Below are 56,772 nucleotides of genomic sequence, written 5' to 3'. Positions count from 1 at the left end.
CATCGGGGAAATCTGCGACCTCTACAATCCGACAGAATGCTGGAACTACTTCAAAGCCGCAGGATGCATCTCAAATTAATCTCGAAACGCTTTAGCTTTAAGTGAGTGTATGTGGATCTATATTCACAACTGTTTAGTGCAATTTGAAGAAAATTTTTTATTGTGTTCTCAATGTTTCAGTAACTAATTGGGCAGTCCTTTGATTTACCGTAGAAATCCCTGCAAACTGCCGCTTACGTTAGCTTTATTTTGTTGATGAAGGAAACTAAAGCGTCTGTGCACTGGCAGTGGACGACTGATGTATGCCGATAGGTAAATAGAACCACAAGTTTGATACTAGGCATTTAATGATAACTATTTGGCATTTCTTAACACTGTCTCCTTAAGCGAAGATAACCATGGGGTGAATTTGTTCAACTGCTGCGGGTGTTTGTTGCCTTCGGCAGTTAGGCTCGTGGTGGTAGCTGCATGACAACAATCGTTATTGTCGATGACAGGGCAATTAATAGAAGTATTTTTGAAAAGCTTGCTCTCGCTGTAGATGCATCTGTCAAAGTGCACTGTTTTGCTTCGCCGGTTGATGCTCTCGAATATATGGAGAGCAGCGTCCCCGACTTGATTATTACCGACTACAGCATGCCGGAAATGGATGGTGCTGATCTAACGCAAAAGGTGCGCGCGCTTGAGCATTGCAGCGATGTGCCGATTGTTGTCATCACCGTCTTTACGGATCGCTCGTTTAGAATTCGTGCGCTGGAGGCGGGCGCAACTGATTTCCTGCAAAGTCCGGTTGACCACAATGAGTTTGTCAGTCGGGCCAGAAACCTGCTTGCTCTGCGAGAAGAGCAAAATGCGGTCAAACGTCATGCTCGCTTTCTTGAACAGGAACTGGTCAACGTAGAGCAACAGAGCAAGGAAGCTCTCCGAGACTCCCGTGAGCAGTTGGCGCAGGTGATCGACAGTGTTCCGGCTATGATCACGACCAGTACACGAGATGGGCTATGCGCGTTCTCGAATGCGGCCTGGGCGCGCTTTCTGGATTCGACCACGGCAGATCTTGTTGGTGAAGATACTTACGGCAAGTTTGATAAGTTTACGCGTGAGAGAAATCGTCGTTTGGATCGCAAGGTTTTCATTACGGGCAGAGCCTTGCCGCCCTATGAAATTGAACAGCGAAACCATGCTGGTGATATCTTCCATTTTATCGTTACAAAAAGCCCTCTGCTGGACGTTGATGGGAACACAACACACGTTGTGACGACCGCGACCAATATCTCTGATCGCAAACGTGCAGAAGCGCATTTGCTTCATATTGCGCACCATGATGCGTTGACGGGTTTGCCAAACAGAACCATGCTTGGCGAACGCATTGATGAAGAGATTTTCCAGTGCCGAAACAGCGGTCGTAGCTTTGCGCTGCATTTTATCGACCTGGATCGCTTTAAATCTATCAATGATGCTTTGGGTCATCGTACTGGTGATCGCCTTCTGGAGGTGCTCGCAGAGCGTTTATTGCGCTGTGTAGATGGTTCGGACCTGGTTGCGCGATTGGGTGGTGATGAGTTTGCTATTCTCCAGACGGACTTGAAGAGTTCAGAAGAGGCTCTGCGCTTTGCTCAGCATTTGGTGAGTGTGGTTGAAGAACCGTTCCATATCAGTGGGCGGGAACTTCAGACGAGTGCCAGCGTTGGGATTACCAAATACCCGGAGGATGGCCTTAACAGCGAAGAGTTGCTGCGTTGCGCAGATATGGCCATGTACCAATCCAAGGCAGATGGTGGAAACACTTTCCATCTGTTTTCGACGAAGATGGATCACCACGTTAAAGAAACCGTCGCGTTGGAAGCTGAGCTGCGGAACGCGATTGAGCATGATCAGCTGGAACTGTTTTATCAGCCTCAGATTGATTTGCGGACTCAAGAGATTGTTGGTGCTGAAGCGCTGCTGAGATGGAACCGACCAGATTATGGTGTGGTTGCTCCCAACGTCTTTTTGGGAACTGCTGAAGAAGTCGGGCTTATTCTGCCAATCGGTGAGTGGGCGATTTTTGCGGCTTGTCAGCAGGCAAAGAAGTGGCTCGACTTAGGGGTGGCGACGCCTCGGATTGCGGTGAATATTTCGCCAACACAATTCCGTAAGCAGAACGTGCCACAGCTTTTGAAAGATGCTTTGGTTTCCTGCAGTTTGCCGCCTGATAAGCTTGAGATTGAGATTACAGAGAACATCGTTCTGCACGGCTCAGAAGCAACTGTCCGCGACTTGCGCGAGATCCGTGAGATGGGAATTGCGATTTCGATTGATGATTTTGGGACCGGGTATTCATCCCTCGCATATCTGAGCAGATACTCCGTTGATTGCCTGAAAATTGACCGGTGCTTTACGCGAGATATGATGACGGACCCGAACAACACGGTCATCATCAAGGCTATTGTTGGGTTGGGTAAGAGCCTTGATCTCTCCATCATTGCAGAAGGTGTCGAGACCTGGGAACAGGCTGAATATCTCACAGATGCCGGCTGTGAAATGGCGCAGGGTTACTTGTTTGGCAAGCCTGTACCTGCTGAGGACTTTTTACGTCTCCTTGAAGAGCAAGCGGCGAACTTGCAAGGGAACGGGCAGCAACGAGCGTTGGCTGGGGCGGAGTTTGAACTATGAACGACAACAGAAAAACGAAGCTGCAGTTGCTCCCGTTGAGCGGATTAAAGGATCTTTATAAGCGTATTATTCAGTTGGGCGGCGGTGAAGGCGAGATGTCTCTGAACCGTTTTATGTTTACCTTGCTGATCACGCCTTATCTTGCTTCGAACATCACTTTTGGATCTCATGAAAACTTCCAGACCAATGTCATCATGACCACGTTTGGTGTTGGGTCCCTGGCACTGCTTGCTCATCTGCTCTACTCGCAGAACATCAGTTCACTTCGGCGCGTTCTTGCGATTTTTCTCGATGTAGGGGCAGTCTCTGCCGGGCTGTATGTGGGAGGGGAATACCTTTCAATCCTGTTTCCGATCTATCTTTGGGTGATCTTCGGTAACGGTTTCCGGTTTGGGTTGGATTATCTGGCATTGGCGACAATTGCCTCTGTGAGTGGGTTTGCAGTGGTGCTGACGACCCCATACTGGCAAGGTGAGTTCATTCTTGGCCTAGGTTTGCTTGGGTGTCTTGTTGTTGTGCCTCTCTATGCAAGCAAGCTCATCAGATCGATGACCGCAGCACAGCATGCTGCTGAAACCGCTAATAGAGCGAAGACCCAGTTCCTTACCGCTGTCAGTCATGAGTTGCGGACACCGCTGAATGCGATCATTGGCATGGGTGATCTGATCCAGGATACGCAGTTGGACGCTGAGCAGCGGGATATGGCGAAGACCATCAAGTATTCCGGTAGCTCGCTCCTTTCCATGATCAACGGTATTCTTGACTTTAGCCGGATTGAAAGTGGTCGAATGATCGTCAGTCGAACGGTCTTTGACATGAACTCGATCTTGCGTGAGGTGACACAGATTGTGCAGGGCCAAGCGCGTGGTAAAGGGTTGATCATTTCGCGCTACGTGGACAGCAACTTACCTCCGCTCCTCGTGGGCGATGCGCGCCATATCCGCGAAGTTCTGCTGAATATTGCCGGGAATGCTGTCAAGTTTACTGAAGAAGGTTCTGTTTCTATTCGCGCAGTTTGCAAGGAAGCAGATGGTGGCGAAATTCGACTGCAGCTGGAAGTTAAAGATACCGGTATTGGCATTTCTGAAGATGCTCAATCGCGTATTTTTGACCGTTTTACGCAGGCTGATGACAGCATTGTGGATCGGTTTGGCGGGACAGGTCTTGGCCTTTCCATTGTGCGCGAAGTTGTCCGTGCGATGGGCGGTGAGGTTTTTGTCACCAGCCAGCCGGGGCAGGGCAGCACCTTTGTCATTGAGCTGAAAGTAGGCCGTGCCGTAAGTGACGAGACAATTCGGCTTGAAGTGGAAGATGGAGCTGTTGCTATTGTCTCCAAACGCAAGGATCTGCGGGATGTTTGCGCTGCTTCTTTGCAGGATTGTGGCATTGAGCATGAGTGTTTTGAGACAGTTGGCAGTGCCTTCAGTGCTTTGCGTCAACAAACGTCCAGTGATGGCGGCAAGATTGTTCTCTTCGTTGGGGAAGATGTTCTGGCAGCGACGTCGGATAGCCTGCACTATGCGCTGAAATCGACTGGTCACCATCACAACGTCAATCTGATCCCAGTTTACTCAGCTGCATCGGAAAAAGAGTGCGAAGACGTTTTCCAGCCAAGTATTGTTTCTTCGATCAAAGTTCCGGTTTCCACGCAAGCGGTTGCCTGGGCTCTAAGGGCCGCAGGTGCGGAAGATGCGAAATCTGGCATGGAGCTTAAGGAAGAGCTACAGGCTTACTTCAGTCGCTATATTGGGCTGAACATTCTTGTTGCTGAAGACAACAAGACCAACCAGCGTGTTATTGAGAAAATTCTGCAAAAGGGCGGCCATACCTGCAAACTCGTCAGCAACGGCGAACTGGCCTTGGATGAGTTGGAAGATAACTCTTACGATCTGGCGATCATGGATATCAATATGCCTGTGCTGAACGGTATTGAGACCATTAAGTTGCATCGTATTACGGAACTTGGACAGGATCGCCTTCCGATTATTGCGCTGACAGCAGATGCAAGTCGCGCGGCAGCACGAAATGCGCAGGAAGCTGGAGCGGATGCATGTGCCACCAAACCGATCGAGCCGCAAAAGCTTCTGACATTGGTTGATGATGTGATTGCAGAAAGTGGTGTTTACGAAAACATCACCCGCAAGAAGATTGCTAATAGTCAGGTAACGTCAATTTCCGAGCATCCTCGGTTTTCCTCTGAAGTTTCCTCCGGGATTGACTATGCAAGCCTGTCGCAACTGAGAACACTTGGTGGTCTGGATTTCGTTATTGCTGTGATTGAAGATTATCTGAAAGACACCACACAGCTACATCGCGATATTAAAGCTGCATTTGAAGCTCGGGATGCAGAGCTATTTCGGGCAAGTGCGCATGCGCTTCGTTCTGCTTCAGTCAACCTTGGGGCGACGGAAGTTGCGAAACTGAGTGATGATATGGAGAACTTGCCTGCACCTCAAATGCCGATCTTAGGTGAAGACATGCTGCGTAAGCTGTCAGGCAAGATAAAGCGTGATCATGAAAACCTGACCAGGTATCTACAGCAGCTCAAGCAGGAAGGAAGTAATCCTATCAACCGCTTGAGCACACTGGATTTTTCTTAGAGCCAGTACAACTCTAGAAAGCTTGTTTACGTACAGATGGAGCACCGAGACGATCCTGAGCTTTTGTCAGGCGTTCCATCTTTTTCAAGTCTTGGTCGGACAAAGACAAAGCGGCGTCGACCCAAATCTCGACGACGTCAATCAGTTCTTCATAAGCGACTGGCTGAACCGTGCGGCCTGCGCGATAAATGGCAGAGTGAGCGGTGTGCTTGCGTGCGTTCTTGGTGATGTACAGCTGAACCGCAAACGGTGCTTGACCTTCTTCTACAACCTCATGAACAATTCCCATTTCATGAAGCTCTTCAGCTGAGTAGAGACGCCCACTCATAAGCATTTTTTCTGCAACACGGCCATCGACCATGCGTGACAGGAAGCTGTAAGCACCCATGCCGGGGAACAGATTGAACAGAACCTCCGGCAGGCCGAATTTGGCTTGGCGTTCTGCGATGATCACATCGCAAGAGAGTGCAGTTTCGAATCCACCACCTAATGCATCACCCTGGATCATGCCGATCGTGACGATTGGCAGGTTTGAAGAGATTGCGTTGCGGTAAACAACGTCAATGCAATCAACGGCATACTTGTGAAGCTTCTCACGGTCTTTTTCGCGGATAAGCTGGATGAACAGGTTAAGATCACCGCCGAGATTGTAAACGCCCGGAATACGAGAGGCGACGACCTTGAAGTTGATCGGGCACGGATCTGCTGGCTGATAAGTCTCAAAAAGACGCTTCATCACGGCCTGTGACTGTGCGAGTTCGCTCAGCAACTCAGGTGTAAAGCAAGGACGTCCTTCGCTTTTCATATAAAGCCAGAGAGCTTTTGTTGTTTCGTCGAATTCCAGATCAACCCAATTCAACTGAACAGACGCAAATTGCTGTGCAATTGAAACAGCGGCAACATCCACAACTGGATGTGTGCCAGACTTTAAGGATGGCTTTGTTGTTCCAATTAAGGAAGGAAAGTTGGATCTATGCCCCGTTAGATCAGACATCTCAGCCCCTACAAAATTTGCCTATGCGTTACAGTGGTTTTGGCACACCCCAGATCAGTCTATTTTTTGCTTTCGACTGTATTATGTGCAATCAAACATGGTAAATAATATATTAATACCAATATGTATGTCGAGCAAAAAAGTTATTGCACTGCATGAGTGAAGTAGTTACCCAGCGTCATTGTGACTAAAATTTTAGCTTTATTGTTAACCATGAATATTAACTGTTGGACTCTCAAAGCTAATAGATATGATTACTTAAGAGTTGGAGTAGGGGTTCCCAATAGGTAATATGAAACTAAGCTGAGGCTTGTAGTAAACAATTCAGTTATAAGTGGAAATGGATCACGCCTATACAAGCAAAAATAATCATCAGTTTTAGATCTCTCAAATTGTTACTTAAATCAAAGTATAATATTTAAAATATTAGTAATTCATACATTGCGAAAACTAACCAAAATTCGTTTGTTGCTTGATTAGCGAGTTAGTCAGGTAATTTCATCTGATTGAGAGAGCGTATTTTATCACGTAACCTTAACCTATAAGATCGCTATTTGGACTTTACGAGAAACTCTAGGATCATATAAAAATCAATAAATACAACGATTTATGAGTTATTTTTGGGCAACCTTCAGGAATGCTCTCGTTGAGTATTGCTATCGCGCTTTGCAGTTGCAATTTTCAGGTTTAACTCGTCTTCCTAAGGTGTTCTGCCTAAAAAAACGGCACTTATACGCTTGATAAACTTTTACCATCATAAGCGTCGATTTTTTTGTACAAAACGTGGAAAACTGCCGAATTGCGCTGATTTTGAGGTGTTAGACAGCAAATCACTCGTCTGGATTCAAGTAAAAAATGGTCGTTTTGAGAGCAACAAAGAGCGAACTTGAGCGTCATTGCTGTGATGGTTTGAGCTTCTCCTCCCAACTTTGCGATGTCGATGAGATATGTGTTTGAGACCGTTTGCGTTCATCGGTCAGAAGCGGTGAGCGCTTTTGTAAAAGCTGCGTTGAAATGTGAAAAACACGCTCTCTTTCATCCACTCGCGCGTCTTACTGTCTAGTCACATTGAGCGACGCATTTGCTGCAGTATGGACATGGTCGAGCTATGGCACCAATGCTTCGTGCTGAGTGGTATGAGTGATCTTATCATGAATGCTTGACTGAGCTTGTGAGAGGAGACGAGGGGGCTGGCTGAGCTCCTCATGGATTTTGATGTAGGATAGTGAAGTAGCAAGAGCCTTGCTGGTTGCGCTAATCTCCTGAGCGTGCCGGTACTTGGGGAAAGCAGTATGTATACAATGATAGCACCAAATGCCAGTAACAGCCGTCCCGTGATTCTATTGCTGCGATCGAGTCACCCGCCGACCTATCTCAGCTTCTGACAATCTGGTGAGGGGATAGTGGGGTAACTTTGTAGAGTGTCGTAATACAATATGTCTCAGGTAAGAAGATCAGATTCTGAGAGTTCAAAAATGAAGTGCTGACCTGAGAAATTTTCATAAGAAAGAATAGGCATAGCGTTGTGTTTTGTCTGGGCATATGGTGTGGGGCCTGTTGCATGGAGCGCCGATGTTTTACCTCAGGTTTGTCCTCGCTGTTGCTGCTTTTTCTCCTGCTTTGTTTCTTTTGAGTTGCTCCAGTGACAAGGTGGAAGAGATGCAAGCGCCGTTGAATGATGTGTCGCGGTGGGGCGTTCAGCTGCAGAATATCGAGATCAAGAAAATCCATAGGTCAGATCTCGATCTTGTGGTGATTGATTACTCCAAAGACGGCACTGCGCGGGGTCGGTTTTCCAGTTACGAAATTGCCAAGGCTAAGGAAAAACCAGATGGTTCCAGACGTCGTGTGCTTGCTTATCTCAGCATAGGTGAAGCAGAGGATTATCGGGATTACTGGAAAGATACCTGGCAGGAGACCCCTCCTAAATGGCTGGGTGATGAAAATCCCAATTGGCCCGGTAATTACACCGTCAAATTCTGGCAACCAGAATGGCAAGGCCTCATTATGGCCTATCTCAAGCACATCATTTCTGCTGGTTATGATGGTGTGTATCTGGATGGTGTTGATGTTTTCCAGCGGTATGATGAGGGTGATCAAGCGCAGGCCAGAATGGTGAAGTTTGTCGGGAAAATTTCCAGACTGGCGAAAGCGCAGGAGCCCGGCTTCATTATCGTTGCCCAGAACGGGGAAGAGCTGCTTCGGTTTCCCGAATACCGCGATGAGATTGACGGGATCAGCAAGGAAGATTTGCTTTTTGGCGCCTATCAAGATGGAGCCCGTAACAGCCCGCAACTGATTGACTGGAGTTGGGGCTTTCTGGCTGAAGCGCAAAGGGATGGTCTGTCAGTCTTCGTAATCGAGTACCTGGAGGATGGAGACAAGCGTAGGCGCGCGCGCAAGGAACTGGATGAGTTGGACGTGATTTCTCTCTTTACCCGCAGGCCGTTGGATACGTTGGTCGCCTTCTAACGAAGAGCCTCATACCAGGTGTTGGGCCTCAGGGAGAGACGCGCCTGAAAGAAGATGTGCTGGTCCAGCTTTCTGAAGGCATTTTGCAGTGTTGCCACCGCGAGGAAACTTGCTGTCAGGCAGGCGACGAAGTAGCCGAAGCCAAGATATTCCCGAGGAAGATACAAGGTTGCGTAGGTACAACTGGCGTTGAGCAATAAAAACGCAAGCTGCAACAGCATGTTTTCCATGTTTTTATTGATGAAAATGAGTGTTGTAGAGGCTGCGAAAAACAAGAATTGAAAGAGCACACTAATTGCTGCAATTCGGATTATCGCAGCTTGTCGGTATTCAAAATTCAAAGATTCGACCACCATTGGAGAAAACAGGACAAGCAGTGCGCAGAGCGCTAGCTGGATCAGAGTGATGCGCCCTAATGTATAGATCGCTTCTGTCTTCAGGTTTTCTGATTTCTCGCGGATCTCAACGAGGGTGCCATGTCCTGTGATCGTTTGGATGTAGGATCTGAAGTTTCGAAAGAAGTTGGTTTCGGCCTCAATCAAAAACAGCGCCAAAGGTGGGATAAGCAGTAATTGGGCTATGAATATTGAGCTGTCATAAGCGGGGGCATGCCGCAGGCCGCTGGGCAGAAGTTGGCCCTCTGCACTTTGCCAGATGATGACTTTGTCGACCCATAGTGCGCTGATGTTGAATATTGCGGCCAATGCGAGGGGCCAATAGCGCTTCATGGCGCCTGCAACATATGTCAGCGTTGTTGTGAAAGAGTAGTGCGATGCGGGAAATGTGAAGAGGACTTCTGTTGAAAGCCAAATAAAGCACAACAGGAATCCCAGGCTGAAGGCGCCAAGCAAATGAAACTCGCTGGGACTATGCGCTGTGCTGTAGATGATGAGTGCAACTGTGAGAAGTAAGCCTGTTGCAAAGGATAGGCTGACGCTTCTGTAATTTTGCAGGCTTGAGCTGAAGCCGAGGGCAATCCAGAGCAGGCTGGCGATCACGCAGGAAACAATGATGCTTATCACGTCATGAAGGGGGACATTCAGGAGCATTATCAGGATTGGTGCACTGACAATTGCAGTCACCAATGCGCAGACATAGAGCGCGCCTAAATAGATTTGTGGGATGAGATGGAATTTTCTGAAATAAATAGCGTCTGATGCCATCCTTATGGCGATGATCAAGACGGGAGCGCTTGTGAGAAGCGAAAGGCCGAGGATGTAAATCAGTTTTGTTCTGAAGCCGGTGAGTAGTGGTAAACCCAGTTTCTGTTCTGTGAGAAGTGAGATGAACAGGACACACAGAATGAACATGAGCCAAGGGCCTGCGATGACCATGCTTGCATGGAAGACAGCCCGTATATGAGACGACAGATCGCCTTTGTGAGTTAGACGTTGCAGCTCAAAGCCAATGCCTGCCATTCAAAGTCTCCGATACCATGATGTTATCTTTGGTTTTATGCAAAGTGGTGTTTTGCTTTTGGGCGCTGTCTCTCGAAGTTTCGCTCATACAAATCCTTGTAGGATTTGAGTGCTTGCTGCTCGTTGTAGTCACGTTCTATGCGTTGTCGCAGCTGCGCTCCGTATTGCTGGCGAAGCTCATCGTTCCTAAGCAGTCTGGCCATGGCTTGTGCTGTTGCGGATGGGGACACAAGCTCTGTGATGATGCCGCCAGACCCGAGTGGATGGGGATCATCTGCGCGTCCTTCCAAAACCTCTCTGCATGAGCCAACATCAGTTGCGACACAGGGAATTCCGGCGGCTCCAGCTTCGAGAAGAACGAGGGGTTGGGCTTCGCTCAAACTGGTGAGTGCGACGAGATCAATGGAGGGCAGGTATTCAGCGATGTTGACCGGACCTGTGAATGTGATTGTCTCTTCCAGACCCAGCTGCACTGTGAGCTTATGACATTCCTCGAAGTAGGTGGGTTCTTCGTCTGTTGGCCCCAGGATGAGTGCATTCACATCAGGGAGCTCATTTTTCAGCAAAGCAACGGCATGGATGAAGCTTTTGACGTCCTTGATTGCGACCACGCGCCCAATGAGCGCCACTGTTGGCTTGTGGTTGTCGTGCTGGGCTTGTGCAGACTTGAATTTGTCGAGGTTGATGCCGTTGGGAATGACTTGCATTTTGCTTTGGCACGCTCCCTGAGACAGCTGCATCAACTGGTTGTCTTTGTAAAGCGTGGTGATATCCGAACAACTGTTGTAGCAGCATCTGGCAAATGCTTCGAAGGCCGAGATCCAGAGATCGCGCAGGTCAAGGCGAGGATCATCCAGGGAGAAACCTTTATTGATGCTGTCTTCGATCCAGTCTGCGAGCAGGATCTCTATGCGGCGTTCGTTGGTGTAGATACCGTGCTCGGTGATGATTGCCGGTGCTTGTGTGCTCAGGGCTGCTCTTGCTGCGAACAGGCCTGCGTATCCCGTTGAAATGGTGTGGTAGGTCCTGGCTTGCGGGATGGGAGCTTTAAGGACTGCGAACAGGCCGCCGAACAATGTGTACCAAGCCCAGAAGAAGTGATGGAATGAAGTTTCCGGCAGAATCTCCTCGTACATCTGGCAGATGACGTTCCATGTGAGATCAGAGTGGGTCAGCTGGTTTATTGACCAGGGGCGGGTGGTGGAGTTCACGAGACGATCAAGATCATACAAGCGCGCTTTGCTGCCGTTTTTTAGGAAGGCGCGTAGTTCTCTTGAGATGCCTTGTGTGCTGGATGAACTGTAATCTGGTGCGGGCTCGGGATCATGGATATCGAAGAGAGCAAGCTCTTGATAGTGCTTCACATTTGGGGGCAACTTGTATTTGGGTATTCCATTTTGTGATCTGGCGAGAACTGCGACGACAGAGAAGGTGAGGTCTGGTAGGCCTGAGATAAGCCAATTGATCCAAGAGGATACGCCTCCGGCAACATAAGGGTAGCAGCCCTCAACGATTATGCAGACGTCTGTTGTTGACGAAGAACGCATACCACTCACCCTCTCAGTTGACCAAGGCCTGTTCGTGCGCAGGCTGAACCGTTCTTCGTTCAAGCCTGTTCTTTATGCGCTGGTTCATCGCGCAGGCTTCCAGATCTTTGACGCGAGTTAATTGCTTCAGGCATAGCTGTGCCTCTTTGAGAGCTTCTTTTTGAATGAGGCGGTCTGCCCGCAAGAGGGTCAGGGCTTTTTCGGCTTCGGGGCGTGCATCTGTTTTCAGGAACTTGCGCAGTGTGGATGTCACTTGCTCTCGCTGGGATGTGTCGATGAGTTGAGAGAGGGCTGCGGCCTGTAATCGTGTGATTGCCTCACGTCGTTGCTCTATTGACGCTTCAGAAGGGAGAGTGATCATATCCGAGATATCGTTTTGAAAGCGTTGCTTGAGTTTGGTGTAAACAGCGGCTGCCTGAACGCGGATCTCTGGCTTGTCGTTTTTGAGTGCGGCCTGAAGGAACTCCAGCAACTCGGGCTTGTATTTGAGCGTTATGATGGACAGAGCTCTTTTGATGTCCTGAGTGTTTCCTGAGGCAAAGATTTTCTGGAATGGCTTTGGCGATCCATTTGTCATGTCCAATGACCGGTTGCTTATGATCTTGCTGAATATATCGGCTTGTTTGGTTGGCGTATCTTCAAGAGCAAGTGTTGTGTGCCATTTGGCAAGCCGGGCAGTTTGTCTTCTGCCATCCAATTGCATCAGGACAGAAGCCAGCAATCCTCCCAATGGGCCAAACAGTGCGAAGAGCAAGATGCCATAATCAAAAAGCGCAAAGCCTGTGCTGTGAATGTTTCTCATAAGCAGAAGGCAGAGCAGGACTGTTAGACAATGAAATGCAGCAGCAAGCCCAATTACCTCGGAGTTTTGGATGATCTGCGAGAAGAACCAAGCTTCGATAAGTGTTGCGGTTACGATGATAACCGGCAGCAAGAGTATTGAGAGGCTGAAAGGTTGCTTGGTGGTTGGCGCATCGGGCAACGTATCCTGAACCATCCTAGATCACCGAGTTGTCGAACCTGTTGCTCGTTTGGGGAGCGTTGACCGAATAGAAGGCGACGAGGTTATCTGGCATTGGGGCTGCGTTGTGGCTAAGGAGGTTGTTTGAGAGTGCGCTGCTGATGGCTTCTAACAGCACAGTGGAGTCTTCTTCGAGCGGGTGCGCTTCCAGCTGATGGAAGATGATTGCACCTTGCAGTGCCTCACCGTCCGTTCGCAGGCTGCTTGAACCAGGAGCTCCAAATAGAAACACCAGGCTCCCTCTGGGCGTGCGAGACCTGAACACTCTTTTATCACCAGCCAGAGAAGTTAGTTCGGAGGTGTCCTGATGGTTGATCAGCCATGCTTGTTCTTGCTGCTCACGCGAAGGTTTCAGCTCAGATGATGCCGTGGTGTTGGAATGGAGGAGACCAAGGCGCTTGTTTGAGCACTTGAAGAGGCTATATCTGGTCGTGCCGATCAGGTTGGCAAGAAGAGTGTCCAGCTGTTTGCTGTTGTTTTGAAGATCCAGCGTACTCAGCTTGTCGATTGCCTTGCACACACTGACCGGGCTTGTGGTTTCCATCGAAGCTATACGGCTTTGCAGGTTCTCGGCTTCAAGCGTGAGCGTGGTGCAGTAATCAGAGATTGTGTCTCGTTGTCCTAAGGCATGGGCCAACTGGCTTTGGAGTTTTTGGTTTTTGCGCAGCAGTGATGTCCTGAATTCTCCGAGTACAATGGCTGTCAGGAGCCAGAGTGTTGGTTGCAAACCTGTGTTTGTGAAGTATTCAAAGAAACCCTGTCCGCCCATGGTTTGTGGCGGGAGGTACCAAAGAGTGGTTGCGAGCGCTGCCAGAACGGCGAGGATTCCGGAACGGGTTCCGAGGATAGAGCTGGCAATAATGATCGGGATCCACAACGGGCTTGGCGAAATGCTCCAGAGTGGGATTTCAGGATACATCGTGGACACTACGGGGAAGGGGAGGAACAGCAGGACGACCTCCAAAGCGTGGTAGCGCTTTTCCGGTGTGCGTTTCGCTTTCTTCTTTTTATGATGTTCAGTGTTACTTGAAAAATACTGATCCGAATACATCGCGAATAAATAGTCCTATTGTCAAAATCATCAGTATAGATTGTGTTTTAAATCTTCATTCGTGGCCGGGAATATTTACTTGCTGTTTTATTTATATTCAACTCTATGGAAAGTTAGGGTATTAAGTTCTGGGTTGGATATAAAATGATTTGTTTGCAATAAGTATACAGTCTTAAATTACTTATTGGTGACTTCAGGATGCGTGAAGTGCGTAACGATTGTTCTTTGTACTCCTTCTATATTGAAGGTAAGTGGCAATTGTTTTTAGCTAGAATTACTAGGCAGGTTCGCGCCCTTATTTTCTATGGTTTAGCGCTGTTTTGCTTTGTATGTTTCATCAATAATTCGCAGGCCGCCTTGGTGAAGCGAGAGATTATCGGGTTGTACGATAGTCTTCGTGAGGCTGAGCCATCTGCAACGGCAATACATAACCTTCTTGAGATGCCGTTGAATCACCTTGGTTATTCGATCCGGTATGTTGACGTGAATGCGGGTTTGTCTGCGATGAAACCTACGGAAAACACAGCTGCTGTTGTGAGCTGGTTCCAAGGGGCATTGGCTGATCCGCATCAATACTTTGCATGGGCCGATAAGCAGGCGAACTTGGGATTGCAGTTTCTTGTGTTTGGTGAGACCGGAATTCGCAATCTGGAAGATGATGGGGCGGTCTTGAATCTGTTCCTGCGGCATCTGGGGCTTCGGTTTGAGGCTGGGTTTGTGATGCTCACAAGCGCCTCGTCAGATCTTCGTCTGGATTCAGAGCTAACTGCCTTTGAACGACCCTTTTACAAGGTATTACCGGGGTACTCACTGGTTACGCGCATATCCCCAGAGGGGCAGTCGATTGCCTCTGTTCAGCCGCCTGTGCGTGTTGCGACGGAACGAACGCAGTTGGCCTTTATCGGGGCTGGAGGAGCCTATGTTCAACCCGGCTTTGCCATTGCGACTGACGATGTGCTCAACCGCCAGAAGTGGTTGATTGATCCGATTGGATTTCTTCAACGGGCGCTTAAGCAGGAGCGCTTTCCCATTCCGGATACGTCTACGTTGATGGGGAGGAGAATTTATTTCTCGCACATTGATGGAGATGGTTGGAACAACGTCTCTTATTCTTCCAAGTATCGGGGACAAAAAGCATTATCCGGCGAAGTGATGCTTCGAGAGCTGATTGAGCCGTACCCTGATTTACCTGTCACTTACGGTCTGGTGACAGCGGATGTTGATCGGAGTGAGGGAGGGGATGATCGCAGTGTTGGGCTGGTCAAAGAGTTGTTTGCTCTCCCGCAGGTGGAAGTGGCCAGCCATACCCATTCGCATCCGTTTCATTGGGCTTTTTATCGAGATTATGACCGTGCCAAAGAGCTTGCGCTTATTCGTGAGAAGAATGTTGCAAAAGAGCCAGCAGCTGAGGGACCTGTGAGCTGGCTCTCCAAGCGTTTCTTTGGTGAGAGTGGCAAGGCTTCTTTCAAGACATATCTTGCACAGAATGTGTCTATGCCGCGTTATTACATGCGCAAACCGTTTTCGCTTGTGGGAGAGATCGGAGGTTCTCTTTCTCAGGCCGAAAGCTTTGCGCCGAGTGGTAAAAAAGCGAAGTTGTTCTTGTGGTCTGGTGACACGCAGCCGTTTGAGGAAGCGCTTGCGCATACTCGTAAGCTTGGTGTTTACAACATGAATGGCGGCGATACGCGGTTTGACCGTGACTGGCCTTCTTTGAGTTATGTGGCCTCCTTATCCCGCCAGGTTGGCGCAGAGCGGCAGATCTATGCTGTCTCCAGCAACGAGAACACATATACGAATGACTGGACGGGGCCATTCTACGGATTTTCGCAGTTGCATCAGACCGTTGATAATACTGAGAGCCCGATCCGGCTGAGGCCCTACAATGTGTATTACCACACCTATTCTGCGGAACATGATGCATCGCTGCGAGCGGTTCGGAAGCATTTGGATCGAGCGCGTGATGGGGCTTATTTGCCGATCTTTGCCTCGCAGTATGCTGCTATTGCAAATAGCTTTTTTGGGGTGAAGCTCTACCAGACGAGTGATCACAGCTGGCTTGTTTTGAATCGAGAGCGTCTTCAGTCGTTTCGCTTTGATGATGCAGAGCAGTGGCAGATTGATTTGGCGAAGAGCAACGGCGTTATTGGCTCAAAGCACCACCAGAACTCGCTGTATGTTTCGCTGGATCCGGCGGTTCGTGTTCCGGAGATTGTGCTGAAATCATCGCACAGTACAGGCGATGAGCATGTTGCCAGCATCACGGAAGCCCGGTGGCAGGTTTACGACTGGGTGCATAAGCCTTGCCGCATTGGTTTTCGTGCTTTTGGGTTTGGAGCTGGGGAGTTTCAGTTTCGTGGACTGTCTTCAAGCCTTCATCGGGTGAAGGTGAGGAGAGAGGATGAGCTTGTCTTGAGTGATGACGTTCAGCCTTTGCCGGATGGATCTTTGCGTTTGGATCTGGCTGTATCCGGGATGGAGCCATTGGACATTTCATTGACATGTAAAAACTGGGCTTCGACAGCACGCATGGCGACGACGGGGAGGCAGCCATGATCCGCTTCCTCAAGTATTTGTCGCTTTATCTGCTGTTTCTGGGGATCGGTTATGCGCTTGTTCCGGGGCAAACAGAGAAGATTGCTGTTCAGATCAAAGAGCAAAAGTATCATGAGGCTCGGGAGCATTTGCTGGCCTCATTTGAGGAGGACGACAGTAGTCCGGAGGAGTATCTTCAGCTGGCTGAGATTGCAGAGCAACTGGGGTTTGTTGAGGAGATGCACCGCATGCACGAGGCGTATATTGAACGTTCTCCTGATGACCTTTGGGTGCTGCGCAAGATTGAGCTCTACCACCGCTTGGCAGGTGACTTTCGAGGATATGTGGAAGCCTTAAAGGCGGTCGCACGATTGAGCGCTGAGCCTGAGGATCGTAACAGGCTGCTCTCCACGTTGCAGTTTGAGGGGCTTTATGAGGAAGAGCTCTCAGAGCTTTCCTTCTTTGACGGTAAAGGAGTGTTGACGCCTCAACAACTTGGCCGGTTGGGCATGTTGCATTTTCAGGGGGAGAGGATGGAAGTGGCTGCGGCTGCTCTTGCCAAGCATCACGAAAGTGCTCCTTTGACATCCAAGCATTGGCCTGCACGTCTGGCCTATTTTCATAGCCTACTTGAAATCGGTGACTTTCTGAAGGCCGAAACTGTTGCTCTCAGTCTGCGAGAGACAAACAAGCCTTGGGCTGATTTTGATTTCCGGAGCGAGTTTTTGCGGTATGGCCGTGATGAGTACATGCGGGAGGTTGAGGTGCCTGAGGGGCTAGCTGCGATTTTATCTTGTGTCATCAGGCCCAAGGAGGGCGATCAAGACTGTCCATGACATTGTGACTTCATAGGCTCTGGCTGATGCTTTTGAAGATGCATCAGCCTCAGTTGTTGGTGTCTTGACTGCTCTCAGTTACGCACTGCCGCGGATGACCAGTTCGGGTTCTACCACGACGGACATTTCCTGCTGATCCGGGTCTGCAAGGCGCGCTTCCAGCGTGTTCATGAGGTTTTGGACAATCTCGTCGATTGGATTGGTTGCTGCAGTCAGATCAAAGCAGGGCCAGGCAGCCATTGGCATGTTGTCTGATCCTACGACGGCGACATCTTCCGGAACACGCAGGTTCAATATGGATTTTGCTGCATTCAAAACCCCAAGAGCGGCAGCATCCGAGACACAGTAAAAGGCGTCAGGCGGATTATCACTTTGCAGGAGGCTCAATGCGGCCTGCAGGCCGCTTTCGAAATCGAACCGGGTTTGTGACACTCCGCGGGGTTGAAGGCCAGCTTCGCCGAGTGCTTCCAGATATCCTTCGCGGCGACCTGTGTCTGCTGTGATGCCTTCAATACCGCCGATGTAAGCGATCTTTTTGCATCCGCGTTTGATTAGGTGCCGCGTGCCAAGCAGACCGCCGCGCTTGTAGTTTAACCACACACAGTCTGCGCCTTTGACCATTGGTCCCAGCCCTGTGTAGATCAATGGCACGTGCATTTTCTTGCTGTTTTCGATCACTTGCAGATCGACTGTGCCGGCTCGCACGATGGCCGCTGAAACCGGATACATCAGTGCTTTGCCCAGTGTCTCGGCAATGTTCTCTTCTTCCTCAGAGCGTATTTGCAGGGCCCATTTTCCGCGTTTTTGTAGGGCGGTCGACAGGCGATTGAAGAAATCTTTATCGTACATGCCATCGGTGTTTCCGAAGACGACAGCGACCAGATCTGATTCTTGTTTGATGAGGGAGCGTGCAAGTGCGTTGGGGCGATACCCCATCTCAGAAGCGACTTTTAAAATGTGATCGCGAGTCGCTTTGTTGAGGCGATTCTCTGCCGTGAACGCACGGGAAACAGCAGAGACAGAAACGCCTGCGGCACGTGCAACATCTTTACCTGTCAGTCTTTTCATCGCTTCTTACTATCTTGGATGATTGTCATTTTAACTTCAAAGAAGTCGCTTAGTAGATCTCTATTGCAATCGATTGCCAAAACTCATAGCATAATGCTTTGGTTGCTTAAAGGGGGGCAAGTTTCCGGAATGGTTGGCGTAGGAATCGAAATCGAAAAGCTTTGTGTTGGTTACGACAAGACCCGTGTTCTTCATGACATTGATCTTGAAATCAACTCGTCTGAGTTTGTTGCGCTGCTGGGTTCATCTGGCTGCGGAAAGACAACTCTTCTGAAAAGTCTCTCCGGTTTCATCAAACCCATGTCGGGGCAGATCCGCGTTAACGGGAATGATGTTGCACAGTTACCACCCGAGCAACGCAACATGGCGATGGTGTTTCAAAGTTATGCGCTCTGGCCTCATATGACGGTTCGTCAGAACATGGGGTATGGCCTGAAGCTGCGTGGGATGTCCAAGGAGCAAATCAACCGGAAGGTTGATGAGCTGTTGACGCTGCTGGGACTTGCGGATTTTGGGGACCGCAAAGTGCCCAACCTTTCTGGTGGTCAGCGTCAACGTGTGGCGCTTGGCCGGGCACTGGCTGTCGATTCCCCGATCCTGTTGCTGGATGAGCCACTTTCCAATCTTGATGCCCGCATTCGCTTGTCCATGCGACATGAGATCCGTTCTTTGCAACAGCGTATGGGTTTGACGGCAGTGCATGTGACCCACGACAGGGAAGAAGCGATGGTCATGGCCGATCGCATTGTTATTCTCAATGGAGGACACGTTGCGCAGGTGGGCACACCGCTGGAAGTTTATGAGCAGCCAAAGTCCAATTTTGTTGCGACCTTTATGGGCGCTGAGAACGAAATTGCCCTCAATGTTGAGCGTGCAAATGGAACTTTGAGCATTGCAAGGCAGGAGGCCGTCAAGGCTGCCAGCTTAAGCGTTTCAAACGAGATTGGTGATGGAGGTGTGAACTGGCAGGCATCAGCTGCCGGATCTGTTCGGGGGCGTTTCCGCTCCAGTGCAGCACATTTGCGTGCCGATGAAGCCGTACCTGAGGGGCATTTGGCTCTAGCGGGTAGGGTGACACAACTCAGCTATCCGGGGGGGGTATTTCGCTACGAAATAGAAAGCGCCGGGCAGCTCTACATGATCGACGATCCTTGTCGATATGCAGTTGGCGATGTGGTGACGATCTGCGTGCCAGCTGGTGGGCTTCACCTTTATTCCGAGGCGGCCTGACACCTTTTTAAACGTGAATAGAACTTTTTTCTCAACGATCTTAACCCAGGAATTTTGAGTGATGACACTTAAGTCAGTTCTTACAGGTGCAATCTCAGGTGCTGTGATTGCTGTTGCTCTGCCTGCGTCGGCTGAAACCCAGCTGAACGTGATTACCGGCGGCTCCCAGAACATGGTTGAATATGTGACCGATTATCTGGGCCCGCTTTTTGAAGAAAAATACCCAGGCGTGAAAGTTCGCGTCACAGGGACTGGCCCGGGAGATGCTGGTTCTCAGAAAATTCTTGAAAAGCTGGAAGCACAGTCTGCTGCGGGTAAAGAGCAGTGGGACATCGACGTTATTGTTGCTGCGCAGAAGAAAACCGGCGAGATGAAAGAAAAAGGCCTTTTGGCTGATTTCCGCGACAACATCGAAACCGGCAAAATGGTGACGCGCGCGACGGCTGAAAATGCGCTTGGCGTTTATGTTGGCGGCTATGTGATGCCAATGTTCCATAGCCAGACGGCGATTGCTTTCAACCCGGCTTTGGTGCCAAACCCACCAGAATCTTATGATGAGCTGCGTGCATGGGTAGAGAAGTACCCAAAACAGTTCGGCTATAATGGCATTAAAAACGGTATGTCCGGCGTCGCGTTTGTGACTGGCTGGATGTACACCTACGCAGGCGATACTAAGACCCTGCAGAGCGGTCCATATGATCCGGCGAAGAAAGACACCTGGGCGCAGGCTTATGCTGATCTGAAAGCGTTCAACGAGAACGTGACTTTCACTCCGGGTAATGCTGGTACTCTGGACATGTTGAACCGTGGTGAGATCGTGATGGGTCCAGTTTGGGTCGACATGTTCTATTCCTGGCAGGGCGATGGCCGTATTCCACCAAACCTGAAGCTGAAACTGATTGCACCGGGTATGCCTGGTCAGCCTTACTACTACGCAACCCCAGCGAAGGCTGCGAACAAAGATCTGGCTGAAAAGTTCATTGAGTTGGCAACCAGTCCTGCTGTTCAGGCAGAAGGCATTGTGAACCGCTTCAATTGGTATCCAGGCATTGATGCAGACCACGTGAAAGCAGCTTTGGATGAGGAAGTCTGGTCCAAGTTGTTCACTGACGTCACACCTCTTGAACTGGCTCAGAAAGGCAAGCCGTTCCCGATTGGTCCTTACTTTGACGACATCAAAGAAGGCTACGAGCGGCAGGTTTCTAACTAAGCATATCTGAAAGAAACCGGGAGGGGCATGCGTCTCTCCCGGCAAGTTTGGTTTTGGTGAGAGGTGGTGTCCATGAGTGGACAAAGTATGTCAGTTGGGCCGGGTCGGATGGGGGCAATATTGCTTGTTGCACCCGCACTGTTGATGATCGGCTTTTTGTTTGTTTATCCCTTTGGCTATTCTGTGGTTTCAGCCTTCACAGACAATGGCGAAGGCAGCTGGCATATCGCCAATTTTACTAAGGCTATTGAGTTCTATTCCAAAGATATTCTGTTTACGATTGTGATTGTCAGCCTGTCTACGGTGGTTATCGGTGTGCTGGCTGTTGCTATTGCGGGCTATCTGACGCTTGGCGAAAACCCGACGGCTGTCGCTGTTCTCAAGTGGCTTTATCGGTGGCCGTTGTTCATTCCGTTTATTGTGAGTGCGCAGTTGATGCGGACGTTTTTGGCAAAGAACGGGATGATGAACAACATCCTCACCAGCTCTGGCATTATCGAGCCACTGGCGGCGCAGAGTTATCTGGACTGGCGTGGGATTGTGATCACCTTTGTCTGGAAGCAGACGCCGTTTGTGGCTCTGCTTGTTGCGGGCGCTATGGCTTCCATTGACCGTACCACGATTGACGCTGGCCGGATTTTTGGGGCTTCCCGCCTGCGTATTCAGATTGAGCTTGTGGTGCCGCAGATTGCGACGACCCTGATGGTTGGGTTGATCCTGTCTTATGTGGTGATGCTGTCTGTTCTTTCTGTGCCGCTTATGATCAACGCGCAGTCACCGACCATGCTGACTGTTGATATGGCGTGGCGGATCAACTCCTACGGCGACTATGGCGTCGCTAATGCGCTGGGCATCATGTCCTATCTGTTTACCGGGGTGGTTGCGTGGTTCTATCTGCGTCAGAGCCTGAAAGATAAGGGAGCATAAGATGGTGCAAGCTGCTCTTTCTTCCACTTGGGTGCGCACAGTTACCCGTGTTCTCACCATGAGCCTGCTGGCTTTTGCGATCTTTGGCCCGATCACCAACATGCTTTTGTGGGCTGTCGCGGAAGTTTGGTACTTTCCTTACAAGCTGCCTCTGGAGTATGGCTTTTCCTTCTGGGAACGGGTTTTCCGCCCTGAGGGCAATGCGACTGAGGCCCTGTTCTCCAGCATCTGGATTGCGCTGCTAACTGTGGTGGTCAGTCTGGCGATTGCCATTCCAGCTGGATATGCTCTGGCGCGTGGGAAAATGCCGTTCCGCTATCTCATCATGCTGCTGTTTCTCCTGCCACAGGCCTTTCCGGCGGTCGCTGTGCATATGAATGTTGCGCGCATTTTCTATGGATTGGATCTGACCGGTTCCATTGCAGGTGTTGTGCTGGTTCACGCCAGTCAGGGGCTGGTGTTTGCTGTATGGATTGCGACTGCTGCCTTTGCTGCAGTGGATGCGGAACTGGAAGCTGCTGCGCGTAACATGGGGGCAGGGCGCTGGTGCACGTTTACTGATGTGACATTGCCTCTGGCTTTGCCGGGCGTTATGGCGAGCGCGATCTTTGTGTTCCTTATCTCCATGGACGAGTTCACCGGAACCTACTTTGTTGGTGCGCCAGATGTCGTGACGCTGCCGATGTTGCTGTTTACCTCCAGCATGGAAGGCAACTACCAAATCGCGTCCATCTCCTCCCTGATCCTGCTGGTACCATCCGTCGGCTTCATGCTGTTTATTGAACGGTTTCTGAAAGCGGATGTGCTTGCAAAGGTGGGGAACTGAGGTCGCTTGAGAGACTAGATTGAGAGCGTCAATTGGGATTTGATCATTTGTTGTTTTGATCTCAATCTTGAATGCTTATGCAAGCAGGCAGGGTAACTCTATAGGACGTCGTAAGACGAAGTGCCTCGGGTGGAAGTTTGGCTTAATTGTTGGGTATGGCTTCGTTGTTGCTTGCGCTCTACCTTTTGGGGAGTTTGATGGGCTGCCTTGAGGGGAGAACTGCAGATGCGTTTGCGCCTGGTGCTTGGGGATCAGTTGAGTTTGTCTCTTTCCAGCCTGCGCGATGCCAAGCCGGGTGAAGATGTCATTGTGATGGCCGAGGTGCGTGAGGAAGCGACTTATGTTCGTCATCACAAGAAGAAGATTGCGTTTCTGTTTTCGGCGATGCGCCATTTTGCTGAGGAGTTGAGGTCTCGGGGGCATCGGGTTGTTTATGTAAATTACGATTGTGCTGAAAATACTGGTCGTTTGTTTGGGGAAGTCCTTCGATTAATCAAAAACGACACTGTTTCTGAAGTCATTGTGACAAAGCCCGGTGAATATCGCCTGTTGGATGAGATGGAGAGCTGGCAGGAGCGGTTGGGTGTGCCGGTAGAGCTGCGTGATGATGACCGCTTTCTCTGCTCTGCTGAAGATTTTCAAAAGTGGGCGTCCGGGCGAAAGAGTTTACGGCTGGAGTACTTTTATCGAGAGATGCGACGTGATCATGTCATCTTGATGGAGGGTGACAAACCTCTGGGCGGACAGTGGAATTATGATCATGACAACCGCAAGAAGGCACCAAAGGAGTTGGCTGTTCCAGCTCCTTTTTCTGTAGAGCCAGACGAAATCACAGAGGAAGTTCTGGCGCTTGTTGCGGAGCAGTTTCCTGAGCACTTTGGTGACTTGCAGCCGTTTTCTCTTGCGGTGACGCGTGAGGATGCGCTTAAGGCGCTGGATCAGTTTGTTGCTGAGCGTCTCGGCAGGTTTGGTGATTATCAGGATGCAATGGTTCAGGGCGAACCCTGGATGTTTCATAGTCACATCAGCTTCTACCTCAATTGCGGATTGCTGCTTCCTCTTGAGTGTGTTCGTGCGGCGGAGCGAGCGTATTTTGACGGGACTGCAGCGTTGAACTCTGTTGAGGGTTTCATCCGCCAGATTGTGGGGTGGCGAGAGTTCATTCGTGGGATCTATTGGCTTTCCATGCCTGACTACGCAGGACTAAATTATTTTGAGGCCTCTCGCGATCTACCTGAGTTTTACTGGACCGGTGAGACGCAGATGAATTGTCTTCACCAGTGTATTGTGGAGACAAAAGCGAATGCTTACGCGCATCACATTCAGCGGCTGATGGTGATCGGGAATTTCTCGTTGCTTGCCGGGCTTGCTCCCAAACAAGTGAGTGAATGGTATCTCGCAGTTTATGCAGATGCTTATGAGTGGGTGGAGTTGCCCAATGTGAATGGAATGATCCTGTTTGCGGATGGTGGGTTGTTTGCTTCAAAGCCATATGCAGCCAGTGGTGCTTACATCAACAGAATGTCGAACTACTGTGAGCATTGCTCTTATTCTCACGCAACGAAGACGGGTGAGAAAGCCTGTCCCTTCAACTACCTTTATTGGAATTTTCTGGATCAGAATGAAGAGAAACTCCGAGGCAATCCCAGAGTCTCGATGATCTACCGCAGCTGGGACAAGATGAGTGACAGCAAGAAGAACGAGATCAGAAGTGATAGCCGCCGTTTTCTTGCGCTGTTGGATGCAGTAAAATGAACTTATTGGGAAGGTAGATTTGGGTGTGAATAGCTGAGATTTTATAATCTCAAACAGAAAAAAGGCCTCTCGCGATGAGAGGCCTTTTGTGGCTGGTCACCCATGATGCCAGGACGGTGGGACATCTGGGAGGGACGGTAGTCTCCCTTATGGATTTACAACCACATAAACTGTTGCACCGTTTTCGACGATGGCTTGATAATAGACGCCACCACAGTTGTAGTAAGCGTTGTAAGGTGTGCAGCCTGCGACGTCTTGGCGACGGTTGACACGGCGGGATGTGCGACGGGCGGTCCGGCGAGCTGCATTGCGCTCTGCTGTCTGGGCATTTGCCTCACCGATTTTGAAGGAGATTGGTGAGATGGACTTGGTGCCAGGCTGCGAAGGTCTTGGGTTGTAATCCACTGTGTAACCAACGGAGAGGGCAACTGCTGCGATTGTCAGGGCTTTGATAGACATTTTTCTTCTTCTTTTTATTGGTGGTCGTAAGGTTTTGCTTCGGCTTTCAGGTTTCTTGCCGATGGTCCTTACTGCTCTGACCACTGGGTTGTTTTGAAGAGAACGGATTGCTCAGATTGCCAGTTAGGCTGCTCTCTTCGATGGTACTCCCGAGCGGAACCAGTCCGGATCCTTGAGTTCTTGATCGGTTTACTTTCCGTCTTCGGGAGAAAACTGTTTTCTTTGGGGTTTCTAATCTGATCGCCTTAGTGAGCGGATCCTGCAAGGCCAATTCCGATTGCAAGGCCAAGCCATGCTTTTACTCGAAGGCCGACTGCTTTGATGACGCCGAGGGCTGAGATTACGTGGGCTGTTACACCGCCTGACATGTCGCCTTTCAGGTCTGTTGTATAGGTCTGCACAACACATCCACTGCCTGGGACCAGATACTTCTGGTGTTCCGGGTAGACCAGATCGAGGTGAGCAACGACCTGACCACGTTTGGCGCGTTCTCCTGGTTCCATCAACTTGCCGGATGGTGCCATCTGGCCGGAGGAGATTGACTTCTGAATGCGAGAGATCCGTGCTGGAAGAACCGTGTGGAACATCGCAATGTTAAAGTTACTTTCACAGGCGATCTCAGCTGCCATGCCTTCGTAAAGTTCAGTGCGGGAAACCTGAGAGAAACCAGCAACCACACGAGAACCTTCCTTTTGGGTTCGGTCCGGGATGATCACCATGGCCGGAGCCATTGCTGCCTGTGCTGCTCGGGCTCCAACATGCAGGGTCACTTGCTCAACAACACCATCAACCAGACTGTAAACCCGTGTCTTTTTCAGTTCTATTTCAGCCTGCTCAAGTGTGGACTGGGCACTTGCCAGTTGTGATGGAAGAGTAGAGTGCGCTTGCACTTTTGCAGCTTCCAGTTTTGCTTTCGCTGCTTTCACATCTGCCACACTGGTGTCTCGCTGCGAAATAGCACGTTCCAATCGGGCTCGCTGGAAGGCTGCAGAGTTTTTCATCTTAAGCTCTTCGTGATCCGCCAATGTCATCTCAGCCTGATTCAGACCTGTTTTGGCTGCATCCAGCGCTGCATCTGCAGTTTCCACTTCCAGATGTGCGGTTTTGATAGCGCTTTTGATTTCGTCAATCTTGCGGTTTGCATGATCAACTTTGGCCTTTTCCATTGCACTTTCTGTACTGAACAGTGGGTCGCCAACTTTGACACGGTCGCCACCAGTGACGAAGACTTCTGTGACTGTTCCGCCGTTTTCGGCAACAACAGGAACCGTTTTGAAAGGCACGATGCCAGTGAACGACTTCGGGTAGTAATAGAACACCGCAAAGAAGACGGCGAGAGCCATAAACACCCACAAAACCAAGGCATAATGCACGTTGTAGAGAGTAATCGGCATGCCCTTCCAGCGCAGGTACCATACCCGCAGCACAAAAGGAAAAGAGGTGACAAGAAGCTCAATCATTTGTTTGCCTCCTGCATTTTAGGCGTCCACCACAGCATAAAATCGCGAGCGATCGCTGTAAGGATCAGGGAGGCCGGAAGCAAAATGCTGAAATGAGACAGGGCCGGCATAACTTCATAGGCAAGGGCTACAGTCAGCATCACTGGCACTGTTGTGCGAAGCGGTGTTCCCTTTGCCTTGTGTTCCGCATAGCGGTCAAAGCGGGAATAAAGATGCACAATCAAAAGAAAGGCCAGAAAGAAAACAACAATACTGACAATGGAGTAACTGTCAGATTCTCCTGGTGGAACCCACCAGCGTGGTTCACCACCTGCCGCTGAGGCTTCGGTGGTTAATGCGCCAACTACCATGACGCTTGAAAGGATGATCGACTTCACGGTGAATGTCCTTTGCTTTGATTAGAAAGCTACCGTCCTAGGCAGCACCGTTTGTTGATGTTCGTAAATTAACGTATGAGCAAAGGACGTTCTTTAGAGTTCTGGCCATCGATTTTTGATTTCTGGACATTTGAGAGGCTAATCGACGCAAAAGAATGTTGAAGCGCCCCTCTCAGACAGAGTGGAAGTCAGCATGACACGCATAAGCGCCTACCGATTGCGCCATGCAGCGCAAGTATATGGGCGGGAGCCAAACGCGGCTCTCGGCTTTGACAAGATCCTGGAGGCTGTCGGTGTTTCAGTGGAAGAGCTGAGCAACGCAACAGCCAGAATAGATCTGCAACGAGAAGCCGCTGCGCTGGAAACAGCCTGCGAGGCTTTGGAGGACCCAACCTTCGCGGCTCGCGCTGGCCTCGCATCACCGGGAGCGAAGACACTACTGGCGTATTTGGCTCAGGCCAGTGACAACATCGGACAAGTGTTTCGCTTCGCGCAAAAATACTACGCATTGGAAGACCCGGATCTTCGCTTTGATCTGGATGGCAGTGAAGCTGAGCCCACCATTTGCCTGAGCAGTGACATTCTCAGCGCGCATCAATTCCCAAGACATCGCGAGTTTCTGGTATTTGGCTTGCTCAAGCGCACAGAGCAAATTGCGGGCGATGGCTTTGGAAAGATGTCCGTCATGTTGGAATGTGAGGACACAGAGCACTGCGCGCGTCTTTCTGAGTTGGCAGACTGCGAGGTTGCAGGCGTTCAATCAATCAACGGCGTGAGGTTGCCCACTGGTGGGTTCGAGTTTCAGATCGCGACTTCCGACACAGCTTTGCGAGAGCATTTGCTGAAGCATGGAGAGGAACGACTGAGCCAGTTGCCGCAAAACCGAACCGGCCTGTCTGCCAAAGTCATCAAACTGGTGCGCTCCCGCTTACCCGGCAGCCTGCCGAGCGGTGATGAGGTTGCCAAAGAACTCTGCATGACCCGCCGGACCCTGACGCGCAAACTCTCCGAGGAAGGCACCAACTTCAAGTCTCTGGTGGAATCTGCCCGTTGCGATCTGGCAAAGCGTTTGCTGGTGGGAACAGACAGCATCGCCCAGGTCGCCTTCCTGCTCGACTTCGCCGACCAAGCCGCCTTCTCCGTCGCCTTCAAACGCTGGACCGGCGCCACCCCCGCAGTATTCCGCAAGGCGAAGACGTAATTGGTATTGGAAGTTCGATAGTTAGAAGTGCAAGCGTGATCTGAAAGTTACCTCGCTGCGTAAGAGCAAACAGAGAGGGCGTTATGGCAGAACATGAGAAGCTTGTTTGGATTATTGGAGCGAGTTCCGGCATTGGAGCAAGCCTTGCCCAGTTGTATGCGCGTTCTGGATGGCAGGTTGTTGTCAGTGCGCGAAATGAGCAGAAGCTTCAGGCTGTTGCTCAGGATGCCAGCAATGTTGACGTGATGCCGCTTGATGTGACCGATGCAGTGCAAGTCTCTGAGGCATTGGAGCGTTTTCAGCAGACTGACAAACTGCCTGACCTTACGGTGTATTGCTCAGGCGTGTACTTTCCCGGCGGCATAGATGTGTTGAGTGAAGAGCATTCTGTGGCTTCCATGGATACGAATTACTTTGGTGCTGTACGTGTGATTGCGGGGCTCTTTCCGTTGCTGAAACAGCAAGGTGCAGGTCACATCGCGATCATCAGTTCTTTAAGCGGGTATTGCGGTCTTCCCAACGCTGCCTGTTATGGGCCAACCAAAGCGGCGTTGATCAACCTGTGTGAGAGTCTGAAGCCTGACTTTGACAAGGCTGGGATTGACCTGTCACTTGTGAATCCGGGCTTCGTAAAGACACCCATGACTGACAAGAACACCTTTGAGATGCCGTTTCTTTTGGAACCAGAGCAGGCTGCCAAGGATATCTATAATGGGCTAGAGAAGCGTAAGTTTGAGATTTACTTCCCGTTCCGTCTTGCTGCTATCATGAAGATCCTGCGCTTGTTGCCATACGCTCTCTACTTTCCGGTTACGAGAAGGATGAGTAAACGATGACTGAGAGAGCTGATCTGGAGGCTGCTGCAAAGCTGTATGCGCTTTTCTTTGAAGAGGTTACGCCGGACCGTATCGAAGACGTTCATGAACTCATCAGTGATGATGTGCACTTCATTGATCCGTTTAATGATGTGAAAGGGCGTGCCAACTTCGAAAAGGTCTTTCACAAGATGTATGAGGATGTTCAGGAGCCACGGTTCAAGATACTCGATCTGGCGTGGTCTGGTGGCCTGTGTTTCATGCGTTGGGATTTTACCTGCAAGCAAAAACTGCTTGGCAACTGGGGCGTGCGGGGGGTGACAGAGGTGCACTTTGACAAGGATGCCAAAGTTTGTGCTCACTATGATTACTGGGATGCTTCACGTCATTTCTATCGCAAGCTGCCGGTTATTGGGGCGATGATCAGGTGGATTGCGTCGCGTGCTGCGATCTAAAGGATTGGTTGGGCTTGTTTGGCCCAACTTCATCTTCGTCAAATTGGTTTTCTGATCTGAAACAGGCCAACATTGATGGTTCCCTCAGCAAAGCCAGCCTCACAATATGCCAGATAGTAATGCCACATCCGCTTGAAGCGGCTGTCGTAGCCCAGCTTGGCAATTTCTGGCCAGCTCTGGAAGAACGACTTTCTCCAGCGTACGAGTGTCTGCTCGTAGTCTGCACCAAAGAACTCACGTGTCACGAGTTGCAGTTTTTGTTGCTCAATCTGCCTTGAAAGTTCCTTAGCTGAGGGGAGCAAACCTCCCGGGAAGATGTAGCGCTGAATGAAATCAACGTTCTTGCGGTAACTATGGAACTTTTCGTCAGAGATGAGAATTGCCTGAATTACGGCAGTGCCACCCGGTTTCAGGCGAGACTTCAGCTTTTCAAAATAACCGGCCCAGTTCTCTTCACCCACTGCTTCGATCATCTCGATTGAGACTATGGCGTCGTACTGGCCTTGCGTTTCGCGATAATCGCGCAGTTCGAAGGATGCAGTTCCGTCAGTTTCTTGGGATTGAAGGCGGGATTGAGCAAATCTGAGCTGTTCCTGCGAGAGTGTGATGCCGTGCACATCACGCCCGGCAGTGCAGGCATGTTCAGCAAAACCGCCCCAACCGCAGCCAATCTCCAGAATTTGTTGGTCTGGTTGTGTATCGGTCATCTGCAAGACACGATTATACTTTCTACGCTGGGCGTCTTCGAGTGTTTCGTGCTGTTTTAGCTTGTAAGCAGATGAGTAGGTCATCGTCTCATCGAGCCAGTGGCTGTAAAAGTCATTTCCAAGATCGTAGTGGAACGCGATGTTGCGCTTGCTGCCGTTCAATGTGTTTGCATTTGCCAAATGGCGCAAGCGGGCGAAAGCGCGTGAGAGGATGCCGCGTTTTGTGACGGACTGCATGATGTGTTTGTTGGCCACCAGCAAATCGAACAGGGACCTCAGGTCACTGCATTGCCAGTCTTCTTCCAGATACCCTTCGGCCAATGCGAGAGAGTTACCGGAAAGGAGACGCCATAAAAGGCGAGTGCTTAAAATCTTGACGGTTACGACCGGGCCTTTCCCAGAGGGGGTGCCATAGGAAAGCATTTGATCATTGGGAAGAATGACCCACAAATGACCTTCGGAGAGACGGCGGAGCATACGGTCCAGCAATGTCTTCCAGAGTTTTGAAGAGAGGTTAAGCTCTGTCATTTTTGTGCCGGTCAACGGACTGAGGGAGGAGTGATCTCTAAGTGTCATGGGTGTCTCCCTGAGTTTATTTTGGTCTTTTTGAGTGCTGGAGTTTGCTTGTGCATACTCGTTACGATGGATGCTGGCGGTGATGGTCGCTTGTGAAAGCAAGCGCCTTTGATCCAGAGTTTGAGGGCTTCGAAATGAATGAGCCCCAGGATTTTTGCCGAATTCTGGAAGTACCGAAGGCCGATCTTGAGGAGACGCGTTGTTGTCGCTGCTTTTTGCTTTCCCTGAAAACTGGCGGTCAATACAGGAGCGTTGCCCTGTGTCAGCCGAATGATGAGTGAAACATGGTCTGTTGGCGGGCGCGCCACAAAATGATAATGGCCGGAGACTTCCAGAAACGGTGAAACATGGAAGTTCTTTGGGCAGGAGTGTCGGTAGGCCTGTTGAATGCCTTGATGCTCGGATGGCGTTATTTCAACGGCATAATGGTGCATGTCGCCAAAGGTGTTTCGAACCTGATAGAGAATGGCTTCCAATCTGTTTTTCGAATAGCAGTAGAACACACTGATTGGATTGAAGGCTCCTCCTAAAAATCTAGGGTAGGCGAGGAGCCGTATCTGTTCGGGAATGGCAGTGATGTGCGCTTGTTTCAACACATCCTCTACATAACCGCGCAGGGATGAATGACCTTCTTCCATGTGGTCTGATGGATGGAAGCTGAATAGGTTGAACCGGTCGACGGACAGTAAGTGCGATATCTGGTTCACGTCCTGTAATCGGTCGATGTCGATTGAAAAGGAAACGGCTTTATAGCTGAGTTTGTGTTTGATCTGATCATGACGGCAGTGCACCACATCGCCCAGGTAGATCCTGAGCGGTGCATTTGTAGAGTCCTGCCGTCGTCCTGTCAGGATCATTCCGCAGCCTCCTGACAGCTTCCGTAGGGCCAGTCTTCAGGCAGGCCGATGCGTCCGTTGGGATTATCGCATGTCCATGGGCGTTGGACGTTACCGAGCGCCTCAGCGACGGCCAGGCCAGACTGCAACCCATCCTCATGGAAGCCATAGCCCAGGTAAGCGCCGCAGAACCAAGTGCGCCGTTCCCCCTGAATTTGCCAAAGTTGCCTTTGAGCGGACAGTGCAGTTTGATCGAATACCGGGTGGGAGTATTGGAAGGTGCGCAGTACGGAGCCTTCAGCTGGCTGATGGCTCGGGTTGAGGGTGACAAATACATCCTCAGAGGTGCTCAGTCTTTGAAGGGCATTCATCCAGTACGTCACGCACAGAGCGTTGTTTCCCATTTTATTGCCAATAAAGTTCCACGCGGACCACGTTGCTTTGCGCTTCGGCATAAGAGAAATGTCGCGATGCAGGATGGCGATGTTTCGCTGATACCGGATTGATCCGAGGATCTGGCGTTCTGCGCGAGAGGCATTGCCTTCCGCATTGAGCAGGGCAAGTGCTTGATCTGAGTGACACGCAAACACGACATGATCGTAGGAGGATGCGTGACCGCTTCTTGAGTAAACCGTGATCGATCCGGGTTTGCGCTGGATGTCTGAGATGCCGGCATTCAAAATGACTTTGCCGGAAATCTCTGAGGCGAGTTTTTGAACGTAGTTGCAAGACCCGCCAGAAACTGTGCGCCATTGCGGTCTGTCGCGTACTTGCAAAAGGCCATGATTGTTGCAAAAGCCGATGAACGTGCGGAATGGAAACTGCAACAATTGCTGTGGAGGCATAGACCAAATGGCAGCGCCCATGGGAAGCAGATGCTCATTGATGAAGTTGGCTGAATAGTTGTTTTGAGAGAGATAACAGCCCAGTGTTGCTGACTGGAGTTTTGGATCTTCGGCGTCCTGAGGGGCGTCCTTATAAAAGCGGAGCGTTTCCGATACCATGCGCAGGAAGCTGGGGCGGAAGAGGTTAGATTTTTGAGCGAACAGGCCTTTCAAACCTGAGCCAGAATATTCGCGGGCGCCTTGTTCGAGCGAAACTGCGAAGGACATTTCGGTTGGGTCTGTCTGGATATCCAGATGATTGAAGAGTGCAGTCAGGTTGGGATAGGTTCTTTCGTTATAGACGATGAAACCGGTATCTACAGCGACGTCTTTATCAGCGACTTTTACGTGCTGCGTGTTGGCGTGGCCGCCGAGACGATCATCTTTCTCGTAGACATCTACATCATGACTTTTAGAGAGAAGCCAGGCTGAGGAAAGACCGGAAATTCCACTCCCAATAACTGCAATTTTCATAGCTCACATCCAATCCAAAGTTTCTCTTTTTAGGAGCGTTGATTGGAAATGGATCACCTTAGGCAGGAAAAAGTGATCCAATTGACAAACTGTTTGGTAAAAAGACTATGTGACACAACCCGGCGGTTTGCAGAGCGATGGTTACGATGCAGCTTCAAAATAATGATGGCGAGAGCGAGAACAGCCTGACCTCCGCAGATTTGAGCGCTTTGCTCCAGTCTCTTGGCCAAGAGCGGTCTCGTCAGACATTTCGTCAGCTCTTCGAGTTCTTTGCTCCTCGGCTCAAGACCTACTTTCTCAAAGGTGGAGCAACCTCTGAGCTGTCAGAGGAACTGGTTCAGGAAACCTTTGTGATCGTATGGCGAAAGGCTGAGATGTTTGATAGTCGTAAGGCTTCAGCGTCGACCTGGATTTACACGATCGCTCGTAACCTCCGGATTGATCGTTTTCGTAAAGAGCGGCGGTATCTTTTCAAAGATGATCAGTTTTTTGCCAATGCGCTGGTTGAAGAAGAGACGCAGTTTGATGACCATCACCAATCACAACTCAGCGAACGGGTGAAGAAGGTTCTTCCCCTGTTGCCAGCAGAGCAATCGACCATCATCAAACTGGCGTTTTATGAAGATGCCAGTCATTCAAAAATCGCCCAGTACCTGGAACTGCCGCTTGGGACTGTTAAATCCCGGATGAGATTGGCACTTGGGCGTTTACGGAAACTTTTGGAAGGGGTGGACCTATGATCAACCATCACCTCAGCGATGAAATTGTATGGGCTTATGCAACCGGGTCTTTGCCTGCGGGGCATGCCTTGCTCGTCTCCTGTCATCTGGAGCTTTGCCAAGGATGTAAGGCTCGCTTAGCTGAAGCGGAAGCTCTTGCAGGTGCTATGCTTCAAACGGGCGAGCAGCAAAAACCTTCTGACGACATGTTCGACCTTCTGATGGCTCGGGTTGAGAACGAGCCGACACTTTCAGCGGGTGCCTATCTGGCTGAACCCAAGCCTGAGAAGGGCGTGCCTTCGGCGCTGTGGGATGTGCTTGGGCATGGATACAGTGGCATCAAATGGAAGATGGTTGGCCCGGGGATCCGGCAGTTCATTTTGCCGATTAAATCGAGCGAAGGTGAAAGCGCACGTTTGTTGAAACTGTCTCCGGGGTTTGTCACACCTGAGCATTCGCACCACGGGTCAGAAATGACACTGGTGCTGCAGGGGTCGTTCAGTGATGAGACCGGACGCTATAAGATCGGCGATGTTCAGGAAGCAGACGAGCATGTGCATCACCAGCCCATTGCAGATACAGAAGAAGACTGCATCTGCCTTGCTGTGACCGACGCACCACTCGACTTCAAAGGCTTCTTTCCCAAGCTTCTGCAGCCATTTATTAGGATGTAATAGTATGCGTATGGGACACAATTGACGATTTGAGATAGTCAGTGATGATAAAATTGAGAAGATCAAATTTTCAATAAAAAAGACACCTTGCGGTGCCTTGTCGTCTCAATCTTCTTTTGAAGAGAGATGGTAGCGAGGGAGGGACTTGAACCCCCGACACGCGGATTATGATTCCGCTGCTCTAACCAACTGAGCTACCCCGCCATCCGGTGCGCTATGTTGCGGTGTTGACCGCCGCGCTGTGAAGGGGTGTATAAGGCCCAAGAGGGGTGGCGTCAAGCGTTCTTGGGTAAGTTTTGTGGAAATATGATCTCTTGTGAAAAACTCCATGAAAACCTAGGGTTAATGCCAATTTCGTTGAGCAATAACTGCCAGTTGCAGTTGTCAGGAACAAGAAAATCTCATTTTTTACCAAGTTGGAAATTCCGGAGTGGCTTTTCTGGGATTTGTGGGGCGGTGTCGTATTGAAACTGCGCAAGGCACTGGCTTGAGAAATCAAAATAAAACGCCCCGGTGACGATCAGGTCAGGCGGGGCGTTTTGAATAATTCTGTCAGTTTGGCAATGCGTTAGCCTACAGGAAAGCCTGCTGCTTCCCAGCCTTTTCCGAGTAGTGCTTTGAGGGCAGCTTCTGCGCCTTCCTGCTTTTCAGCACGCTGAATCCAACCGCCGCCGAGAACACGCGCTTCCTGACCGTCTTTGTCGAAGAAGACGCAAGCCTGTCCTGGGGCTACGCCGAATTCGCCTGCTACCAGCTCGACAAAAATGTTTTCGCCGCTCTTGCGCAGAATGGCTTCTGTTGGTGGGCGGGTAGAGCGCACCTTTGCATAAACAGTGATGCCGTCTTCCGGCAGATCGTCCAGCGTACCTGGGCCAATCCAGTTTACTTCGCGCAGCAGCAGGTTGTGGGTTGCTAACGCTTCTTGCGGACCGACAATCACACGTCGCCCATCTGCATCCAGATGAACAACATAGAGAGGGTCACCAGTTGCAACTCCGATACCGCGGCGCTGACCGATGGTGTAATGGATGATGCCGTTGTGTCGGCCAAGAACGCGGCCATCCACATGCACGATATCACCTGGTTCTGCCGCGTGCGGGCGAAGCTTGGCAATAACGTCTGTGTAGCGGCCTTCTGGCACAAAGCAGATGTCCTGACTGTCATGCTTGTCAGCAATTGCCAGTCCAAACTCATGTGCAAGTTCGCGGACTTCTGGTTTGGTCATGCCACCTAATGGGAAGCGTAGGAAATCTAGCTGTTCCTGCGTTGTTGCGAATAGGAAGTAGCTTTGGTCACGGTCCAGATCGACAGGACGGAACATGGCAAGCTGGTTGCCTTCCATGCCTGTCCGGACATAGTGACCTGTGACCAGCACATCAGCGCCCAAGTCCTTCGCCGTTTCCAGAAGGTCTTTGAACTTGACCGTCTGGTTACATGTTACGCATGGAATAGGTGTTTCGCCATTGATATAGCTGTCCGCGAAGCGTTCGATGACCTGCTCTTTAAAGCGGGATTCATAATCCAGAACGTAATGCGGAATGTCGAGTTTTTCTGCGACACGGCGGGCATCGTGGATGTCTTGCCCGGCACAGCAAGCGCCCTTGCGTTGGATTGCTTCGCCATGATCGTAGAGCTGTAGAGTGACGCCGACCACATCATAGCCTTCGCGTTTCATCATTCCGGCAACAACCGATGAATCAACGCCGCCTGACATGGCAACAACCACCCGTGTGTCTTCTGGGCGGCCGGGCAGGCCAAGACTGTTTAGCATTCCAATTACCTCATCCTGTAGGCGCGTTTAAGTGAGAGCCGTATCTATAACATCACGAGCAGATTTCAATCCTGGGAGACATTGAAGTCTGAAGCGCAGATTAGTTTCTTTTGCTTGCTTAGTGCTTGCTGCGCTCTGGCGATGGCTAAACGCGGGCTCTCTTTTTAAACGCTTCGCATGCGTACGCTTCGAGCGTGCTAGTTGGCGGGAATATACCTAAAACTCGACGGAAGGCCAATCTTTTTGATTGATGTTTTTACTTGCTGGGCATTTGTTGCCGAGGCGGGGGCAATAAGTGATCTTGTGGCCTATTCTTTGAAATGTTGATTTTAGTTTATCTATTTGAAAATGCTTATATATTTTTGATTTTTTGGTTGGCCCGATAATTGCATATCTGCGCGCAAGATGTCTTGACCATCGTTGCTGATGGTGTGTGCTGCGTAGTTTGAGGAATATATGTCGCAATCTGCTTTGCTGAGTTTAACCGGTCCTGTTCAGCCGCAAACGCCTTTAGGCCCCGTTGTAGGGCAAGGTGGTAATGCGCTGCTTGGTGAGAGTGTGCTCGGTCAAAATGCCGATACTTTCTCCGGTCTGCTCGCCAAAGCTTCTGAGGGAGATGGGGCAGCAGCGACTGCGGTGGATCTCTATTCTGGAGCTTTAACGACTGGCGGCGATCTCTCGGTTTTAAGTCCAAATCTCATCAAGGATGAAAATGGGGAGAGTGCGGTTGTTGGTTTGGCTGGTGAACTACCGCTTTCCACTGTTTCTCAGGTGCCAGTGCCAGTGCCAGTGCCTGTGCCAGTGCCAGGTGTGGTTCCGGGATTGGGGGCAGTTGCGGCAACTAATGATGAAGCGCTTCTTCTCAATGGCGGCGAAGGGAAAGCGAAAGCGCCTTTTGTTGCTTTGCCACAAAAAGCCCAGGAGGCAGGCAGTCAGCCAGCCTTAGCGGAGAAAGCAGGCGAAGCGAAAGTTGCTCAGCCGGTCGCTAATGTTCAAAACGCTTCTCCTATTGTGGGTGAGGGCGAGGCCATCTCTTCCAAAACAGTAGAGAGTGCTGTTGAAAATCTTGGTGCTTTACAGAAAGCTGAGCGTGGTGGGCAGATCTTGCCGCAGGCGGATGATGGACAGGTAACGGCTCAAATTGGAGCTGTTGCTCAAGAGACAGACGTCGCTGGAACCGTACAGGAATCTAAAGGCAACGCTCTTAATGCTTCAGATACGCAGCAGCGCGTGACGTCCGAGCAGCAGGGTGCTGTTGTTAAGCAAGGTGGTTCATCTGAGCCTCAGTTAAATGCGCTGGAGCTCCCGGTTTCAGATCAAGTGGCTAAGGTTTCTCCCGAGCTGATTGCACGTTCTTCAGTGGTATCTGACCAGCCCCAGAAATCTGCTGCTTCACCGCAAGTTCAACCAGCGAACAATGGGGCTAAGGTAGAGCAAGTCGCCAATGCCGTTGGTAATGGTGCTGTCACGACCTCAGATAGCGGTAATGTTGATACTGTTGCTAATTCAGTCAGCGCTCCTGCCGAAAAGACCGCTGCACCGGATCGTGCTGCGGGTGAAGCGGATGTCCAGTCATCGCAACCTGTTGTTAGTCGTCAGGTTAGTGAGCTAGCAACAGCGCAAGACGTGAAGAGTGTCAAAGTTCAATCCGAACCTGTTCAGCCGCAGTCTGTAGAGGTTAAGGGAGCTGTTCAGTCTTCTCGCGGGGATGTTCTTGTTGATGCCATTGAAGGTGATGCAGACGCTTCCTTAGAAAAGCCTGTGCTTGTCCGGCAGACTGATCGTGCTGGTTCAAGCTTTGTCGGCAATCAACAGCGTGCGGTGCAGACCGCATCTGTTGAAGGTGATGGTGACATCATTTTCCCGAATGTGACTTCCAAGCCGGATGTGCCTTCGGAAAAGATTGGCCAAGCTTCGCAGGTACAAAAGGCTGTTGATGTATCCTCTGTTCAAGAAAGTGAAGCGGGTGTCCGTTCTGCGGAACAGGTGAGCCGGACTGCTGCTGTGACGAGTGTTGCGACCCCGTTGGTTGTGAAAGACAAAACTGCTGGTGGAGCTGTGCAAGCGACATCGAGTTTTGAATCCGTCACGGAGGTTAGTGATGCTCCGGAGGCTGATGAGCTTACCAATGCACTGAACAAGCCTACAGAGCAGGCAGTATCCGCTGACAAGAAAAGTACTACGCCCTCTGTCAGTATTCAGGTGAAGGTGCCACAGGCAAATGAGCAGGTTGCTTCAACAACGGCAATCGGTTGGGGGCTTGCTGCTGGTCCGTTGGATGGATCTGAAGCTGAGCTTGATTGGGAAAGTTCTGAAGCAATCTCCAGTACTGCTGCACGTTCTGACACTGCATTCCGTTCAATGGGCTCTCTGCCAACCTCTACGCTGAGGAATGTTGCGAATGCTGTGTGGCCTGAGATTGCCCGACAGGCAAGTGGTGGCGTTGATCGTTTTGAAATCCGGCTTGACCCAAAAGAGTTGGGTGGGGTCGATGTTTCTCTGGAATTTAGCAAGGATGGCCGCGTACGGGCGCATCTGATTGTTGAGAGACCTGAAACTCTTGAACTTTTGCAGCGAGATCAGCGCGGGTTGGAGAAGGCTCTTCAGGAAGCTGGGATCGAAAGCGATAAGAGCTCTCTTCAGTTCTCACTTGGAGGGCGTGGCTCGCAGACTTCAGATCAGCAAGAGAACCGACAGGCAAATGTCGGGCAGCTGGATCGAGCGTCAGAAGGCGCTGAGTTGCCAGAAGAAAATTATCTCGCACACAATAATTTAAATAGTGCTGCCCGCGCTGGTGGACTGGATATCTCGGTTTGATGCCGCGCATGAGGAAATAGACAATGACTACAATTAATGCACTGACACCGAATGCAAACACCTCTGGCGCAAGCACCCAGAACAGCATCAATGCAAACTTTGATCTGTTTATTTCATTGCTGACCACGCAGGTGCAAAACCAGGATCCGTTGGAGCCTCTCGATTCGGCTGAATATACGAATCAGCTGGTTCAATACACGATGGTTGAGCAACAGGTTGCAACTACTGAGAAATTAGAGGAGCAGCTGACTCAGCTCAAAACGCAAAGTGCGAGTCAGTTTGTAAACTATATCGGTAAGGAAGTGACTGCTCAGAGTGCGACTGCGCAGCTCAAGGATGACAAAGCTTCTTGGAATCTTGATGCCGTTTCTGCAGGCAAGGCGACCGTCACTGTTAAAAATAGTGAGGGTGCTGAGGTCTATCAGGAAGAGATTGATCTGAAAATAGGTGACAACACCTTTGAATGGGATGGCGTAGCGACAAACGGCACAAAAGCTGGTGATGGCGCCTATTCCATTGATATTATTACCCAGGATGCCAATGGCGAGCCTTTCGCTGTTCAGACCGAAGTGAAAGGGAAAGTGGACGCCGTGGACTTCAGCACTGGCGACATTATTCTGCACATGGGGGATCTTAAAATTCCCGTGGGTGAGGTCACTGGAGTCAATGGAATTCTGTAGTAGTTAATATCCACTAAGATCCCCGGTTATGAATCTTACCAAAACATTGATGGGGGCTTAGCCAAATTTTAAGCGCCTTGTTCTATTCTCATCCTCAGCTTGGTCATGGTTTGTGTGAGAGTAGAATGACCGAACATATACGTTCACGAGTAAAATACGTCATCGGCCCCGATGGGAGCCCTCTGACGATAGCGGATCTTCCTCCTACCTCTACTAAGCGGTGGGTTATCAGGAGAAAAGCTGAAGTGGTTGCGGCTGTGCGTGGAGGCTTGTTGTCTCTGGATGAAGCATGTAACCGGTATACTTTGACGGTTGAAGAGTTTCTGTCTTGGCAGAACTCGATTGACCGACACGGTCTAGCCGGCTTGCGCGCTACACGCGTTCAGGACTATCGCAGCAACTAGTAAGCTTCAGGCAAAAAGGGTGTAATGCCCAAACAGGTTTGAGGTTCTGAAAAGGCCGGCTGTCTCAGCCGGCCTTTTTGTATGTGGAAGCCACATTTTGTACAATTTTACAGATTAACCATGATGTCTTAACTGCTTCGGCAAAATCTGCCGAACAGGCCGCACAAGATTCATTCGACTCTTCAAAAGCCTAGTCAAAGGCCTTTCCTGCGATATTCCACAGTGCTTCTTTGTGGGTAGATTTCCCGTTTACCGATTATTAGGGTTTTATTAACCTTTTGTTAACTCTAAGGCGGGCAATTTTTACCTACCAGCAAATCAGGGGCAATTCACATCGATTTCCAAGGTGTTGAGAGTATTGCTGGTACATTTTGAATGAGCGATTTGAACGTACGGGGCGGCAACTGTGAGTGGAATCCTTGACTTCTTGAAAGGACTTGGGCCCGCGCGACTGGCAGCGATGGGGGCGATGGCTGTTACGTTGATCGGTCTGTTCGGTTTCATCATTGTTCGTGCGACAGCACCGCAGATGGTACCTCTCTTCACGGACCTTACTCTTGAAGATGCTGCAGCGATTGTTAGCCAGGTTGAATCTCAAGGTGTTTCTTATGAGTTGGGTGTCAACGGACGTAGTGTTCTTGTCCCTCAGGAGAACGTTCATCGTCTGCGCATGACAATGGCGGAAGCTGGCCTGCCATCTGGCGGTGGTGTTGGTTATGAAATCTTCGACAAGACAGATACGCTCGGTGCAACCAGTTTTGTGCAGAACTTGAACCGCCTCAGAGCTCTTGAAGGGGAACTTTCCAGAACCATTCGCAGCATTGGCCGGATTTCTTCTGCGCGTGTTCATCTGGTGATCCCTGAAAAGCAGTTGTTCCAGCGTGATCGGGAACCGCCGACAGCTTCGATTGCAATTAAGGTGCAGGGTTCTTTGTCTGGTGGGCAGATCCGTGCCATTCAGCATCTCGTTGCAACAGCAGTTGAAGGACTGGAACCTTCCTACGTCTCTATCGTTGATGAGCGCGGCACTTTGCTTGCCAGCGGAACCGGCGATAAAGAAGGGCTTGCTGGTGGCTCTTCGCTGGATGAACGACGTTCGACAATGGAGGCTCGCCTGCGGCAACAGGTTGAAGAGATCCTCAATAATGTCGTTGGAACCGGTCGCGCTCGTGTTCGGGTTGCTGCAGAAATCAACTATAACCGCAAAACTGAGACACAGGAGCTGTATGATCCTGATGGGCAGGTGTTGCGTTCTTCTCAGAGTAAAGAAGAGAATGCATCTTCCACCAATGGTGAGGAGACGGTTTCTGTTGGCAACCAGCTGCCGAATGCAGACGCAGCTGGCAGTGCAACCGGGTCCAAGGATGCCTCGAATGTTTCTGAGGAAATCCTGAACTACGAGATTTCCAAGAGTACAGTGACGGAGATCTATGAAGCAGGTGGTCTGGAACGGCTGTCTGTAGCGGTTCTGGTTGATGGTACCTACACAACCAGCGAGGATGGCACGCAGACCTATCAACCGCGCAGTAAAGATGAGCTGGAGCAAATTGCTACTCTGGTTCGAACTGCTGTTGGCTTTAACAAACATCGCGGTGATAATGTTGAAGTGGTCAACATGCGCTTTGTCGAAGCTCCTCTTCAGGACTTTGGTGATAGCGAAGGTGGGCTGTTCGACTTTACACGTGCTGACATCATGAAATTTGCTGAGTTGGGTGTTCTGTTTGTGATCACCATCTTGCTGTTGATCTTCGCAGTCTCTCCGCTGATGAAGCGTATTCTTGCTAAAGAAGAAGAGAGAGCGGCGGCGGCAGAAGGCGGTGTTCAGATGCTGCCAGATGGCACATTGGTCGCTGAGGGCCCTGCGCAAATTGGAGGTGTTGTTGGTGAAATGGAGGAGGTTCCTTCTGAAATGCCAACAGCAGAATGGATTGAAGATGCCAAAATGCAGGCAGCTCTCCATCAAAGCTCAATTCAGCAAATAAGTGAGTTGATTGAAGATTCTCCAAGCGAAGCGGTCAATATCGTTCGCGGTTGGTTGAACGAGGCAGCGTAGGATGAGTGAGGAGATACAGCCGCAGGAATCGACAGCACAAGCCTTATCAGTCTCATCTGGAATAGCTGAACGAGAGCTTGGAGGAGCAGAGCGCGCAGCCGTTCTGCTCTTGGCGCTTGGGCAGGAGTATGGGAAGGCCATTTGGGCTGGGTTGGATGAAATTGAAGTGCGTCAGGTTTCCAGCGCAATGGCGAGCCTTGGCCCTGTTACGCCGACCATGCTTGAAGAGCTGTTTGTTGACTTCCTGAAGCGGCTTTCCACCCGTGGTGCGTTGAACGGCAACGTAGACGTTACAGAGCGCTTGCTGAACTCTTTCCTGCCAACTGATCGGGTTGCGATCATTATGGAGGAAATTCGAGGTCCTGCAGGTCGGAACATGTGGGAGAAGCTTTCCAACGTTCCTGAAAACGTTCTGGCAAACTATCTGAAGAATGAGTATCCGCAGACCATTGCAGTGGTTCTTTCCAAAATCCAAAGTGACCATGCGGCTCGCGTTCTTGCGCTGCTGAATGAAGAGCTGGCGCTGGATGTGGTGAACCGCATGTTGCGCATGGAGTCTATTCAGAAAGATATTCTGGAGAAGGTTGAGCAGACATTGCGGGTCGAATTCATGTCGAATCTGTCTCAGACCAGCCGTCGTGATAGCCACGAGATGATGGCCGACATCTTTAATAATTTCGACAGGCAGACCGAAGGCCGCTTTTTGGCAGCACTGGAAGAAGATAGCCGCGAGTCTGCAGAGCGTATCCGCAATTTGATGTTCACCTTCGAGGACTTGTTGAAACTAGATTCCGCTGCCTGTCAGACCTTGCTTCGCAATGTTGAGAAGGATCAGCTGGCCATGGCTCTCAAAGGAGCTTCTGAAACTGCTGTTGTGTTCTTTACCGCCAACATGTCATCGCGTGCAGCAAAGATGCTTCAGGAAGACATGGAAGGTATGGGACCAGTTCGATTGCACGATGTAGATGAGGCGCAAAGCTCACTTGTACTGAAGGCGAAAGATTTGGCAGCCACTGGTGAAATCAGCATTAACAAGAAGAAAGGAGAGGAAGAGTTTGTCTACTAATCGTTCCTTTTCTTCGCGATCACTGGAGGCTCGCTGATGGTTACTGTGATGCCTCAAGGTGCTGTGCGGCGACGCTTTTTGTTTGATACTAAATCGATCGATGAGGCTGAGGCCGCAGCAATAGTCGAAGACGTCCCTCCGCTGGAGCCTACTATTACAGTTGCTGAGCACAAGCAGCTTTTAAAAGCTGCTGAAGAGGCCGCGTTTGTTCGTGGTGAGATGCAGGCCCGCCAGGCCATTGCCGAGCAGCAGAAGCTGAGTGCACAGGAAGAACTGGTGGTGTTGCGGGAGCGACTTGAAGTTGCTCTGGGTGATCTTGAAAGCCAGATCCGTGCTCAAGAGCAGAACCTGGTCTCTATGTGTTTTCTGATTGCGCGCCGTCTTTGCAGCCACCTTATTGCGCGTGAGCCGCTTGCTGAAGTTGTGGCGTTGCTTGCTGAATGTCTGGCTCCTTTGCGCAAGATCCCTCAGATTTTGATTGAGGTGCCGACAGAAGATACGCATGCGCTGGAAGACATGGTTGACGGTCTGGTTTTGAACAGCAGCTTTGAGGGCAAGGTGCATGTTGTGAAGTCAGAGAGCATGTCACGTGGTGATTGCCGGATTGAATGGCCGGATGGTGGAATTATTCGTGATCGTCGCAAGACGGTTGAGCATATTGAACAAGTCATAAAATCCCATTTCGATGCCCGTGAGCGGGCCAGTCGAGCAGCGTGATTTTAGTTTTTGCCTATGACCGTGCTGGCTATGGCCGGTGCGGGATCAGAAAGGTTGATTATGAGCAGTGATGAACAGGGAATGGTGCTGGACCAACACCAGAGTACCCAGCGCGCTGGTGGCCTGGATGAAGAAGGTGCAGGCGGCATTAAGGCAGCTGAGGATTTGGAAGCTGTTTTTGATGTTCCGGTCCAACTGGCTGCTGTGCTTGGGCATACAAAGATGAAGGTTTCCGACCTTTTGCATTTGGATACCGGGATCGTTATGGAACTCGACCGGAAGGTGGGCGAGGCCATCGACGTTTACGTAAATAACAGGCTGATCGCGCGCGGAGAAGTTGTGCTCGTGGAAGATAAGCTTGGTGTCACCATGACTGAAATCATCAAGGCGGATAAGTGATTGTCATGAGGCGTACTGGAAAGGAACTGACATGCGGCTCTTGATCGTTGGGACCCTTGGCGGTCAGCTGACGACCGCAACCAAGATCGCGATGGAGCGGGGGGCATCTGTTACCCATGCGCCTGGCGTTCCTGAGGCCATGAAAGTCTTGCGTTCTGGTCAGGGTGCGGATCTTCTGATGGTTGATGTCAATGAAGATATTGGTCAGCTGGTGGAACTGACAGAACGCGAGCGTATCCATGTGCCACTCGTTGCGTGCGGGTTGGGAACGGATGCGCGCGCGGCTGTGTCTGCCATTCGGGCTGGAGCAAAGGAATACATTCCGCTGCCTCCTGATCCGGAGCTGATTGCTGCTGTGCTGGCGGCTGTTACGGAAGAGCGCGAAGATCTGATCTATCGCGACGCGGCAATGGCAAGCGTGATCAAGCTGGCAGAGCAGGTGGCTCCATCTGATGCATCGGTGCTGATCACGGGTGAGTCCGGGTCTGGTAAGGAAGTGATTTCCCGCTTCCTGCACAGCAAGTCCAGTCGTGCTGATAAGGCGTTTATCTCCATCAACTGCGCTGCAATTCCTGAGCATCTTCTTGAATCTGAACTTTTCGGCCACGAGAAGGGTGCTTTTACCGGAGCTGTTGCGCGCCGTGTTGGTAAGTTTGAAGAAGCCAATGGCGGCACCTTGATGCTTGACGAGATTTCCGAGATGGATGTTCGTCTGCAAGCCAAGTTGTTGCGCGCTATCCAAGAGCGGGTGATTGACCGTGTTGGCGGTAGTCGTCCGGTTCCCGTTGATATTCGCATCATTGCGACATCCAACCGTGATTTGGCTGAGGAAGTGCGCAATGGCGGCTTCCGCGAGGATTTGCTGTACCGTCTGAACGTGGTGAACCTGAAGCTGCCAGCGCTTCGGGAACGTCCTGCTGATATTCTGGAGCTGGCAAGCCACTTCATTGAAATTTATGCCAAGGCAAATGGTACCAAGGCACTGCCGGTTTCTCAGGAAGGCCGTCAGCTTTTGTTGGCCAACCAATGGAAAGGAAATGTACGCGAGCTGGAAAACACCATGCACCGTGCTGTTCTTCTTTCCTCTGGTAGCGAGATTGATGCAGACGCTATTCGCATGCCGGATGGATCTCCAATTGCCATGGGGGCTGGACAGCAAACGGCTTCGCGCGCGGCCCATGCAGCTGAAGCCGTCTCGCGCGATATGGTCGGGCGTACAGTTGCTGATGTGGAACGAGATCTCATTTTGGATACGCTGGATCATTGTCTGGGGAACCGTACGCATGCTGCAAAGATCCTTGGCATTTCGATCCGCACGCTTCGCAACAAGTTGAACCTTTACACCAAAGAGGGTGTTGAGGTTCCAGGGCCAGGCGAAGCACGCGCGGGCACTGCAGACGCATAAGAACGGATAGGGCGCGGCGATGTCTGAAGAGACAAATACAAAAGCGGCTCAAGGAGGAAGCGACAGTGCTCCTTCTGCTGCTCGCGTGCCCGGACTAGGTGCAGCTGGTGGTTCAGCCTTTTTTCAAGACCTTTGGGGCGCCATAAAGCAAGGCGACCTTGGGCTTGCTGCAGGTGTAATGGTCATCCTCGTGATGCTCATTGTTCCGATGCCTGCGATGCTTCTGGATATGTTTCTCGCGATTTCGATCATCTTTTCCGTGATGATCCTGATGGTGGGGCTATTCATTCAGAAGCCGCTGGAATTTTCCGCATTTCCGACTGTTCTGTTGATTGCGACCATGTTGCGACTGTCGTTGAATATGGCGTCGACGCGACTGATTTTGGCGCACGGGCATGAAGGAGCTGACGCAGCCGGCAATGTGATTGCGGCATTCGGTAGCTTTGTGATGGGCGGTAATTTCGTGATCGGGATTATCGTCTTTGCAATCCTTGTGATTGTGAACTTCATCGTTATTACAAAGGGGTCTGGCCGTATTGCTGAGGTTTCTGCCCGCTTTACGCTGGATGCAATGCCCGGTAAGCAGATGGCGATTGACGCGGATCTGGGTGCTGGCCTGATTGATGAGGAGACTGCGCGGACCCGTCGTAAAGAGCTGGAATCTGAATCCACCTTCTTCGGCTCCATGGATGGTGCCTCCAAATTTGTGCGTGGTGATGCCGTTGCCGGTCTGATGATCACATTCATCAACGTGATTGGTGGTATCGTTATCGGTGTGATGCAGCAGAACCTGACGTTCGCTCAAGCTGCCGAAAACTATACGCTGCTGACGATTGGTGATGGTCTGGTCTCTCAGATCCCCGCGCTGATCGTTTCCACTGCTGCGGGTATTCTTGTTTCTAAAGCGGGTGTTGAGGGTGCGGCCGATAAGGCTCTTGTCCGGCAGTTTACCGGCTACCCAAAAGCGCTTGGCATGTCTGCGTTTGTGATGGTCGTGCTGTCGTTCCTGCCGGGCATGCCGATGTTGCCGTTCCTGGCATTGGCGGGTGCTGCTGGTTATCTGGCGCGGCAGGCAAGTAAGAAGCATGCTCGCGAAAAAGCGGTGGAAGTGGCTGCAAAAGTTGAAGCTGAAGTGCCGGATGAGCCGCAGGAAGCACCGATTTCCGACAGCTTAAAAATGGATGTGCTGCGGATTGAGCTTGGCTATGCGCTGCTACCAATCATTAATGGGCGTAATAAGCAGGAAACAGATCAGGTTACAGAGCAGATCAAAGCGCTGCGCCGTCAGATTGCCTCTGATATGGGCGTGATCATGCCGTCTGTACGCATCCTTGATAATATTCAGCTTGGTGCGAATGATTACATGATCAAGGTGAAGGAAGTGGATGCTGGCGGCGGTTCCCTGTTCCCGAACCAGTTTATGGTGATGGACCCTGCTGGTGGGCAGGTTCGCCTGCCGGGGACGCATACCACAGAGCCAACCTTTGGTTTGCCTGCGACCTGGGTGGAAGCGCAGTATCGCGAAGAAGCCAATCTGCTTGGCTATACGGTGGTTGATCCGGCGACGGTTATTTCCACGCACCTGACAGAGACCATCAAGTCTCATATCTCCGAGCTGCTCACTTACGCAGATGTTCAGGTTCTGTTGAAGAAGCTGGATGAAGAGCAGTCCAAGCTGGTGGAAGATATTGTTCCGACTCAGATTTCCATATCTGGAATTCAGCGTGTGCTGCAGGCGCTGCTGGAAGAGCGCATTTCCATCCGTGATTTGGGAACAATTCTGGAAGGGATTGCGGAGGCGATTGGTTCAACGCGGAACCCGAATGCCATTGCTGAGCATGTGCGTACCCGTCTGGCGCGCCAGATCTGCTCTGCCAATCAAGCGCCCGGTGGGTATCTGCCTTTGATCAGCCTGAGCCCTGTATGGGAGTCTGCATTCCTTGAAAGCATTATCGGGGATGGGGATGATCGCCAGCTAGCGATGGCACCTTCCAAGCTGCAGGAGTTCGTTGGTTTGGTTCGTGATGCTTATGATGCGGCAGCCAATCAGGGTGAAGTTCCTGTGCTGTTGTGCTCAGCTCAATCGCGGCCATTCGTGCGGTCTATTGTTGAGCGTTTCAGAGCGCATACGTTTGTTATGAGCCAAAACGAAGTTCACCCGCGGGCGCGACTGAAGACAGTGGCAACCATATAGGATCTCAAGTGTTTCGTGAGATTGGAACACTTGCAGCCTTTCCTTCTTCCCGCTACCCAGAGTGCATTGTTTCTTCCTAATTTGAGAGAGTGGTATGGCGCATATTCAACTGGATCTTGATGGATACACAGACCTGCCAGAAGGCAAAGTCGCGACTGTGGTGACGCATCTGGAGATGTTGGAGAAGCCTGCTCTCAAACCGATTGATCGTCCTGACCTCACGCTGGAACGAGCCGGCAAGATCGACATCACCGAGTATAGAGCCCTCTTTAAACGTGTGGGTGAGCCGTGGCTTTGGTTTGGTCGTTTGGTGATGAATGACGCTGAACTGGAAGTGACGCTGAGCAAGCCGACCAATGAGTTTTACTGGGCTATGAAGAACGGTGAGCCTGTGGGGATGCTTGAGTTGGATGTTGCCAAGGAAGACGAAGTCACACTGAGCTATTTCGGACTTGTGCCAGAAGCTGTTGGCGGTGGTGCTGGCCGCTGGCTGATGAACCACGCGACCAGCAAGGCCTTCTCGCGTCCTGAAGTGAAGCGCTTCTGGTTACACACATGCACAGGGGATAGCCCACAGGCACTGCAATTTTATCTGCGTAGTGGCTTTAAGCCCTTTAAGCGGTCCATTGAGGTTGCTGATGATCCACGTCTGAATGAGATTCTTGATCGATCCTGCGCTCCTCACATTCCTTTTTTGCCAAAGGGCAGAGCAGGTTGATGGGCTGGACCTTTCGGTTCGCTTGATAGACACGCATATGCTTGCATTGGATTTCTCGCATAACCTTGGAGTTGTGCGGCAGAAACCCCTCAGGGTTGGTGTTGGAAAAGTGCCCCAAAACGGGACAGTTAATGAGGTTTCATTAGAGTTTTATCTAGGATGTGTTAGTTTCCTTTTACCATGTACCTTTGATTAATCGTGGAAGATGTGTGAGGGCTGCACGCAAATCGATTGGTTGTACGTAGGTTGGGGGCGGTTGAAACGGGGTGTGTTCAACCGAATATTCGGGAGCTGCCATGTCAGAGCTACATGACAACGTTGTGCCTCATGAAAAGGTGCGGTCGCTGAGAGATAGTATTCGCAAAGTGCGTGTTGCGGAGATGGAACGGACAGACGTTGTTGTGAGCCTTCAGGAGAGCGAGAAAGCACGCCTTGAATTGCTCAGCGAAGAGCTGATTGATGTGTTCAAGGAAGTTCCTGAAGACGACGACCAGTTTGCCTTCCAGATCGTTCCCGGTACCCAGCCTCGCCTATGGATCGACATGACCAGTCATGTGTTGATGGGTCGTGATCGCCATTCTTACCGCTTTGTGAAGGAGACCCGTCTGGGCCGGATGGTGTTGCTTGAAACTGCCGATATCGACGACATGGCGGACTGCATTACCGAATACATTGCCGAGCGGATTATTGAAAAGGAACGTGCGCTGGAAGCAGACTGGATGCTCAATCGCATTCGCCAGCAGGATGTTCCAACAGGCAAGAGGCTGGACCAGCTTAAACAGGAAAACGCAGGCAGAGCTGTTGCGGCCAAGCGCAATAAGGCGCGTGACTTCTTTATTCTGATCTGCGGGCTTTTGCTGGGAACTGTTATCGGGGCGACAGGTCTTGTGGCGCTGGCTCTTTATGCGAACCCTTTTGCGGGTTAAGCGCTGTCTTTGTGAGAGGCATCAGTATGCCTCTCTGTCTTTTAGTCTGAAAACGAGCCCCACGTTTTAGGTGCAGGCTCTACGCTGCTTGCCTTAAGCTGGGTATGGACAGATCATGCTGTGCGATGTGATGCACGCCTTCTCCTGCCGTTGTAAAACCGCGTTCTTCCATGATGCATGACCAACCGTCGCCATCTTTTTCAATGGTAAAGAGATTGTAGCGAGCAGGTGGCTTATGGCTACTCAGGCCATTTGATGCGGATGGAACGCAAATCACAGGCACCGGACCTTCCGGCCCGTTGATTTCCATACGGGTCGCCCGATGGGTGTGGCCATGCAGAACCAACTCCGCGCCATGTTCTGCAATGATGTTGCGGAAACGGCTGGAGCCTACCAAGCGCTTGTACCAGGCAGTGGCGTTGCGCACAGGCGGGTGATGCAGCATGACAACGCGGAAATCACCGCGCTCTTTTGCGCGTCGCAACTGGTCTGCCAGCTCGCGCAGTTGGTTGTTGCTGATGTGGCCTGTGGCCATGAAAGGGCCCGTTGCTTTGGCAGTGGAGAGGCCAATAATCGTGACGTTGCCTCGTCTGCGGGCAAATGGGAAGTGTGGATCAGTTCCCAGAGGTGGTGTCAGCCCCAAGCCCGGATCGCTTTGCATGTATGGACGCCAAGCGCCATAGGCTTGCTTTAAAGCGCCTGGGACATAGGCATCATGATTACCTGGTGTCAGGGATAAAGTCTCGGGAGAGCCCACGGTTGCGAGCCAGTCTTTGGCTCCAGCAACCTCTTTGGGCAGTGCAATGTTGACCAGGTCTCCGCAAAGCGCGATATGATCCGGCTGCTGCGCGTGAATATCGCGTATCAGTGCATCAAGATAAGAATTGGTCATTGCATGGGCGCGGTTGCGCCGCCAATTTATATAGCCAAGAATACGCTTCGAGACCAACTGGACTGGCTGAACGTCCGGCAATGGACCCAGATGTGGGTCAGATATGTGTACAAGCTTAAACATAGCCTGCGCATCATCGCTGCATTGCGCCTGAGGTCAAGGAGTTTTCCTTAATTCTGAGAATTACCCTCAAGCGCCTTTAACAGATCGGCAATGCTGACTTCCAATTTGCCTTAAAGGCAAGAAGACGGACGCAAAACAGCAGTGTCGTGGGTGTTTGCAGAATTGACTGCAGGTGCCCAATGGAAGCGTTTTGTGCGACGGAAACGAGCGAGAACTTTAGTAAGCATGACGTGTTACTCCTGCGATTTGGGAAACGCGGATTGGGTGTCTATTATAAGTAGGTGATGGGGCCGCCCTGATTAATTTTTGGGCGTATGCTTATTCTTTGATCTCTTTCTACGCCTATCCTGTGGGTTGTGTAGTGTTAGTTTTGCAAGGGTGGTATGCACTTTTTGCATAAATGATATTTCAGAATATAGCACTGTTATATCAAAGGTTTATATTGATTGTGAGGCCAGAGGTGGCAAGCTTTAAGACGCGAATTATCAATATTCTGGTGCAATCGGCGGCTCTTTTGAGTCGTGGAATGACGATGGGCGCGCGCGTTGCGGCATTTGATGCTGAAAACCGAGTCCTTCTCGTACGTCATCAATATCTGCCGGGCTGGTATTTTCCTGGTGGTGGTGTTGATTCCGGGGAGACGATGGCGGAGGCCGCTCGCAGGGAGCTGGCAGAAGAAACGGGGTATGGATGCGGACCAGATGTGGCATTGCTTTCCATGCATCTTAACCGTGGTGGAACAGGCCGGGACCATGTCGGCCTCTTTAAGGTGAGCTTGACTGAGCAAGATCCAAACTGGAAAAGACCGGCTCTGGAAATCTCAGATCTACAGCTGTTTGCGTTGGATGCCCTACCTGATGATGTGAGCCCGGCGACGCTGCGTCGTCTGCAGGAAATTGCGGGCAAAGCTGAGCCTGATCCCTATTGGTAGTTGTTTTTCAAGGGCCTACGTGCCGGTGGCCTACAACTAACGAATACGCATCTGCACTTAGTTTTGTGCTTTACGACAGAAAATTTGCGTGTTAGTTAGTCAGGTGAAATTATATTTCGTGTGCTCTGGCATGCGATAGACCGAGAAACTGGGGTGTGAGCCTTATGGCTATTTGCTGGGAACAGCGACGACGAATGAACGCGCGGGACTTGCTCTCGCGTGGTGCATCGTGCCGTCCTTTTCTCAGTGTGCTCCCAACATCGGTCTAACTGCCCGAGCCACACGGATCGACGGTCTTCCTCCTTCGATTTGTGGTATGTGACATGATAGTTTCAAAATGGCTGGTGCGGCAGGAAACCCCAGCAGATTTCTCCGAAATTGAGCAGATGCAAGCAGAGGCGTTTGGCCCTGCACGGTTTGAACGGACTGCGTTCAAAATCCGTGAAGGCGTTCAACAAGCTTCTCAGTTATGTTTTGTTGGAGAACTCAACGGCGAGATTGCTGGGTCTGTGAAACTCACTCCCATCATGATTGGCAATAGCCAGAGCATGTTGCTGGGACCGCTGACCGTAAAGGCCGCCTATAAAGGGCAGGGGCTGGGTCGCCTTTTGCTGACGACTGTTGCAAATGAGGCCAAAGCGCAGGGCGTTCAGTCCATTTTGCTTGTTGGGGATCATCCTTACTATGGGCCGCACGGATATGAGCAGGTGCCTCATGGCCAGATCACGTTGCGGGGTCCTGTTGATTTGGATCGGTTGCTTGTTTTGAAACTGCAGGGTGGGCAAATGCCGACTGGTGCTGTGGTTGGTGGCTATGTGAAGCCTGCGTTGGTAGCCACAAAGCAGAGTGACAGCCAGCTGGTGGACGTGATGCAGGGCTCGTTGGCAATGGCGACTTGAAAGAATGAGCAGGGTAATTAATTCATCCTGCAGATTACATCTCCATCTCAGAAGTTTTTCTATCGTCCTTCGCGGTACCAGGTGAAGGACAACAGCCCTAACAGCAAGGCAAGGCCGAGAAAGCCGATGAGAAGCGGATAGCGGTCTATGCCATTCAAGATGCTGGCGTCTGTTCGTTTGATGCCGATCCAGCCGTTTCCATGATATTGAGTGGATGAACGCTGCGCGATGACATTGGGCAGGGACAAGGATGCGCCGTCGTCACCGCCGATCCGCAAAGCTGTACCGCCTGTCTGTTCTGTGATGCCAGAGAGTTTGTCTGCCGTTGAAACCACTTCCAGAAACTCTCTCGGATTTGGCGGGCCGACATTAATCAGTGCTGTATGTGCGCCATCGGTTGCTGAATAAAGACCGAGTTCTTCCACTTTGACGGAGGCGGTCCAATGTCCTGATGTGTCCTTTATCAGCTCCAGCTGCTCAGTTTTGCCAGAGGGCGTTGTAAGCGTGACCGGATCAACCAGATTGGCGAGGGTTTGTCGCTCTGTCAGTAGGTTGGAGCCGCGTAAAGACAATCGCAGGGCTTCCTCTTCCAGATCAGGTTCCTTCATGAGCCAATGGGCCAGCCTGCGCAGAAGCGGGACGTGTGGGCCGCCACCCTCATAGCCTCTTGCCCAGAGCCAGACATGATCAGACAGGAGGGCGGCAACGCGGCCTTTGCCGACGCGGCTGAGAACCAGCAGCGGCTTATCGCCCAGCGCAGTCATGATGGGTTGGCCTTCTTGCACACTTGCACCGACGAGGCGGAACCATTTGCTCCATTGGGGGGGGCTTTCACCTGCACCGGGCAGATCGCGAGTCACTGGATGGCGCAGGCCGAGTTCTGATACGTTGGCAAAGAAGGGTTCTTCAAAGACTTCACCAGTTGGTGCGGCTGGAAGCACGCGGCCCAGCGGGGTTCGGAAGATGCTGTTGGCTTCTGCGTAGTCAGGACCACCTGCGATGAGGACTGCGCCGCCGTCACTGACGTATCGGGCGATGTTGTCGAAGTAGAGCAGGGGGAGGACGCCGCGGCGTTCGTAGCGGTCGAAGATGATGAGGTCGAACTCGTCGATCTTAACGGAGAACAACTCACGGGTTGGGAAGGCTATCAGAGACAGCTGGTTGATTGGGGTTCCGTCTTGTTTTTCCGGTGGCCTCAGAATGGTGAAGTGGACGAGATCGACGGAGGCATCTGATTTGAGCAGGTTACGCCATGTGCGCTCGCCTGCATGAGGAGAGCCGGACACCAGCAGGACGCGGAGATTTTCGCGAACGCCATCAATGGTGACGAGGGCGCGGTTGTTCAGTGGTGTCAGCTCGCCATTGAGTGCTTCCACCTCAAACTCATAGATGTTCTGGCCGCCATGTTCGATCTCAACTGCGATTTCTGCCGGATAGCCTGAAGAGATAAACTGCTTGGACAGGACATTGCCGTTGCGGCGGACTATGATTTCAGCGCGATTGCCGAAGGGCTGCGGAGTGCCTTCCTCAATCAATTCCAGTTGGACGACCTGTGTTGAGCCAACCAGGCCAAAGCGCGGGGCTTTGGCAACTTTTAAACGGCGATCAAACTCACCTTCACGGCCTGTGATGAGCGCATGGACCGGGGCTGAGAAGCCGAGCTTTTCTGCTGTGGCTGGTACATCGTGTATCTGACCATCGGTGATCACGATGGCTCCGGCTATTCTCTCTGGCGGGACATCAGCCAGTTCATTGGAGATTGCGGTAAAGGCGCGGGTGCCATCGCCGCTTTCCATGGAAGTATCATTGAGAGAGACTTGCCGCAGATCGATGCCGTCAAGGGTTTGAAGTTGATTGACGATACCCTCTCGCGCTGCCTCGGTCAGTTCTGCACGGTTTTCCAGTTGCTGGCTTTGGCTGTTGTCTGAGACGACAACGACGGTACTTGGCAGGTATTCCCGATCCTCTCGTAAGACCGCCGGATTGAGCAGGGCCAGAACCAGCAGAGCCAAGGCGGCGGAACGGATCAGGGCGCCGCGCATACCGACGAAGAGGAGGTAGGCACAGACCAGAGCTATGATCACTCCAAGCGCGATTATTGCCGGAAGGGGCAAAAGCGGGTCGATGGAAAGAGACCATGTCATGTGTGTAGCTGTGCTCCGCGTCTTGTTTACTGGCTTATTATTGGCTGATACGTTCCAGCAGCGCAGGGATGTGAACCTGATCTGCCTTGTAGTTGCCTGTCATGGTATACATGAGGATGTTGATGCCCACTCGCGCCGCCATCTCGCGCTGATTGCCGTCTGCGGGAATGGTTGGGTAAAGGTAGTTTCCTTGCATATCAATGGCCCATGCTGCTGCAAAATCGTTGCCGCTGATCATGATGGGGGACACGCCATCGCCTGCGCGGACCGGGCGGCTGCCATCTGAGGTGGTCGCGCTGGCTTGTACCCACATGGGGCTTTGATTGTAGCGGCCGGGGAAGTTATCCAGAATGTAGAAGGTTTTGGTCAGTACGTGGTCTTGCGGAACAGGTTCCAGACTAGGAATGTCCAATCCGCGCAAGAGTTGCTGAAGCTTTAGTTTGTTTGGAGAGTTTGATCCTGTTCCAAACGCATCTCTGGTGTCGAACAGGATTGTGCCGCCGTTGCGCATGTAGGCACTGATCCGTGACATGGCCTCAGGGCTTGGCATCTGCATGCCTGCATCAATGGGCCAATAGATAATTGGGAAGAAGGCCAGCTCGTGGCTTTGCAGATCCAGCCCTACCGGAGCTTCAGGCTCCAATGCTGTTCTGTCGGTTAGTAATCTGGTGAGGCCGAACAGTCCGGCTCGGCTGATTTCGTCCACCTCTGGCACGCCTGTCATTACATAGGCGAGGCGGGTGTCTAATGAAGCGTTGAGGGCGAACTGTTCTGCATTGTCTTGTGCCTGCGTTTTGTCAGCACCTGTCAGGCTCAGGCTGGAGGCGATGAGCAAGAGAATAGCGGCCTGCGTGAATTGGCTGCGGCGTAGTTTACCAGAGAGCCAGAGCAGGGCGAGCGTATCCAGCAAAGCCAGCAGGATTGCGATGGAGAAGAACCAGCCACGAAGGTCCAGCGGTTTTTCTGAGGGGTAGTCGAGTATCTTTGCCATAGACAGTGGTTTGAGATCTAACGGGATCAGATTGTCCTCATCTTCCATGAGGTTGAGTGCGCGTGCTGCATCGTCGGTCCCGTAGAGACCTGGGGGGGTATCTCGGCCTGGATGGGTGGTTGCAAAATCGCGCTCCAGAATAGGTTTGTGACTGGCAGAGGGTGGTGTGAGTTTGCCATAGCCATCCAGCATTTTGAGCAGAGGTAGGGCAGATGCAGATGTTGTTCCTTCTTCGTCATCCGGATTGAAAACTGCGGTTGATGAGATGCTTGTGATGGCCCGCAACATATCCACAAACCCACCGGACAGAGGCAGGTTGGACCACTTGGTATCAGGTGTCACATGGAACAGGACAATGGTTCCGTTGCCATGCTTCTTGGCCGTGACGAGAGGTGTTCCGTCTTCCAGAGAAGCCCATGTTCTGTCAGGTAGGTCAGCAGTTGGCTCTGCAAGCACCTGGCGATTGACTGTGACGTCTTTGGGCAGGCTGATTGAGCGGAACGGGCTGTTTTCAGAAAAAGATTTGAGTGCCTGCGGCTCTTTCCAGGAGAGAGACCCGCCCAGTTTACGGTCACCCAGTCGGAGGGCAACCGGGATGAGCGAATCTTGCTTCTCCGGGAGTTGCGGGCCAGCGAAGCGTATCAGTGTGCCGCCTTTGGAGACCCAGCTGGCAATGTCTGCCTCTGTGGTTTTGGGCAGGGTGCCAACTTCAGCAAGGACCAGAACGGAGATGCCTTTGTCAAAGTAGTCGGAAATGGCCGTGGTGATGTCTGTGCTTTTTGCTGGTGGAAGGTCTGCGAAAGGAGCCAGCGCGCGTTCCAGATAATAAAGTGGCGAGAGTAAAGGCTGGGAGCGGTCAGAAAAGCCGCCAGCGAAAAGGCCAACCTTACGGCGCCGCCATTGTTCATCTACGAGTACAGTGCTGCCGGCGCTGGCCTTGCCTAAAATGGAGAGCTTAGTGATATCGTTGCGCAGCTCTGATGGCAGTTCCAATGAAATTTCAGCGACGCTTTGGCCAGCTTTCATCTCGATGGTTTGTTCTGCAATAGCCCGTTGCTTGCGATCAAAGGCTCGGACCGTCAGTGTCTCAGCCAGTGGTGCAGGATGGCGGAGGACTGTGGTGGTCATGGCGCCAGCGGTGTTTTGTAACTGTTTGAGCGCGTAGACCGGGGTGTCGGAGCGGTAGATAAGGAATGAGCTTTCGCGCACGTCTGATGTTCTGGCAATGCTGGCCAATCCTCTTGCAAAGCTTGTGGTGGAGGGTTCTTCTAAGGGAGAGGAGAACCACAAAATTGCACCGGGAGCGTTCTGTTCTGCTTGCTTTTGCAGGGCTGGAATGAGCTCTGACCGGGCAGCTTGCCAACCTTGAGGTGTTAGGGCGCGAAGTTGATCGGCAACCTCCTGCGCACTGGAAAGGCGCATGGGCTGGGCTGGGCCATCTGCGGTGGTAACCAGCATGACGGTTCTGTTGTTCTGCGCTGCGCCGTCAACCATCAGCTCTGCCATGCGGATTTGGCGGTCCCAATCTGCTGAAGCATCCCAGCCATTGTCGACAATGAGCCAGAGTGGGCCTGTTTTGGGCTCTGCGATATCTAGCGGTTTCCAGACAGGGCCAGCCATGGCGATGATCAGGATTGCTGCCAGCATAAGGCGCATCAGGATCAACCACCACGGGGTGTGCTGCGGGGTTTCCTCTTTATTGCGAAGAGAAAGTAGGAGACGCAGGGGCGGGAATTTGACGTGTGCTGGCTGTGGAGGCGTGGTGCGGAGCAGCCACCAGAGAACGGGAAGAGCGGCAAGAGCGGTGAGAACCCACGGTGCTGCAAACCCGATTGGGAGAAGAGAGCCCATCATTGATGA

Annotated in this window: 44 protein-coding genes and 1 tRNA gene; 28 read left to right on the top strand and 17 right to left on the bottom strand. The window is 51.3% G+C overall.

The annotated features are described in order from the left end of the window. The first annotated feature begins 468 nt into the window (after window positions 1–468). On the top strand, window positions 469–2,655 hold the full coding sequence (locus tag PPL9_RS16155) for an EAL domain-containing protein (protein ID WP_057463660.1): 2,187 nt from the start codon (window positions 469–471) through the stop codon (window positions 2,653–2,655). Beyond that, a complete protein-coding gene (locus tag PPL9_RS16150; protein ID WP_057463659.1) occupies window positions 2,652–5,255 on the top strand; it encodes a hybrid sensor histidine kinase/response regulator in 2,604 nt (867 codons plus the stop codon). Before PPL9_RS16155 ends, PPL9_RS16150 begins: the two co-directional genes overlap by 4 nt. Window positions 5,256–5,268: 13 nt before the next feature. Here the strand turns inward: PPL9_RS16150 and PPL9_RS16145 are convergent, their stop codons facing one another. Then, on the bottom strand, window positions 5,269–6,249 hold the full coding sequence (locus tag PPL9_RS16145) for a crotonase/enoyl-CoA hydratase family protein (RefSeq protein ID WP_057463658.1): 981 nt from the start codon (window positions 6,247–6,249) through the stop codon (window positions 5,269–5,271). Window positions 6,250–7,821: 1,572 nt separating this feature from the next. Between PPL9_RS16145 and PPL9_RS16140 the strand changes: the two genes are divergently transcribed. After that, window positions 7,822–8,721, top strand: coding sequence for an MJ1477/TM1410 family putative glycoside hydrolase (locus PPL9_RS16140; RefSeq protein WP_208989414.1), 900 nt, complete (start codon window positions 7,822–7,824; stop codon window positions 8,719–8,721). Here the strand turns inward: PPL9_RS16140 and pelG are convergent. From pelG to PPL9_RS16120, 4 genes are read right to left on the bottom strand one after another with little or no spacing between them, the layout of a single operon-like run. Then, window positions 8,718–10,139, bottom strand: coding sequence for an exopolysaccharide Pel transporter PelG (pelG, locus tag PPL9_RS16135; RefSeq protein WP_057463656.1), 1,422 nt, complete (start codon window positions 10,137–10,139; stop codon window positions 8,718–8,720). The two genes, PPL9_RS16140 and pelG, sit on opposite strands and share 4 nt — an antisense overlap. Before the next feature lie 35 nt (window positions 10,140–10,174). Continuing rightward, on the bottom strand, window positions 10,175–11,686 hold the full coding sequence (gene pelF, locus PPL9_RS16130) for a GT4 family glycosyltransferase PelF (RefSeq protein ID WP_057463655.1): 1,512 nt from the start codon (window positions 11,684–11,686) through the stop codon (window positions 10,175–10,177). Window positions 11,687–11,699: 13 nt separating this feature from the next. Continuing rightward, the gene (locus tag PPL9_RS16125) at window positions 11,700–12,683 is read right to left on the bottom strand and encodes a hypothetical protein (protein WP_057463654.1); all 984 of its coding nucleotides are present in this window, start codon (window positions 12,681–12,683) and stop codon (window positions 11,700–11,702) included. A gap of 1 nt (window position 12,684) precedes the next feature. Then, window positions 12,685–13,758: a hypothetical protein gene (locus tag PPL9_RS16120; protein ID WP_057463653.1), complete on the bottom strand. Its 1,074-nt coding sequence runs from the start codon at window positions 13,756–13,758 to the stop codon at window positions 12,685–12,687. Window positions 13,759–14,118: 360 nt separating this feature from the next. Between PPL9_RS16120 and PPL9_RS16115 the strand changes: the two genes are divergently transcribed. Together PPL9_RS16115 and PPL9_RS16110 are read left to right on the top strand one after the other, a co-directional pair. Continuing rightward, complete coding sequence (locus tag PPL9_RS16115; protein WP_208989413.1) at window positions 14,119–16,314, top strand: hypothetical protein; 2,196 nt, start codon at window positions 14,119–14,121, stop codon at window positions 16,312–16,314. Then, on the top strand, window positions 16,311–17,129 hold the full coding sequence (locus PPL9_RS16110; protein ID WP_057463651.1) for a hypothetical protein: 819 nt from the start codon (window positions 16,311–16,313) through the stop codon (window positions 17,127–17,129). Before PPL9_RS16115 ends, PPL9_RS16110 begins: the two co-directional genes overlap by 4 nt. A gap of 78 nt (window positions 17,130–17,207) precedes the next feature. On the opposite strand, the gene PPL9_RS16105 is transcribed toward PPL9_RS16110, so the two are convergent. Beyond that, a complete protein-coding gene (locus PPL9_RS16105) occupies window positions 17,208–18,197 on the bottom strand; it encodes a LacI family DNA-binding transcriptional regulator (RefSeq protein ID WP_057463650.1) in 990 nt (329 codons plus the stop codon). Window positions 18,198–18,326: 129 nt separating this feature from the next. Here PPL9_RS16105 and PPL9_RS16100 point away from each other — a divergent pair, with 129 nt between their 5' ends. From PPL9_RS16100 to PPL9_RS16080, 5 genes are all read left to right on the top strand, one after another. Then, window positions 18,327–19,427, top strand: coding sequence for an ABC transporter ATP-binding protein (locus PPL9_RS16100; RefSeq protein ID WP_057463649.1), 1,101 nt, complete (start codon window positions 18,327–18,329; stop codon window positions 19,425–19,427). Between the two features lie 61 nt (window positions 19,428–19,488). Beyond that, window positions 19,489–20,637: an extracellular solute-binding protein gene (locus PPL9_RS16095; RefSeq protein WP_057463648.1), complete on the top strand. Its 1,149-nt coding sequence runs from the start codon at window positions 19,489–19,491 to the stop codon at window positions 20,635–20,637. 108 nt (window positions 20,638–20,745) lie between these two features. Continuing rightward, window positions 20,746–21,564, top strand: coding sequence for a sugar ABC transporter permease (locus PPL9_RS16090; RefSeq protein WP_057463672.1), 819 nt, complete (start codon window positions 20,746–20,748; stop codon window positions 21,562–21,564). A 1-nt stretch (window position 21,565) separates the two neighbouring features. Then, a complete protein-coding gene (locus tag PPL9_RS16085; protein WP_057463647.1) occupies window positions 21,566–22,390 on the top strand; it encodes an ABC transporter permease subunit in 825 nt (274 codons plus the stop codon). 225 nt (window positions 22,391–22,615) lie between these two features. Continuing rightward, a complete protein-coding gene (locus tag PPL9_RS16080) occupies window positions 22,616–24,145 on the top strand; it encodes a cryptochrome/photolyase family protein (RefSeq protein WP_057463646.1) in 1,530 nt (509 codons plus the stop codon). 147 nt (window positions 24,146–24,292) lie between these two features. On the opposite strand, the gene PPL9_RS16075 is transcribed toward PPL9_RS16080, so the two are convergent. The 3 genes from PPL9_RS16075 to PPL9_RS32720 all read right to left on the bottom strand — a co-directional run bounded on the left by PPL9_RS16075 (window position 24,293) and on the right by PPL9_RS32720 (window position 26,441). Continuing rightward, complete coding sequence (locus tag PPL9_RS16075) at window positions 24,293–24,604, bottom strand: hypothetical protein (RefSeq protein ID WP_057463645.1); 312 nt, start codon at window positions 24,602–24,604, stop codon at window positions 24,293–24,295. Between the two features lie 245 nt (window positions 24,605–24,849). After that, complete coding sequence (locus PPL9_RS16070) at window positions 24,850–26,064, bottom strand: hypothetical protein (RefSeq protein ID WP_057463644.1); 1,215 nt, start codon at window positions 26,062–26,064, stop codon at window positions 24,850–24,852. After that, window positions 26,061–26,441 carry a hypothetical protein gene (locus PPL9_RS32720; protein ID WP_152986716.1) on the bottom strand — a complete coding sequence of 127 codons (381 nt, stop codon included), beginning with the start codon at window positions 26,439–26,441 and terminating at the stop codon, window positions 26,061–26,063. Before PPL9_RS32720 ends, PPL9_RS16070 begins: the two co-directional genes overlap by 4 nt. Window positions 26,442–26,634: 193 nt before the next feature. On the opposite strand from PPL9_RS32720, the gene PPL9_RS16060 reads away from it, so the two are divergent. The 3 genes from PPL9_RS16060 (at window position 26,635) to PPL9_RS16050 (ending at window position 28,912) form a co-directional block, all read left to right on the top strand. Next, window positions 26,635–27,642, top strand: a complete 1,008-nt coding sequence (locus tag PPL9_RS16060; protein ID WP_208989412.1) for a helix-turn-helix domain-containing protein — start codon at window positions 26,635–26,637, stop codon at window positions 27,640–27,642. An 83-nt stretch (window positions 27,643–27,725) separates the two neighbouring features. Next, window positions 27,726–28,478 carry an SDR family NAD(P)-dependent oxidoreductase gene (locus tag PPL9_RS16055; RefSeq protein ID WP_057463642.1) on the top strand — a complete coding sequence of 251 codons (753 nt, stop codon included), beginning with the start codon at window positions 27,726–27,728 and terminating at the stop codon, window positions 28,476–28,478. Beyond that, window positions 28,475–28,912, top strand: a complete 438-nt coding sequence (locus tag PPL9_RS16050) for a nuclear transport factor 2 family protein (protein ID WP_057463641.1) — start codon at window positions 28,475–28,477, stop codon at window positions 28,910–28,912. Before PPL9_RS16055 ends, PPL9_RS16050 begins: the two co-directional genes overlap by 4 nt. Window positions 28,913–28,950: 38 nt before the next feature. Here PPL9_RS16050 and PPL9_RS16045 read toward each other — a convergent pair whose 3' ends face one another. From PPL9_RS16045 to PPL9_RS16035, 3 genes are read right to left on the bottom strand one after another with little or no spacing between them, the layout of a single operon-like run. Beyond that, a complete protein-coding gene (locus PPL9_RS16045) occupies window positions 28,951–30,195 on the bottom strand; it encodes a cyclopropane-fatty-acyl-phospholipid synthase family protein (protein ID WP_057463640.1) in 1,245 nt (414 codons plus the stop codon). Then, window positions 30,192–31,052 (bottom strand): DUF1365 domain-containing protein, encoded by an 861-nt coding sequence (locus tag PPL9_RS16040; protein ID WP_057463639.1) that lies wholly within the window; start codon window positions 31,050–31,052, stop codon window positions 30,192–30,194. Before PPL9_RS16040 ends, PPL9_RS16045 begins: the two co-directional genes overlap by 4 nt. Further along, window positions 31,049–32,389: an FAD-dependent oxidoreductase gene (locus PPL9_RS16035; RefSeq protein ID WP_057463638.1), complete on the bottom strand. Its 1,341-nt coding sequence runs from the start codon at window positions 32,387–32,389 to the stop codon at window positions 31,049–31,051. Before PPL9_RS16035 ends, PPL9_RS16040 begins: the two co-directional genes overlap by 4 nt. A 146-nt stretch (window positions 32,390–32,535) precedes the next feature. Here PPL9_RS16035 and PPL9_RS16030 point away from each other — a divergent pair, with 146 nt between their 5' ends. Together PPL9_RS16030 and PPL9_RS16025 are read left to right on the top strand one after the other, a co-directional pair. Next, window positions 32,536–33,129 (top strand): sigma-70 family RNA polymerase sigma factor, encoded by a 594-nt coding sequence (locus PPL9_RS16030; protein ID WP_057463637.1) that lies wholly within the window; start codon window positions 32,536–32,538, stop codon window positions 33,127–33,129. After that, window positions 33,126–33,782, top strand: coding sequence for a ChrR family anti-sigma-E factor (locus tag PPL9_RS16025; protein ID WP_057463636.1), 657 nt, complete (start codon window positions 33,126–33,128; stop codon window positions 33,780–33,782). Before PPL9_RS16030 ends, PPL9_RS16025 begins: the two co-directional genes overlap by 4 nt. 127 nt (window positions 33,783–33,909) lie before the next feature. On the opposite strand, the gene PPL9_RS16020 is transcribed toward PPL9_RS16025, so the two are convergent. Both PPL9_RS16020 and mnmA read right to left on the bottom strand, forming a co-directional pair. Further along, window positions 33,910–33,986 (bottom strand) — tRNA-Met (locus PPL9_RS16020). Between the two features lie 364 nt (window positions 33,987–34,350). Further along, complete coding sequence (gene mnmA / locus PPL9_RS16015; protein ID WP_057463635.1) at window positions 34,351–35,553, bottom strand: tRNA 2-thiouridine(34) synthase MnmA; 1,203 nt, start codon at window positions 35,551–35,553, stop codon at window positions 34,351–34,353. A gap of 456 nt (window positions 35,554–36,009) precedes the next feature. Between mnmA and PPL9_RS16010 the strand changes: the two genes are divergently transcribed. The 11 genes from PPL9_RS16010 (at window position 36,010) to PPL9_RS15960 (ending at window position 48,932) form a co-directional block, all read left to right on the top strand. Continuing rightward, on the top strand, window positions 36,010–38,370 hold the full coding sequence (locus PPL9_RS16010) for a flagellar hook-length control protein FliK (protein WP_057463634.1): 2,361 nt from the start codon (window positions 36,010–36,012) through the stop codon (window positions 38,368–38,370). A 23-nt stretch (window positions 38,371–38,393) separates the two neighbouring features. Then, window positions 38,394–39,050 carry a flagellar hook capping FlgD N-terminal domain-containing protein gene (locus PPL9_RS16005; protein ID WP_057463633.1) on the top strand — a complete coding sequence of 219 codons (657 nt, stop codon included), beginning with the start codon at window positions 38,394–38,396 and terminating at the stop codon, window positions 39,048–39,050. 125 nt (window positions 39,051–39,175) lie between these two features. Beyond that, window positions 39,176–39,454: a DUF1153 domain-containing protein gene (locus tag PPL9_RS16000; protein ID WP_054784903.1), complete on the top strand. Its 279-nt coding sequence runs from the start codon at window positions 39,176–39,178 to the stop codon at window positions 39,452–39,454. Window positions 39,455–39,860: 406 nt separating this feature from the next. Continuing rightward, on the top strand, window positions 39,861–41,507 hold the full coding sequence (gene fliF / locus PPL9_RS15995; RefSeq protein WP_082596906.1) for a flagellar basal-body MS-ring/collar protein FliF: 1,647 nt from the start codon (window positions 39,861–39,863) through the stop codon (window positions 41,505–41,507). 1 nt (window position 41,508) lies between these two features. Beyond that, a complete protein-coding gene (locus tag PPL9_RS15990) occupies window positions 41,509–42,573 on the top strand; it encodes a flagellar motor switch protein FliG (RefSeq protein WP_057463631.1) in 1,065 nt (354 codons plus the stop codon). A 36-nt stretch (window positions 42,574–42,609) separates the two neighbouring features. After that, window positions 42,610–43,290, top strand: coding sequence for a FliH/SctL family protein (locus PPL9_RS15985; RefSeq protein WP_057463630.1), 681 nt, complete (start codon window positions 42,610–42,612; stop codon window positions 43,288–43,290). Between the two features lie 81 nt (window positions 43,291–43,371). Beyond that, window positions 43,372–43,689: a flagellar motor switch protein FliN gene (gene fliN, locus PPL9_RS15980; RefSeq protein ID WP_057463671.1), complete on the top strand. Its 318-nt coding sequence runs from the start codon at window positions 43,372–43,374 to the stop codon at window positions 43,687–43,689. Window positions 43,690–43,720: 31 nt separating this feature from the next. Then, the gene (locus PPL9_RS15975) at window positions 43,721–45,094 is read left to right on the top strand and encodes a sigma-54 dependent transcriptional regulator (protein WP_057463629.1); all 1,374 of its coding nucleotides are present in this window, start codon (window positions 43,721–43,723) and stop codon (window positions 45,092–45,094) included. 19 nt (window positions 45,095–45,113) lie between these two features. Further along, a complete protein-coding gene (gene flhA / locus PPL9_RS15970; RefSeq protein WP_057463628.1) occupies window positions 45,114–47,288 on the top strand; it encodes a flagellar biosynthesis protein FlhA in 2,175 nt (724 codons plus the stop codon). A gap of 94 nt (window positions 47,289–47,382) precedes the next feature. Beyond that, on the top strand, window positions 47,383–48,006 hold the full coding sequence (locus PPL9_RS15965) for a GNAT family N-acetyltransferase (RefSeq protein WP_057463627.1): 624 nt from the start codon (window positions 47,383–47,385) through the stop codon (window positions 48,004–48,006). Between the two features lie 296 nt (window positions 48,007–48,302). Next, on the top strand, window positions 48,303–48,932 hold the full coding sequence (locus PPL9_RS15960) for a hypothetical protein (protein WP_057463626.1): 630 nt from the start codon (window positions 48,303–48,305) through the stop codon (window positions 48,930–48,932). A gap of 79 nt (window positions 48,933–49,011) precedes the next feature. On the opposite strand, the gene PPL9_RS15955 is transcribed toward PPL9_RS15960, so the two are convergent. Further along, complete coding sequence (locus tag PPL9_RS15955; protein WP_082596904.1) at window positions 49,012–49,947, bottom strand: metallophosphoesterase; 936 nt, start codon at window positions 49,945–49,947, stop codon at window positions 49,012–49,014. A gap of 526 nt (window positions 49,948–50,473) precedes the next feature. Between PPL9_RS15955 and PPL9_RS15950 the strand changes: the two genes are divergently transcribed. Both PPL9_RS15950 and PPL9_RS15945 read left to right on the top strand, forming a co-directional pair. Beyond that, a complete protein-coding gene (locus PPL9_RS15950; protein WP_057463669.1) occupies window positions 50,474–50,878 on the top strand; it encodes an NUDIX domain-containing protein in 405 nt (134 codons plus the stop codon). Window positions 50,879–51,201: 323 nt separating this feature from the next. Next, on the top strand, window positions 51,202–51,777 hold the full coding sequence (locus PPL9_RS15945) for an N-acetyltransferase (protein WP_057463625.1): 576 nt from the start codon (window positions 51,202–51,204) through the stop codon (window positions 51,775–51,777). A 59-nt stretch (window positions 51,778–51,836) separates the two neighbouring features. Here PPL9_RS15945 and PPL9_RS15940 read toward each other — a convergent pair whose 3' ends face one another. Together PPL9_RS15940 and PPL9_RS15935 are read right to left on the bottom strand one after the other, a co-directional pair. Beyond that, complete coding sequence (locus PPL9_RS15940) at window positions 51,837–53,921, bottom strand: hypothetical protein (RefSeq protein WP_057463624.1); 2,085 nt, start codon at window positions 53,919–53,921, stop codon at window positions 51,837–51,839. 37 nt (window positions 53,922–53,958) lie between these two features. Further along, window positions 53,959–56,772 (bottom strand): DUF4159 domain-containing protein (locus tag PPL9_RS15935; RefSeq protein ID WP_208989410.1); only part of this gene is annotated, 2,814 nt, incomplete at its 5' end.

Origin of the sequence: Pseudovibrio sp. POLY-S9 (assembly GCF_001431305.1) — a bacterium.
In the GTDB taxonomy this organism is placed as follows: domain Bacteria; phylum Pseudomonadota; class Alphaproteobacteria; order Rhizobiales; family Stappiaceae; genus Pseudovibrio.
This window is presented reverse-complemented; position numbering and strand designations above follow the sequence as displayed.

What these genes read in the sequence shown, in the direction of transcription:
- PPL9_RS16140 (WP_208989414.1), top strand. Translation starts at nt 7,822, where the DNA reads ATGTTTTACCTCAGGTTTGTCCTCGCTGTTGCTGCTTTTTCTCCTGCT.
- PPL9_RS15945 (WP_057463625.1), top strand. Translation starts at nt 51,202, where the DNA reads ATGATAGTTTCAAAATGGCTGGTGCGGCAGGAAACCCCAGCAGATTTC.
- PPL9_RS16030 (WP_057463637.1), top strand. Translation starts at nt 32,536, where the DNA reads ATGCAGCTTCAAAATAATGATGGCGAGAGCGAGAACAGCCTGACCTCC.
- PPL9_RS16080 (WP_057463646.1), top strand. Translation starts at nt 22,616, where the DNA reads ATGCGTTTGCGCCTGGTGCTTGGGGATCAGTTGAGTTTGTCTCTTTCC.
- PPL9_RS16005 (WP_057463633.1), top strand. Translation starts at nt 38,394, where the DNA reads ATGACTACAATTAATGCACTGACACCGAATGCAAACACCTCTGGCGCA.
- mnmA (WP_057463635.1), bottom strand. Translation starts at nt 35,553, where the DNA reads ATGCTAAACAGTCTTGGCCTGCCCGGCCGCCCAGAAGACACACGGGTG.
- PPL9_RS15940 (WP_057463624.1), bottom strand. Translation starts at nt 53,921, where the DNA reads ATGACATGGTCTCTTTCCATCGACCCGCTTTTGCCCCTTCCGGCAATA.
- fliN (WP_057463671.1), top strand. Translation starts at nt 43,372, where the DNA reads ATGGTGCTGGACCAACACCAGAGTACCCAGCGCGCTGGTGGCCTGGAT.
- PPL9_RS16025 (WP_057463636.1), top strand. Translation starts at nt 33,126, where the DNA reads ATGATCAACCATCACCTCAGCGATGAAATTGTATGGGCTTATGCAACC.
- PPL9_RS16125 (WP_057463654.1), bottom strand. Translation starts at nt 12,683, where the DNA reads ATGGTTCAGGATACGTTGCCCGATGCGCCAACCACCAAGCAACCTTTC.
- PPL9_RS16150 (WP_057463659.1), top strand. Translation starts at nt 2,652, where the DNA reads ATGAACGACAACAGAAAAACGAAGCTGCAGTTGCTCCCGTTGAGCGGA.
- PPL9_RS16090 (WP_057463672.1), top strand. Translation starts at nt 20,746, where the DNA reads ATGGGGGCAATATTGCTTGTTGCACCCGCACTGTTGATGATCGGCTTT.
- PPL9_RS15990 (WP_057463631.1), top strand. Translation starts at nt 41,509, where the DNA reads ATGAGTGAGGAGATACAGCCGCAGGAATCGACAGCACAAGCCTTATCA.
- PPL9_RS15985 (WP_057463630.1), top strand. Translation starts at nt 42,610, where the DNA reads ATGGTTACTGTGATGCCTCAAGGTGCTGTGCGGCGACGCTTTTTGTTT.
- PPL9_RS16075 (WP_057463645.1), bottom strand. Translation starts at nt 24,604, where the DNA reads ATGTCTATCAAAGCCCTGACAATCGCAGCAGTTGCCCTCTCCGTTGGT.
- pelG (WP_057463656.1), bottom strand. Translation starts at nt 10,139, where the DNA reads ATGGCAGGCATTGGCTTTGAGCTGCAACGTCTAACTCACAAAGGCGAT.
- PPL9_RS16145 (WP_057463658.1), bottom strand. Translation starts at nt 6,249, where the DNA reads ATGTCTGATCTAACGGGGCATAGATCCAACTTTCCTTCCTTAATTGGA.
- PPL9_RS15965 (WP_057463627.1), top strand. Translation starts at nt 47,383, where the DNA reads ATGGCGCATATTCAACTGGATCTTGATGGATACACAGACCTGCCAGAA.
- PPL9_RS15950 (WP_057463669.1), top strand. Translation starts at nt 50,474, where the DNA reads ATGACGATGGGCGCGCGCGTTGCGGCATTTGATGCTGAAAACCGAGTC.
- PPL9_RS16105 (WP_057463650.1), bottom strand. Translation starts at nt 18,197, where the DNA reads ATGAAAAGACTGACAGGTAAAGATGTTGCACGTGCCGCAGGCGTTTCT.
- PPL9_RS15975 (WP_057463629.1), top strand. Translation starts at nt 43,721, where the DNA reads ATGCGGCTCTTGATCGTTGGGACCCTTGGCGGTCAGCTGACGACCGCA.
- flhA (WP_057463628.1), top strand. Translation starts at nt 45,114, where the DNA reads ATGTCTGAAGAGACAAATACAAAAGCGGCTCAAGGAGGAAGCGACAGT.
- PPL9_RS16070 (WP_057463644.1), bottom strand. Translation starts at nt 26,064, where the DNA reads ATGATTGAGCTTCTTGTCACCTCTTTTCCTTTTGTGCTGCGGGTATGG.
- PPL9_RS16000 (WP_054784903.1), top strand. Translation starts at nt 39,176, where the DNA reads ATGACCGAACATATACGTTCACGAGTAAAATACGTCATCGGCCCCGAT.
- PPL9_RS16110 (WP_057463651.1), top strand. Translation starts at nt 16,311, where the DNA reads ATGATCCGCTTCCTCAAGTATTTGTCGCTTTATCTGCTGTTTCTGGGG.
- PPL9_RS16060 (WP_208989412.1), top strand. Translation starts at nt 26,635, where the DNA reads ATGACACGCATAAGCGCCTACCGATTGCGCCATGCAGCGCAAGTATAT.
- PPL9_RS16120 (WP_057463653.1), bottom strand. Translation starts at nt 13,758, where the DNA reads ATGTATTCGGATCAGTATTTTTCAAGTAACACTGAACATCATAAAAAG.
- PPL9_RS16155 (WP_057463660.1), top strand. Translation starts at nt 469, where the DNA reads ATGACAACAATCGTTATTGTCGATGACAGGGCAATTAATAGAAGTATT.
- PPL9_RS16055 (WP_057463642.1), top strand. Translation starts at nt 27,726, where the DNA reads ATGGCAGAACATGAGAAGCTTGTTTGGATTATTGGAGCGAGTTCCGGC.
- PPL9_RS16040 (WP_057463639.1), bottom strand. Translation starts at nt 31,052, where the DNA reads ATGATCCTGACAGGACGACGGCAGGACTCTACAAATGCACCGCTCAGG.
- PPL9_RS16050 (WP_057463641.1), top strand. Translation starts at nt 28,475, where the DNA reads ATGACTGAGAGAGCTGATCTGGAGGCTGCTGCAAAGCTGTATGCGCTT.
- PPL9_RS16095 (WP_057463648.1), top strand. Translation starts at nt 19,489, where the DNA reads ATGACACTTAAGTCAGTTCTTACAGGTGCAATCTCAGGTGCTGTGATT.
- PPL9_RS16085 (WP_057463647.1), top strand. Translation starts at nt 21,566, where the DNA reads ATGGTGCAAGCTGCTCTTTCTTCCACTTGGGTGCGCACAGTTACCCGT.
- PPL9_RS16045 (WP_057463640.1), bottom strand. Translation starts at nt 30,195, where the DNA reads ATGACACTTAGAGATCACTCCTCCCTCAGTCCGTTGACCGGCACAAAA.
- PPL9_RS16010 (WP_057463634.1), top strand. Translation starts at nt 36,010, where the DNA reads ATGTCGCAATCTGCTTTGCTGAGTTTAACCGGTCCTGTTCAGCCGCAA.
- PPL9_RS16100 (WP_057463649.1), top strand. Translation starts at nt 18,327, where the DNA reads ATGGTTGGCGTAGGAATCGAAATCGAAAAGCTTTGTGTTGGTTACGAC.
- PPL9_RS15955 (WP_082596904.1), bottom strand. Translation starts at nt 49,947, where the DNA reads ATGTTTAAGCTTGTACACATATCTGACCCACATCTGGGTCCATTGCCG.
- PPL9_RS16035 (WP_057463638.1), bottom strand. Translation starts at nt 32,389, where the DNA reads ATGAAAATTGCAGTTATTGGGAGTGGAATTTCCGGTCTTTCCTCAGCC.
- PPL9_RS15960 (WP_057463626.1), top strand. Translation starts at nt 48,303, where the DNA reads ATGTCAGAGCTACATGACAACGTTGTGCCTCATGAAAAGGTGCGGTCG.
- pelF (WP_057463655.1), bottom strand. Translation starts at nt 11,686, where the DNA reads ATGCGTTCTTCGTCAACAACAGACGTCTGCATAATCGTTGAGGGCTGC.